General features: G+C 62.6%; 52 protein-coding genes and 3 pseudogenes (1 of these 55 only partly in view). 35 read left to right on the top strand and 20 right to left on the bottom strand.

Translation table 11 applies throughout. From position 1 onward, the window contains the following. A protein-coding gene (locus tag NKH19_RS22820; RefSeq protein ID WP_352871386.1) for a pyridoxal phosphate-dependent aminotransferase crosses the window boundary here: on the top strand, nucleotides 1-199 show its end. 968 nt of this gene lie to the left of the window's left edge; the window shows 199 of its 1167 coding nt (coding positions 969-1167); its start codon lies beyond the left edge, outside the window; its stop codon occupies nucleotides 197-199. A gap of 146 nt (nucleotides 200-345) precedes the next feature. Here the strand turns inward: NKH19_RS22820 and hemA are convergent, their stop codons facing one another. Further along, on the bottom strand, nucleotides 346-1623 hold the full coding sequence (gene hemA, locus NKH19_RS22815) for a 5-aminolevulinate synthase (protein ID WP_352871385.1): 1278 nt from the start codon (nucleotides 1621-1623) through the stop codon (nucleotides 346-348). Nucleotides 1624-1890: 267 nt separating this feature from the next. Between hemA and galE the strand changes: the two genes are divergently transcribed. The 3 genes from galE (at nucleotide 1891) to NKH19_RS22800 (ending at nucleotide 6070) form a co-directional block, all read left to right on the top strand. Continuing rightward, a complete protein-coding gene (gene galE / locus NKH19_RS22810; protein ID WP_352871383.1) occupies nucleotides 1891-2886 on the top strand; it encodes a UDP-glucose 4-epimerase GalE in 996 nt (331 codons plus the stop codon). Nucleotides 2887-2991: 105 nt separating this feature from the next. Beyond that, the gene (locus NKH19_RS22805) at nucleotides 2992-4242 is read left to right on the top strand and encodes a D-amino acid dehydrogenase (RefSeq protein WP_352871381.1); all 1251 of its coding nucleotides are present in this window, start codon (nucleotides 2992-2994) and stop codon (nucleotides 4240-4242) included. Nucleotide 4243: 1 nt separating this feature from the next. Then, a complete protein-coding gene (locus NKH19_RS22800; RefSeq protein WP_352871380.1) occupies nucleotides 4244-6070 on the top strand; it encodes an alanine racemase in 1827 nt (608 codons plus the stop codon). A 70-nt stretch (nucleotides 6071-6140) separates the two neighbouring features. Here the strand turns inward: NKH19_RS22800 and NKH19_RS22795 are convergent, their stop codons facing one another. The 7 genes from NKH19_RS22795 to NKH19_RS22765 form a co-directional block, all read right to left on the bottom strand. Next, the gene (locus NKH19_RS22795) at nucleotides 6141-7532 is read right to left on the bottom strand and encodes an FGGY-family carbohydrate kinase (protein ID WP_352871379.1); all 1392 of its coding nucleotides are present in this window, start codon (nucleotides 7530-7532) and stop codon (nucleotides 6141-6143) included. Next, nucleotides 7529-7846: an L-rhamnose mutarotase gene (rhaM, locus tag NKH19_RS22790; RefSeq protein ID WP_352871376.1), complete on the bottom strand. Its 318-nt coding sequence runs from the start codon at nucleotides 7844-7846 to the stop codon at nucleotides 7529-7531. Before rhaM ends, NKH19_RS22795 begins: the two co-directional genes overlap by 4 nt. Further along, on the bottom strand, nucleotides 7846-8841 hold the full coding sequence (locus tag NKH19_RS22785) for an ABC transporter permease (protein ID WP_352871375.1): 996 nt from the start codon (nucleotides 8839-8841) through the stop codon (nucleotides 7846-7848). The genes rhaM and NKH19_RS22785 overlap by 1 nt, the downstream gene beginning before the upstream one ends. Beyond that, nucleotides 8838-9815, bottom strand: a complete 978-nt coding sequence (locus NKH19_RS22780; RefSeq protein ID WP_352871374.1) for an ABC transporter permease — start codon at nucleotides 9813-9815, stop codon at nucleotides 8838-8840. Before NKH19_RS22780 ends, NKH19_RS22785 begins: the two co-directional genes overlap by 4 nt. Beyond that, nucleotides 9812-11368 (bottom strand): sugar ABC transporter ATP-binding protein, encoded by a 1557-nt coding sequence (locus NKH19_RS22775; protein WP_352871373.1) that lies wholly within the window; start codon nucleotides 11366-11368, stop codon nucleotides 9812-9814. Before NKH19_RS22775 ends, NKH19_RS22780 begins: the two co-directional genes overlap by 4 nt. A 115-nt stretch (nucleotides 11369-11483) precedes the next feature. Then, on the bottom strand, nucleotides 11484-12479 hold the full coding sequence (gene rhaS / locus NKH19_RS22770; protein ID WP_352871372.1) for a rhamnose ABC transporter substrate-binding protein: 996 nt from the start codon (nucleotides 12477-12479) through the stop codon (nucleotides 11484-11486). A gap of 55 nt (nucleotides 12480-12534) precedes the next feature. Then, entirely contained in the window at nucleotides 12535-13338 is an 804-nt protein-coding gene (locus tag NKH19_RS22765; protein WP_057145053.1) for a DeoR/GlpR family DNA-binding transcription regulator, read from the bottom strand. A gap of 185 nt (nucleotides 13339-13523) precedes the next feature. Here NKH19_RS22765 and NKH19_RS22760 point away from each other — a divergent pair, with 185 nt between their 5' ends. The 3 genes from NKH19_RS22760 to ggt all read left to right on the top strand — a co-directional run bounded on the left by NKH19_RS22760 (nucleotide 13524) and on the right by ggt (nucleotide 18876). Further along, nucleotides 13524-15626: a bifunctional rhamnulose-1-phosphate aldolase/short-chain dehydrogenase gene (locus NKH19_RS22760; RefSeq protein ID WP_352871371.1), complete on the top strand. Its 2103-nt coding sequence runs from the start codon at nucleotides 13524-13526 to the stop codon at nucleotides 15624-15626. Between the two features lie 101 nt (nucleotides 15627-15727). Continuing rightward, entirely contained in the window at nucleotides 15728-17020 is a 1293-nt protein-coding gene (gene rhaI, locus NKH19_RS22755; protein ID WP_352871370.1) for an L-rhamnose catabolism isomerase, read from the top strand. A 116-nt stretch (nucleotides 17021-17136) separates the two neighbouring features. Next, the gene (ggt, locus tag NKH19_RS22750; protein ID WP_352871369.1) at nucleotides 17137-18876 is read left to right on the top strand and encodes a gamma-glutamyltransferase; all 1740 of its coding nucleotides are present in this window, start codon (nucleotides 17137-17139) and stop codon (nucleotides 18874-18876) included. A gap of 93 nt (nucleotides 18877-18969) precedes the next feature. Here ggt and NKH19_RS22745 read toward each other — a convergent pair whose 3' ends face one another. Continuing rightward, entirely contained in the window at nucleotides 18970-19317 is a 348-nt protein-coding gene (locus NKH19_RS22745) for a hypothetical protein (protein ID WP_292188085.1), read from the bottom strand. A gap of 476 nt (nucleotides 19318-19793) precedes the next feature. Here NKH19_RS22745 and NKH19_RS22740 point away from each other — a divergent pair, with 476 nt between their 5' ends. Continuing rightward, nucleotides 19794-20672: an ABC transporter substrate-binding protein gene (locus NKH19_RS22740; protein ID WP_352871402.1), complete on the top strand. Its 879-nt coding sequence runs from the start codon at nucleotides 19794-19796 to the stop codon at nucleotides 20670-20672. Continuing rightward, nucleotides 20665-22713 (top strand): Fe(3+)-hydroxamate ABC transporter permease FhuB, encoded by a 2049-nt coding sequence (gene fhuB / locus NKH19_RS22735; protein WP_352871368.1) that lies wholly within the window; start codon nucleotides 20665-20667, stop codon nucleotides 22711-22713. The genes NKH19_RS22740 and fhuB overlap by 8 nt, the downstream gene beginning before the upstream one ends. Before the next feature lie 79 nt (nucleotides 22714-22792). On the opposite strand, the gene NKH19_RS22730 is transcribed toward fhuB, so the two are convergent. The 5 genes from NKH19_RS22730 to NKH19_RS22710 form a co-directional block, all read right to left on the bottom strand. After that, on the bottom strand, nucleotides 22793-23932 hold the full coding sequence (locus tag NKH19_RS22730) for a DUF4432 family protein (protein WP_352871367.1): 1140 nt from the start codon (nucleotides 23930-23932) through the stop codon (nucleotides 22793-22795). A 346-nt stretch (nucleotides 23933-24278) separates the two neighbouring features. Next, nucleotides 24279-24779, bottom strand: coding sequence for a DUF6496 domain-containing protein (locus NKH19_RS22725; protein ID WP_352871366.1), 501 nt, complete (start codon nucleotides 24777-24779; stop codon nucleotides 24279-24281). Between the two features lie 53 nt (nucleotides 24780-24832). Further along, nucleotides 24833-25150, bottom strand: coding sequence for a hypothetical protein (locus NKH19_RS22720; protein WP_352982821.1), 318 nt, complete (start codon nucleotides 25148-25150; stop codon nucleotides 24833-24835). A gap of 222 nt (nucleotides 25151-25372) precedes the next feature. After that, nucleotides 25373-25984, bottom strand: coding sequence for a hypothetical protein (locus NKH19_RS22715; RefSeq protein ID WP_352871363.1), 612 nt, complete (start codon nucleotides 25982-25984; stop codon nucleotides 25373-25375). A 104-nt stretch (nucleotides 25985-26088) separates the two neighbouring features. Beyond that, the gene (locus NKH19_RS22710) at nucleotides 26089-26529 is read right to left on the bottom strand and encodes a hypothetical protein (RefSeq protein WP_352871362.1); all 441 of its coding nucleotides are present in this window, start codon (nucleotides 26527-26529) and stop codon (nucleotides 26089-26091) included. Nucleotides 26530-26799: 270 nt separating this feature from the next. On the opposite strand from NKH19_RS22710, the gene NKH19_RS22705 reads away from it, so the two are divergent. From NKH19_RS22705 to NKH19_RS22695, 3 genes are all read left to right on the top strand, one after another. Continuing rightward, nucleotides 26800-27057: a PilZ domain-containing protein gene (locus NKH19_RS22705; protein ID WP_352871360.1), complete on the top strand. Its 258-nt coding sequence runs from the start codon at nucleotides 26800-26802 to the stop codon at nucleotides 27055-27057. A 134-nt stretch (nucleotides 27058-27191) separates the two neighbouring features. Further along, entirely contained in the window at nucleotides 27192-27494 is a 303-nt protein-coding gene (locus NKH19_RS22700; RefSeq protein ID WP_352871359.1) for a DUF1330 domain-containing protein, read from the top strand. A gap of 270 nt (nucleotides 27495-27764) precedes the next feature. Then, on the top strand, nucleotides 27765-28016 hold the full coding sequence (locus tag NKH19_RS22695) for a hypothetical protein (protein ID WP_352871358.1): 252 nt from the start codon (nucleotides 27765-27767) through the stop codon (nucleotides 28014-28016). Nucleotides 28017-28106: 90 nt separating this feature from the next. Here the strand turns inward: NKH19_RS22695 and NKH19_RS22690 are convergent, their stop codons facing one another. Beyond that, entirely contained in the window at nucleotides 28107-28790 is a 684-nt protein-coding gene (locus NKH19_RS22690; RefSeq protein WP_352871356.1) for a TetR/AcrR family transcriptional regulator, read from the bottom strand. Between the two features lie 188 nt (nucleotides 28791-28978). On the opposite strand from NKH19_RS22690, the gene NKH19_RS22685 reads away from it, so the two are divergent. The 8 genes and pseudogenes from NKH19_RS22685 to NKH19_RS22650 all read left to right on the top strand — a co-directional run. Beyond that, nucleotides 28979-29863 (top strand): shikimate dehydrogenase, encoded by an 885-nt coding sequence (locus NKH19_RS22685; RefSeq protein ID WP_352871400.1) that lies wholly within the window; start codon nucleotides 28979-28981, stop codon nucleotides 29861-29863. A gap of 59 nt (nucleotides 29864-29922) precedes the next feature. Then, nucleotides 29923-30906, top strand: a complete 984-nt coding sequence (gene dctP, locus NKH19_RS22680) for a TRAP transporter substrate-binding protein DctP (RefSeq protein WP_352871355.1) — start codon at nucleotides 29923-29925, stop codon at nucleotides 30904-30906. Between the two features lie 156 nt (nucleotides 30907-31062). Further along, entirely contained in the window at nucleotides 31063-31515 is a 453-nt protein-coding gene (locus NKH19_RS22675; protein WP_502911006.1) for a TRAP transporter small permease, read from the top strand. Continuing rightward, the gene (locus NKH19_RS22670) at nucleotides 31512-32813 is read left to right on the top strand and encodes a TRAP transporter large permease (protein WP_352871353.1); all 1302 of its coding nucleotides are present in this window, start codon (nucleotides 31512-31514) and stop codon (nucleotides 32811-32813) included. The genes NKH19_RS22675 and NKH19_RS22670 overlap by 4 nt, the downstream gene beginning before the upstream one ends. A 5-nt stretch (nucleotides 32814-32818) precedes the next feature. Further along, entirely contained in the window at nucleotides 32819-33250 is a 432-nt protein-coding gene (locus NKH19_RS22665; RefSeq protein WP_352871352.1) for a type II 3-dehydroquinate dehydratase, read from the top strand. A gap of 82 nt (nucleotides 33251-33332) precedes the next feature. After that, nucleotides 33333-34166 carry a cyclase family protein gene (locus NKH19_RS22660; protein WP_352871351.1) on the top strand — a complete coding sequence of 278 codons (834 nt, stop codon included), beginning with the start codon at nucleotides 33333-33335 and terminating at the stop codon, nucleotides 34164-34166. 85 nt (nucleotides 34167-34251) lie between these two features. Further along, nucleotides 34252-36153, top strand: a complete 1902-nt coding sequence (locus NKH19_RS22655) for a bifunctional sugar phosphate isomerase/epimerase/4-hydroxyphenylpyruvate dioxygenase family protein (RefSeq protein WP_352871349.1) — start codon at nucleotides 34252-34254, stop codon at nucleotides 36151-36153. Between the two features lie 183 nt (nucleotides 36154-36336). Then, nucleotides 36337-36462, top strand: a pseudogene (locus NKH19_RS22650) (hypothetical protein); the annotation flags it as partial. Between the two features lie 102 nt (nucleotides 36463-36564). On the opposite strand, the gene NKH19_RS22645 reads toward NKH19_RS22650, so the two are convergent. Beyond that, nucleotides 36565-37494 carry a LysR family transcriptional regulator gene (locus NKH19_RS22645; RefSeq protein WP_352871347.1) on the bottom strand — a complete coding sequence of 310 codons (930 nt, stop codon included), beginning with the start codon at nucleotides 37492-37494 and terminating at the stop codon, nucleotides 36565-36567. Between the two features lie 105 nt (nucleotides 37495-37599). On the opposite strand from NKH19_RS22645, the gene NKH19_RS22640 reads away from it, so the two are divergent. From NKH19_RS22640 to NKH19_RS22620, 5 genes are read left to right on the top strand one after another with little or no spacing between them, the layout of a single operon-like run. Further along, nucleotides 37600-38787, top strand: a complete 1188-nt coding sequence (locus NKH19_RS22640) for a CaiB/BaiF CoA transferase family protein (protein WP_352871346.1) — start codon at nucleotides 37600-37602, stop codon at nucleotides 38785-38787. Beyond that, a complete protein-coding gene (locus NKH19_RS22635; protein WP_352871345.1) occupies nucleotides 38784-39728 on the top strand; it encodes a hydroxymethylglutaryl-CoA lyase-like TIM-barrel protein in 945 nt (314 codons plus the stop codon). Before NKH19_RS22640 ends, NKH19_RS22635 begins: the two co-directional genes overlap by 4 nt. A 57-nt stretch (nucleotides 39729-39785) precedes the next feature. Continuing rightward, a complete protein-coding gene (locus NKH19_RS22630) occupies nucleotides 39786-40826 on the top strand; it encodes an ABC transporter substrate-binding protein (protein ID WP_352971187.1) in 1041 nt (346 codons plus the stop codon). 1 nt (nucleotide 40827) lies between these two features. Continuing rightward, the gene (locus NKH19_RS22625; RefSeq protein ID WP_352871343.1) at nucleotides 40828-41664 is read left to right on the top strand and encodes an ABC transporter ATP-binding protein; all 837 of its coding nucleotides are present in this window, start codon (nucleotides 40828-40830) and stop codon (nucleotides 41662-41664) included. A gap of 1 nt (nucleotide 41665) precedes the next feature. Beyond that, nucleotides 41666-42538: an ABC transporter permease gene (locus NKH19_RS22620; protein ID WP_352871341.1), complete on the top strand. Its 873-nt coding sequence runs from the start codon at nucleotides 41666-41668 to the stop codon at nucleotides 42536-42538. A 105-nt stretch (nucleotides 42539-42643) separates the two neighbouring features. Here NKH19_RS22620 and NKH19_RS22615 read toward each other — a convergent pair whose 3' ends face one another. Further along, entirely contained in the window at nucleotides 42644-43744 is a 1101-nt protein-coding gene (locus tag NKH19_RS22615) for an IS4 family transposase (protein ID WP_352871340.1), read from the bottom strand. A 388-nt stretch (nucleotides 43745-44132) separates the two neighbouring features. Here NKH19_RS22615 and NKH19_RS22610 point away from each other — a divergent pair. Continuing rightward, a pseudogene (locus tag NKH19_RS22610) lies at nucleotides 44133-44405 on the top strand (IS481 family transposase); the annotation flags it as partial. A gap of 69 nt (nucleotides 44406-44474) precedes the next feature. On the opposite strand, the gene NKH19_RS22605 reads toward NKH19_RS22610, so the two are convergent. Both NKH19_RS22605 and NKH19_RS22600 read right to left on the bottom strand, forming a co-directional pair. Then, entirely contained in the window at nucleotides 44475-44807 is a 333-nt protein-coding gene (locus NKH19_RS22605) for a hypothetical protein (protein WP_352871339.1), read from the bottom strand. Nucleotides 44808-45018: 211 nt separating this feature from the next. After that, on the bottom strand, nucleotides 45019-45819 hold the full coding sequence (locus NKH19_RS22600; protein ID WP_352871338.1) for an IclR family transcriptional regulator: 801 nt from the start codon (nucleotides 45817-45819) through the stop codon (nucleotides 45019-45021). Nucleotides 45820-46059: 240 nt separating this feature from the next. Here NKH19_RS22600 and NKH19_RS22595 point away from each other — a divergent pair, with 240 nt between their 5' ends. Genes NKH19_RS22595 through NKH19_RS22580 form a run of 4 tightly spaced genes read left to right on the top strand, consistent with a single transcriptional unit; the run spans nucleotide 46060 to nucleotide 50570 of the window. Next, complete coding sequence (locus NKH19_RS22595; RefSeq protein ID WP_352871336.1) at nucleotides 46060-47112, top strand: substrate-binding domain-containing protein; 1053 nt, start codon at nucleotides 46060-46062, stop codon at nucleotides 47110-47112. A 19-nt stretch (nucleotides 47113-47131) separates the two neighbouring features. Beyond that, nucleotides 47132-48640, top strand: a complete 1509-nt coding sequence (locus tag NKH19_RS22590) for a sugar ABC transporter ATP-binding protein (RefSeq protein WP_352871334.1) — start codon at nucleotides 47132-47134, stop codon at nucleotides 48638-48640. Further along, on the top strand, nucleotides 48637-49602 hold the full coding sequence (locus NKH19_RS22585) for an ABC transporter permease (RefSeq protein WP_352871333.1): 966 nt from the start codon (nucleotides 48637-48639) through the stop codon (nucleotides 49600-49602). Before NKH19_RS22590 ends, NKH19_RS22585 begins: the two co-directional genes overlap by 4 nt. Continuing rightward, nucleotides 49599-50570 carry an ABC transporter permease gene (locus tag NKH19_RS22580; RefSeq protein WP_352871332.1) on the top strand — a complete coding sequence of 324 codons (972 nt, stop codon included), beginning with the start codon at nucleotides 49599-49601 and terminating at the stop codon, nucleotides 50568-50570. The genes NKH19_RS22585 and NKH19_RS22580 overlap by 4 nt, the downstream gene beginning before the upstream one ends. On the opposite strand, the gene NKH19_RS22575 is transcribed toward NKH19_RS22580, so the two are convergent. After that, a complete protein-coding gene (locus NKH19_RS22575) occupies nucleotides 50544-51485 on the bottom strand; it encodes an amidohydrolase family protein (RefSeq protein WP_352871330.1) in 942 nt (313 codons plus the stop codon). The genes NKH19_RS22580 and NKH19_RS22575 overlap by 27 nt on opposite strands. Before the next feature lie 77 nt (nucleotides 51486-51562). Between NKH19_RS22575 and NKH19_RS22570 the strand changes: the two genes are divergently transcribed. The 5 genes and pseudogenes from NKH19_RS22570 to NKH19_RS22550 all read left to right on the top strand — a co-directional run. Beyond that, entirely contained in the window at nucleotides 51563-52885 is a 1323-nt protein-coding gene (locus tag NKH19_RS22570; RefSeq protein ID WP_352871329.1) for an alanine racemase, read from the top strand. Nucleotides 52886-52923: 38 nt separating this feature from the next. Then, the gene (locus tag NKH19_RS22565; protein ID WP_352871328.1) at nucleotides 52924-53268 is read left to right on the top strand and encodes a RidA family protein; all 345 of its coding nucleotides are present in this window, start codon (nucleotides 52924-52926) and stop codon (nucleotides 53266-53268) included. Between the two features lie 3 nt (nucleotides 53269-53271). Continuing rightward, on the top strand, nucleotides 53272-54489 hold the full coding sequence (locus tag NKH19_RS22560) for a Rid family hydrolase (RefSeq protein ID WP_352871327.1): 1218 nt from the start codon (nucleotides 53272-53274) through the stop codon (nucleotides 54487-54489). Nucleotides 54490-54492: 3 nt separating this feature from the next. Next, nucleotides 54493-55503, top strand: a complete 1011-nt coding sequence (locus NKH19_RS22555; protein ID WP_352871326.1) for a succinylglutamate desuccinylase/aspartoacylase family protein — start codon at nucleotides 54493-54495, stop codon at nucleotides 55501-55503. A gap of 56 nt (nucleotides 55504-55559) precedes the next feature. Next, nucleotides 55560-56319: pseudogene (locus NKH19_RS22550) on the top strand (hypothetical protein); the annotation flags it as partial.

Genomic DNA, 56319 nt, shown 5'->3' with positions numbered 1-56319 from the left:
TCTGTTCTTCACGGTCGACGGCATCACAGATTCACGCACTGCTGCCTTCGACATTGTCGACAAGGCCAATGTCGGCCTGGCTCCCGGCACCGCCTTCGGCCCCGGCGGCGAAGCCTTCCTCAGGCTGTGTTTCCACCGCCGCCTCGACCAGATCGAGGAAGCGGCGCATCGTCTGGCGAATTGGATGAAGACTGTTTGATGCCCTGAAGCCGGATTGAAAGTCGCTCCGGTGAGTCAACTGGCGCGGTTTTCGAGAACCGGAGCGTAGCGGACATTTGGGTCCGTGAGCGGCGGAAGCGCAGAAAACTGTGTCAGATGGCCGCCGGAGTAGAGTTTCAAACGGCTTCAGCCGCCCGACTTGGGCACCAGCAGGGGAATGATCCGGTCGCTCTTGGCCACGGACGGCCGACCGGCGGAGCCATAGGGAATGCCGAGCGCATCCCAGGTCTCGACCAGAGCGTCCTGCAACTCGGCGATCAGTGCATCGGAGTGGAACGGCGTCGGCGTGATGCGCAGCCGCTCGGTGCCGCGCGGCACGGTCGGGTAGTTGATCGGCTGAATGTAAAGGCCGTGAACGCCGAGCAGGCGGTCGCTGGCCATCTTGCAGAGTTCCGGATCGCCAACCAGGACCGGCACGATATGGGTGGCCGATTCCATCACTGGCAGGCCGGCGGCAGAGAGGATCTGCTTGGTCCTCGCGGCCTGCTGTTGCTGGGCGTCGCGCTCGGCCTGCGAGCGCTTGAGATGGCGGATCGACGTGGTCGCGGCAGCCGCGATCGCCGGCGGCAGCGCCGTTGTGAAGATGAAGCCCGGCGCATAGGAGCGCACCGCGTCGATCACGGCACTGGTGCCGGTGATGTAGCCGCCGAGCGTGCCGAATGCCTTGGCGAGCGTGCCTTCGATGATGTCGATGCGGTCGGTCAGGCCTTCGCGCTCGGTGATGCCGCCGCCGCGTGGTCCGTACATGCCGACGGCATGCACTTCGTCGATATAGGTCATGGCGTTGTAGCGTTCGGCGAGTTCGACGATCTGCTTGATCGGCGCGATGTCGCCATCCATCGAATAGACGCTTTCGAAGACGATCAGCTTGGCGCGTTCGCGGCCCGCCGCCTGCAGCAGGCTTTCCAGGTGCGCGACGTCATTGTGGCGGAAGATCTTCTTCTCGGCGCCCGAGCGCCGCACGCCTTCGATCATCGAGGCGTGATTAAGTTCGTCCGAGATGATCAGGCAATTGGGCAAAAGCCGCGCGATGGTCGAGATCGACGCTTCGTTGGAAACGAAGCCGGAGGTGAAGACGAGTGCCGCTTCCTTGTCGTGCAGGTCGGCGAGCTCCAGTTCGAGCTCGACCAGCGGGTTGCTGGTGCCGGAAATGTTGCGGGTGCCGCCGGCGCCCGAACCCATCTTGCCGGCCGCATTCTGGAACGCGGCGATGACGTCGGGATGCTGGCCCATGCCGAGATAGTCATTGGAGCACCAGACGGTGATTTCCTCGGCGCGGCCGTTGGAACGCCAGATGGCGCGCGGAAACTTGCCCGCGATACGCTCGAGGTCGGCGAAGACGCGATAGCGACGCTCTGCGTGGAGCTGGTCGATCGCTTCCTCGAAGAACCGCTGATAGTTCATGTCGGCTTCCCAATTTTTGCGCGGGATCATAATCATTGCCCTATTGGTCGTCCACCGGGCCTTCTTGGTCAAAATGCCACGCCCCGGACCTGTTCCTAACGACCACGGATCGTGGCCTATTCCCTTGATGTGGATCAACTTTGTTTCAGGACGATGCCACATACCGGCGATGCCGGTTACCATGAGTTGTAATGGCCAGGCGGCAGGCTTTCCAGTAAGGCGGGGGTTGAGACAGTTTCCGATAAATCTTGAGATGCGAGGTCGCGGATGACAGTTTTGGTAACAGGCGGCGCCGGTTATATCGGCAGTCACATGGTCTGGGAGCTGCTGGATGCCGGCGAGAGCGTGGTCGTTCTCGACCGTCTTTCGACCGGCTTCGAATGGGCGGTGGCGCCGGAGGCGAAGCTGGTGGTTGGCGATGTCGCCGACAAGGAATTGGTCGGCTCGATCATCCGGGAAAACAAGGTCGACGCGATCATCCATTTCGCCGGCTCGATCGTGGTCCCGGAATCGGTCGCCGACCCGCTCAGTTATTATGAGAACAACACCAGCAAGACGCGCACGCTGATCGAAACCGCGGTGCGCGAGGGCGTGCCCAATTTCATCTTTTCCTCGACCGCGGCCGTCTATGGCGGCGCCGGACTGGAGCCAGTGCGCGAGGACGCCCGTCTGGCCCCGGAATCGCCCTATGGCCTGTCCAAGCTGATGAGCGAATGGATGCTGCGCGATGCGGCGATCGCGCACGGCCTGCGCTATACCGCGCTGCGCTACTTCAACGTCGCCGGCGCCGACCCGAAGGGCCGCACCGGGCAGTCGACGCCGGGCGCCACCCATCTGATCAAGGTCGCCTGCGAGACGGCGCTCGGCAAGCGGCCGTTCATGCAGGTGTTCGGCACCGATTATCCGACGCCGGACGGCACCTGCATGCGCGACTATATCCATGTCAGCGACCTGGCGGCGGCGCATCGTCTGGCCCTGCAGCGGCTGCGCGCCGGGGGACAAAGCCTCGTCGCCAATTGCGGCTACAGCCATGGCTACTCGGTGCTGGAGGTCATCGACAGCGTGCGGCGCGCCTTTGGCCATGATTTCGAGGTGAAGATGGGCGATCGTCGTCCCGGCGACGCCGCGGCGGTGGTTGCCAATTCGGATCTCGCCCGCGCGGAACTCGGCTGGACCCCGCAACGCGACGATCTCGACCAGATCGTTGCCGACGCGCTCGCCTGGGAGCGCATCCTGACCGGCAAGAACTCCGCTCGGGGCTGAGCCGGGTTCTCCCAAGGGCTCGCAAGGCGGGCGGTGAAGCGCTATTGAAGGCATTCGCGGCACGGCATGGAGGCGCTGCGCCGCGAGGAGCTTTTGGGGGATGGCATGAAAATAACGGTGCTCGGGGCCGGTGTCGTCGGTACGGCGGCCGCCTTCTATCTGGCCAGCGACGGGCACGAGGTCACCGTGATCGAGCGCCATCCGGCGCCGGCTCGCGGCACCAGCCAGTCGAACGCCGGTCTGGTGTCGCCGGGGGACGCCACCGCCTGGGCCTCGCCGGCGGCCCTGAAGACATTCCTGCGCGCGCTCTACAACCATGATCTCGGCATCAAGGTCAGGCTGCGCTTCGATCCCTATTTCCTCGCCTGGAGCCTGCGCTTCCTGCGCCAGTGCACGAAAGAGCGCCTGCGCGCCAACAGCCGGGTCAAGTTGCGCCTGGCGCTCTATTCGCGCGACTGCATCAACGCCATCTCCGCCGATACCGGCATTCACTATGACGAGCGCAAGAAGGGCATCCTCTATTTCTTCCGCTCGCAGCACAGTCTCGACACCGGCACCGACAATTATCGCTATCTGGCCGAGCATGGCCTGCCGATCGAGATCGTCGGCCGCGAGCGGCTGGTCGAGCTTGAACCGGGTCTTGCCGGCGTGAAGGAAAAGATCGCCGGCGGCGTCTATTCGCCGATAGACCAGACCGGCGATTCCCGGCAGTTCGTGGAAAAACTCGCCGCCTATTCAGCCGAAAAGCTCGGCGTGAAATTTCTCTGCGGCACCACGGTCGAGGGTCTAGACATCGAGGGCGACCGGGTGCGCGCGGTGATGACTTCGGCCGGACCGGTCGCCGGCGATGCCGTGGTCATCTCGATGGGACCGGAAAGCGGCCTGCTCGGCCGCCGCTACGGCATCGACCTGCCTGTCTATCCGGTGAAGGGCTATACCGCGACCATTTCGCTGGAGGACGAGAGCAAGGGTCCGACCATGGGCGGCGCCGACGAGGATCAGTTGATCGCCTATTCCAGGCTGGGCAACCGGCTGCGACTGGCTTCGACCGCCGAATTTACCGGTTTCGACCGCTCGCACAAGCCAAGCGATTTCGCCGCCATGTTCAGGACCGGCAAGGATCTGTTCCCCGGCGCCTTCGACGAGAAGAAGGCGGAGCTCTGGGCAGGCCTGCGGCCGATGATGCCGAACTCGGTGCCGGTCATCGGCAAGGCACGCTATGAGAATCTCTATCTCGACACCGGCCACGGCCACGTCGGCTGGACCATGGCCTGCGGCTCGGGAAAGTTCCTTGCGGATCTCGTCGCCGGCCGCAAGCCGGAGATCGACCCGCAAGGGCTGGTCTACGGAGGCTAGGATGTCGGGACCGCAAGTCGCCATCGACCTTGGCCGCATCGAGCGCAATGCGCGCACGATCGTCGAGCGCTGCGCGCTCTCGGGCATCAAGGTCTTCGGCGTCACCAAGGGCACTTGCGGCATGCCGCAAGTGGCGCGCGCCATGCTGCGCGGCGGTGTCGCCGGCATCGCAGAATCCCGCTTCGAAAACATCCGCCGGCTGCGCGACAGCGGCATCAACGCGCCGATCATGCTGTTGCGCAGCCCGCCCATGGCGCGTGTCGAGGAGGTGGTGCGCACCGTCGACATCAGCCTGCAGTCGGAATTGAGCACCATTCGCGAGATTTCGCGCATCGCCGAGCGCATGGGCCGGATCCACGACATCATGCTGATGATCGACCTCGGCGATCTCCGCGAAGGCATCTGGCCGAACGACCTGATCCCGACGGTCGAGCAGATCCTGCGGTTCAAAGGGGTGCGCATCGCCGGCATCGGTACGAATCTCGGCTGCTTCGGCGCCATCATGCCGACGCCGGATAATCTCGGCCAGCTCGTCGCCCATGCCTACAAGACCGAGCGCCTGTCCGGCAAGAGCCTCGACGTGATCTCCGGCGGCGCCTCGTCGTCGCTGCCGCTGCTGCTCGAAGGCAGACTGCCGGCCGGCATCAACAATCTGCGGGTCGGCGAGGCGATCCTGCAAGGCGGCGTCGAAACCTTCCGCGACACGCCTTGGGCCGAGCTGGAACCCGATGCCTGCCGGCTGACCAGCGACATCATCGAGGTCAAGCTCAAGCCGTCACGGCCGATCGGCCAATCCGGCTACGACGCCTTCGGCAACCAGCCGGTCTTCCCCGACCAGGGCGACAGGCTGCGCGCCATTGCCAATATCGGCCGCGAGGACGTGCTGGTGGAAGGCCTGACACCGATCGCCAAGGGGATACGGGTGCTCGGTGCCTCCAGCGACCATCTGCTGCTGGATGTCGCCGATGCCGATCCGCCGCCGGCCGTCGGCGACCGTGTCGCCTTCCGCATGAGCTATGGCGCCATGCTGCTGGCGATGACCTCGGAATATGTCGAGAAGGCCCCGATGCACGACGTCGAGGACTTTTCCGGTCGCAAGATGGTGCAGATCACGGCCGAGCAAGGGGCTGCCGGCATCCTCGCCCGGGAAGGCACCGGCGCGCGGCTGGAAGCGATGAATTTCGACGTCATCGAGTTGGCCGATGTCGAGCGGCCGCCATCGGGGCTGATTCGGCTTGCCGCCGGCGCCGACCGTCGCATCGCGCACAAGGCGCTGACCGCAACGGCGCGCGCGACGCATTCCTTCGGCCTGATCTGGATCGATTCCATCGCCGCCCTGATGCCCGAGGACGAGGATGGCATCGACCTGCCGGAAGGCTCGGTGCTGGCGCGTACCCTCGGCCTCGACCACAAGGCGGGCGCGCTGCAGCCGCAGCTGTCGCCGGAGAATGTCGTCATCGTCGGCTTGCGCCACGCCGATCCGGCCGAGGCACGGGTGCTGAAGGATTCGCGCGTCTCCGCCTTCACCATGACCGACATCGACGCCATGGGCATGCGCGACCTGATGCATGAGGCGATCCGCGTCGCCACCTCCGGCACGCAAGGCTTCCATGTCAGTTACTCGCCTACCGCTACCGAATTCGCAGGCTGGGCGGCGGGCTCCGGCGGGCTCACCGTGCGCGAGACGCATCAGGCGATGGAGGCGATCGCGCTCTCCGGCGGACTGCTGTCGATGGATGTTTCCGGCCTGACCGCGGCTCTGAAGCCCCGGATCGGCACCGATGTCGTCAACTTCGTCATGTCGGCCTTCGGCAAGCGGATTTTGTAGCTGAGCATGATCCCGAAAAGTGGGTTTCGGTTTCCTCGGACAAACGGAAACCGTTTGTCCGAGATCATGCTCAATCAGATAGACCCTGGCCCTGCGCTTCGACCGCCGCGCGCCAGGCGTTGGCGTAGTCGGCCCAGGCCGGGTCGGCCGGCGGCTCCATTCTTTCGCCTTTGCCCTGCGCCGTCAGTTGATCCGTTGCCAGCAAGGCAGCGCCGATGCTGGTGCCGGTGGCGGCCTCGGACGCAACGACGGCGCGTCCCGTGCTGGCTGCTAGCATGCCGACAAAGAGCCGGTTGCGGGCAAAGGGGCCTTCGACAGTAGTCGGGCCGTCGGCACCGATCAGGTCGAGGCAGGTCGCCGTCATCAGCGCCAGATAGAATGAGATGGCGGCAAAGCGCTGGCCACTTTTCATCCCGTCGGCGTTGAGCCATGTCGCGGTCTGATGCGGGAACGGCCCCGACCCTTGCTGGGTCGATGGCAGCAGCAGCACCTTCTGCATCAGCACGGCGCCGACATCATCTTCGCTCCACTGCTCCGGCTGGTCCTTCGTCAGCATGGAAAACTCGCGGCCACCCATGAAGCGTGCCGAGGGGACGGGACTGCCGAGTGCGTTGACATTGACCAGCGTGTCGCGTGCCGCATCCAGCGCAATCTGTTTGCCGCCAACCGCCATCGACACCACCCAGGTGCCGGTCGAGACGACGGAGAAAGGCGGTTTGTCGGAGAGAAGATGCGGCAGCAACGAGGCGTTGGAATCGTGCAGGCCGCAGAAGACCGGCGTTTGCGGGTCAAGGCCGGTTCGCACGGCAAGCGCGGGCAGGATCGGGCCGAGGCGATCACTGGCTGGCCGCACCGGCACCATCAGCCAGCGCCAGTCCAGCCTGTCGACCAATGATGAAAAATCCGCCGTCCATGGGTTCCACAGATCAGTGTGGCAGCCGAGCGAGGTCACCTCATTGGCGGCGACGCCGGTCAGGCGCAAGGCCCAGTATTGCGGGTACATCAGCATCGCGGCGGCCTTGGCGAATTCCGCCGGGAAGCTTTTCTGTTGCCAGAAGAATTGCGCGCCGAGATTGAGGCCGAGCGGCAAGCGCGGCGTGCCGGTCTCGGCGAAGGGCGGCCTAATCGCATCATAATCCACGGCCAGCCTGTCGGGGCCATCGAATTCATAGTCGAGCACCGCCAGCACCAGATCGCCCGCGGCGTCGACCAGTGCGCCCGTCGCGCCATGGGTCGTGATCGAAATGGCGTCGATGCGCTGTTCGCGGTTGAGGCCGGCAAGGCTGTCGAGGATGAACGTCCACAGCGCTTCGACATCATGATGCGGATAGGGCGCCTGCCGCACCGGCGCATTGGCCATGCGGCGCAACGCCACCTCGCTCAACGTCACGAGGTCGACGAACGCGACCTTGGCGTTGGTCTTGCCGATGTCGATGACGGCAATATGGCGCATCGCACTCATGCCATATGGAACACGGTTTCCAACGGCACGGCCACCGGTTCGTTGTCCGGCCTGGTTTCCATGATGTCGGCCATGTGGGTCCACCAACGCTGCATCACCGGATGCTTCGGCAGGTCGTCCATGCCGTGGTCGTCTCGCCGCCACAGCACGCCGAACAGAATGCTCGTCTCCTCGTCGAGATGGATGGAATAATCGGAGACGCCGGCCTGCTTCAGCAGTGATACCAGCGACGGCCAGATCTCGTCGTGGCGCTTCTTGTACTCGGCCTTCAGGCCGGGCTTCAGCTTCATCTTGAACGCGTATTTCTGCGGCATCAGCGTCCTCCGAGCAGCCGCCGCCAGACGATCGGCAGAGCGATGACGATGATCAGCAGCAGGCCGATGAAGATCGACATGACGATGCCGGGCACGTTGAGCAGGCCAAGGCCGAAGGTCACCAGCCCCATGATGAAGGCTGCGAGCACGACGCCCAGAATGCTGCCGGCGCCGCCGAGGATGCTGACGCCGCCGAGCACCACCATGGTGATGACTTCGAGTTCATAGCCCTGTGCGATCGAGGGCCGCGTCGAACCGAGCCGCGAGGTGATCAGCACCGAGGCGATGCCCGACATCAGCCCGGTCAGGCAGAACAGGATGAACTTGGTGCGGCCGACGCGCACGCCAGAGAACTGCGACGCCACCGGGCTGTAGCCGATGGCAAAGACACGGCGGCCGAAACTCGTGCGGTGCAGCAAGAACCAGTAAACGACGGCCGCGATCAGGAAGAGCACTAGCTCGAACGACACCACCCACCAGATATAGCCCTGGCCGAAAAACGCGAAGCTTTCGGGATAACCCTTGTAGGCCTGGTCGCCGAGGATGATGAAGGCGATGCCGCGAAACAGGCTCATCGTGCCGATAGTGACGACGATCGAGGGCAGCCCGAGCCTCGTCACCAGCAGCCCGTTGAAGGCGCCGCAGCCGAGCCCGACGACGATGCCGATCAGCACCAGCACCGGCGTGCCGGCGCCGGCCTGCACCGCCATGCCCATCATGGTCGAGGCCAGCGCAATGATGGCGGCCACCGACAGGTCGATCTCACCCGAAATGATCAGCAGCGCCATGGCGAAGGCGATCAGACCCTTCTCGGTGAAGTTGAAGGTGAGATCGGACAGCGAATACGGGTCGAGGAAATACGGCGAGGCTAAGCTGTTGATGGCGAAGATGGCGACCGCCACCACGACCAGCAGCGCTTCCCAGGAAAAGATCGCCGAACGAAACGGCTTGTCGAGTCGGTCGGGAATGTGGCGCGGGGCCGGGATTTCGGTCATGCCGCCTCTACTTTCCGCAGGATGATGCGGCCCTGCCGGCGTTCGCCGCGCGCGTTAAGCACGACAGCCAGAATGATGGCGCTGCCCGAGATCGCCATCTGCCAGAAGGGCGAGATGTTGATGACCGGCAGTGCGTTGGAGATGATGCCGAGGAACAGCGCACCGAGCACCGCGCCGCCCACCGAACCGATGCCGCCGGCGATCGAGATGCCGCCGATGACGCAGGCGGCGATGATGTTGAGCTCATAGCCGTTGGCGACCTCGACCGAGGCGATCACATAGCGGGAGATCCAGAGATAGCCGGAAAGTCCGCCGATCATGCCGGAGATGCAGAAGACGATGAATTTCGTCCTGCCGACATCGATGCCGGCATAGACCGAAGCCGTCGGGTTGACGCCGATGGCATAGATCGAGCGGCCGAGCGCGGTGCGCGTCATCAGGACGAAGAACAGCACGATGACCAGGATGGCGATGCAGGACAGCACCGGAATGCCGAGGAACGCCGCCCGCTGGAAGCCGATGAAGTCCGGACTCATCTTGTCGGCATTGACCCAGGCGCCGCCTGACAGGACGAAGGTGGCGCCGCGATAGATGGTCAGCGTGCCCAATGTCACCACGATCGAAGGGATGTTCAGCCGCCAGACCAACAGGCCGTTGATGGCGCCGAGCACCAAGCCGACGACCAGGGCGATGCCAATCAGCAGCGGGATCGGGATTGCCGGATGCGCGGCGTTCAGCATCGCCACCACCATGCCGGTGAAGCAGAGGTTGGACGCCATCGACAGATCGATCGACCGGGTCAGGATGACAACCATCTGGCCCAGCGCCAGGATCATCAGGATCGAGGTATCGTTGAACACCTGGCGCAAATTGACGGGGTCGGCAAAGGCCGGGAAGCGCGTCGAGATCAGCCCGATCAGCACGACGATGGCCGCGAACAGCCAGATTTCACGGTATTTAAGAAAGGCTTTCATGCCGCGATCCCTGCTGCCGTCCTGACCAGCGTCTCGGCGTCCAGCCCCTTGTTGTCGTAGACCGCCGCGACGAGACCCTCGCGCATGACGATGACACGGTCGGACATGCCGAGGATTTCCGGCAGTTCCGACGACACCATGATCACCGACAGGCCCTGCGCCACCAGCTCGGCCATGAAGCCGTGCACGGCGGCCTTGGAGCCGATGTCGATGCCCTTGGTCGGCTCGTCCAGGATGATCACCTTGGGCGCCGTCGCCAGCCATTTGGCGATGACGATCTTCTGCTGATTGCCGCCCGACAGCGTGCCGACATCCTGGCTGAGCGAGGAGGCGCGCAGGTCGAGCCGCTCGGTATAGGAGCGGGCGAGCGCGAATTCTTCCGACAGCCGCAGCAGGCCGGATCTGGAGGTACGCTTGAGCGAAGGCAGCGAGACGTTCTGGAAGATCGGCAGGCCGATCACCACGCCCTGCTTGCCGCGCTCTTCCGGCACATAGACGATGCCCGCATCGATCGAATCCGCCGCCGATTTCGGCGCGATCACCTTGCCTTCCAGCATGATCGTGCCGGCTGATGTGCGGGTTATGCCCGATATCGCCTGCATCACCTCGCTGCGCCCGGCGCCGACAAGGCCGTAGAAACCGAGGATTTCGCCCTTGTGCAGTTCGAAACCGATGTCGTTGAACTCGGTCGGATGCGACAGGCCGGAAACGGAAAGCACCGGCGCGCCGATCTCAGCCTTGCGCTGCGGAAAGATATGGTCGACGGCGCGGCCGACCATCAGGCGCACGATCTGGCTTTGGCCGGCATCCTTGATCAGGCCTTCGCCGACCATCTCGCCATCGCGGAACACCGTGTAGCGGTCGGCGATGCGATAGATTTCGTCGAACTTGTGGCTGATGAACAGAATCGCCTTGCCTTCGCTTTTGAGGAATTCGATCAGCAGGAAAAGCTCCTCGATCTCCTTCATCGAAAGGGCGGCGGTCGGCTCATCCATGATGACGATCTGAGCGTCAATCGACATGGCCCGCGCCACGGCGACCAAATGCTTGTTGGCGATGCCGAGGTCCTTCAGCCGGGCGTCGGCGTGGATATGACTCGCGTGCATGGTGTCGAGCACTTCGCGCGCGTTTTTGCGCATCGTGCGCCAGTCGATGGTGCCGAAACGCGTGCGCGGGGCGTGGCCAAGAAAGATGTTCTCGGCAACCGTCAAATCGTCGAACAGCACGGTTTCCTGGTGGATGGCGGTGACGCCGTGTCCGAAAGCTGCGTGCGCGCTGGGCAGGGTGACGGCTTGGCCGTCGATGCTGATCGTGCCGGTGTCGGGCTGGTAGATGCCGGTCATGATCTTGACCAGGGTCGACTTGCCGGCGCCGTTCTCACCGATCAGCGCGGTCACCTGGCCCGGATAGAGCGACACGCTGACATTGTGCAGCGCGCGCACGCCGGGAAAGCTCTTGGAGATGCCGGACAGCGTCAGGAGTGGAGCCGCCTTACCCTCCCCCTTGTGGGGAGGGTCGCGAACAACGTGAGCGGGGTGGGAGTCTACTAGCATATCAAGGTCCTGGCACATGGAGATGTCGCCACCCCACCCCGTCTCGCTTGCATCGCTTCGCGAAGCCGGCTCGCCGACCCTCCCCACAAGGGGGAGGGTGGTGCGAGCGTCCAGATCAATAGATCTTGGAGAACTTCTCGATGTTCGACTTGTCGAACTGGAAGGGCGGAGCCATCGCGGCCGAGTTGGAGTCGTCGAGCGTGACCTTGCCGACGCGGCCGATCGACAGCGTGGCACCGGGCTTGGCCTCTTCCTTCTTCACCGCCAGATCGTGGGCGAGATAGACGGCCGAATAGCCGAGGTCGATCGGGTTCCACAGCGCAACCGCCTGGCTGGCGCCGTTGTCGATGAACTTCTTGAACTCGGACGGCAGCGCCAGACCGGTGACATTGACCTTGCCGATCAGGTTCTCATCGGTGACGACTTGGGCGGCGGCGACGACGCCGACGGTGGTCGGCGCGATGATCGCCTTGAGGTTCGGATAGGACTTTAACAGGCCCTTGGCCTCGTCCGTGCTCTTGGCCGAATCGTCATCGCCATAGACGGTGGCGACGAGTTTGATCTTGGGGAACTTCTCCGGCAGGATTTTCTTGGCCGCATCGATCCAGGCGTTCTGGTTGGTGGCGGTCGAGGAGGCCGACAGGATGGCGACTTCGCCGCCTTCCGGCAGGTAATCGGCGGCAAGCTTGATGATGGTCTCGCCGATCAGTCCGGTGTCGGACGGGTTGAGGTGAAGCTGGCGGCCTTCCTTGGCCACGCCCGAATCCCAGGAGATGACGGTGATGCCGCGTTCCATCGCCTTCTTCAGCACCGGCACCAGCGCGTCGGCGTCATTGGCCGAAATGGCGATGGCGTTGACCTTCTGGGCGATCAGCGAATTGACCACCTCGATCTGCGCTTCGGCGGTCGCCTTGGTCGGGCCGGTGTAGATGATGTCGACATCGCCGAGTTCCTTGGCCGCCTCCTCGGCGCCCTTGTTGGCGGCATCGAAGAAGCCGTTGCCGAGCGACTTCACCACCAGTGCGATCTTGACGTTCTCGGCATAGGCCGCATTCACGAACATGGCGGCTGAGAATGCAGCCGTCACCATCAATTTCTTCAAGAAGCTCATCGAATATCCTCCCTTGAGCGTTGCATTCCATCGCCGCTGCTGGCGTGAGAGTGTCTCAGGCCTGCAGCGAAGATTCTTCCTTTGCCGACTTGCGGGCGACGATCAGCGTCACGCCGGCGGTCTCTAACATCTTGGCTTCGCGATCCTCGATGCCGTCATCGGTAATGACGGTTGCGATGCGCGACAGGCCGCACAGGATCAGGCTGGAGCGTTTGCGGAATTTCGAGGAATCGACCAGCACCACCAGTTCGTCGGCCTGGTCGATCAGTTTTTGCTCCGCCTGGATCAGCAGCGGGTCGCCCTCCATCAGGCCGAGCGGGCCGAGCCCCTGCGCGCCCATGAACATGCGGCGCGCATAGAAGTTGCGCGTCACGTCATTGTCGAAGGGCGACAGGATGATGTTCTGCTCGCGGTAAATGGTGCCGCCCGACAGCATCACCGTGTTCTTGGAGTGCTTGAGCAGGTGTTCGGCGATCGGGAACGAATTGGTGAAGATCGGCATGCGGCGACCGGTCAGGAAATGCACCATCTGGAAGGTGGTGGTGCCGCCATTGATGATGATCGGCTCGCCATCCTTGCACAGCTCGACCGCTTCACGGGCGATTGCCCGCTTCTGCGAGGCGTTGATCGTTTCGTTGACGGAAAAGGGCCGGCCGGCCAGCCCAATGAACTGCGGCGGCGAGATTGCTTCAGCGCCGCCGCGCACACGGCGCAGGCGCTTCTGGACATGGAGGGCCGCGATGTCACGCCGGATCGTCGCCTCGGAGGACTCCGTCAGGTCGACCATCTCCTGCACCGTCACCACAGGCTTTTCCTGGACGGCGGACAGAATGATCCTGTGGCGCTCTTTTTCGTGCATGGTTCCTCCCTGCCTGAGCATCTAGGCACCCAAAACGCGCAGTGTCAATCATTTCCGATCATATAATTTCATTGTGCAGTGCAATATGATCGATCTTGATCGTTTGTGATTGACAAACCCGCCGCTTCCGTGGAAATTCGGGCCAAATGGGCCGCACCGTTCGCGTGCCTTCGGGAGGATTACATATGCTCGACAAGCGCACCGGCGCGCGCCTCGCCAATCTGTGGGACGAGGCCAAGGCTCAAGCGATGAGCGAGCCGGAACTTCTGGTCTATCGCTCGAACACGCTTGGCTCCGACAAGCGCGTCACCAACTATGGCGGCGGCAACACCTCCTCTAAGATCTGGCAGAAAGACCCGCTCACCGGCGAGGATGTCGAAGTGCTTTGGGTCAAGGGCTCGGGCGGCGACAGCGCGTCGATCAAGCTCGACGGCTTTGCCACCCTTTACATGGACAAGCTGCGCGCGCTCAAAGGCCTTTATCGCGGCGTTGAGCACGAGGACGAAATGGTCGGCTTCCTGCCGCACTGTACGTTCAATTTGAACCCACGCGCGGCCTCGATCGACACGCCGCTGCATGCCTTTGTGCCGAAGCCATTTGTCGATCACATGCATCCCGATGCCATCATCGCCATTGCCGCCGCCAAGGATTCCAAGGCGCTGACCAAGGAGATATTCGGCGACGCCATCGGCTGGCTGCCGTGGAAGCGGCCGGGCTTCGAACTCGGCCTGTGGTTGGAGAAATTCTGCCTCGAACATCCCGCCGCAAAGGGCGTCATCCTGGAAAGCCATGGGTTGTTCACCTGGGGCGACACCCCTCGGGAATGCTACGAGACGACGATCTCGGTGATCAATCAGGCGATCGAATGGTTCGAGCGCCGCTCCGAGGGCCTCGCCATCTTCGGCGGCGAAGTGGTCAAGTCGCTTGACGCGGCCGAACGCCGTGCCATCGCGGCAAAACTGATGCCGAAAATCCGCGGCCTGATCTCGGAAAAGAGCCACAAGCTCGGTCATTTCGACGATTCGCCCGCCGTGCTCGAATTCGTCAACTCCAGGGATCTACGCCCGCTGGCGGCGCTCGGCACGTCGTGCCCTGACCATTTCCTGCGCACCAAGATCCGTCCGCTGGTGATCGAATTCGATCCGGCCAAACCCGATGTCGATGCCGTCATTGCGCGCCTCGCCGACGACCTGGCGGCCTATCGTGTCGGCTACCAGGCCTATTACGACAGCTGCAAGCATGCCGACTCGCCCGCCATCCGCGATCCCAATGCCGTCGTCTATCTGATGCCCGGCGTCGGCATGTTCACCTTCGCCGGCGACAAGGCGACGGCGCGCATCTCGGGCGAATTCTATGTAAACGCCATCAATGTCATGCGCGGCGCCTCGACCGTCTCGTCCTATGTCGGCCTGCCCGCAAAGGAAGCCTTCGACATCGAATACTGGCTGCTCGAGGACCTGAAGCTGCAGCGCATGCCGAAGCCGAAGGCGCTTGCCGGCCAGATCGCGCTGGTCACCGGTGGCGCCGGCGGCATTGGCCGCGCAACCGCCAACCGGCTGCTGCGCGAAGGCGCCTGCGTCGTGCTGGCCGACATCGACGAAACAGCCCTTGCCAGCGCCAATGACGAACTGGCCAAAGCCTATGGCAAGGATTTTGTCAGGCCGGTGCTGATCAACGTCACCTCGGAGGACCAGGTCATTTCGGGCTTCGCCGAGACTGCGGTCGAGTTCGGCGGCATCGACATTCTGGTGTCGAATGCGGGGCTGGCTTCCTCGGCGCCGATCGAGGAGACGACGCTGGCGCTGTGGAACAAGAACATGGACATCCTGTCGACCGGTTATTTCCTGGTCTCGCGGGAAGCGTTCCGGCTGTTCCGCGTGCAGAATATCGGCGGCAACGTCGTCTTCGTCGCCTCCAAGAACGGACTTGCCGCCTCGCCTAACGCCGCCGCCTACTGCACCGCCAAGGCCGCCGAGATCCATCTCGCCCGATGCCTGGCACTGGAGGGCGCGGAAGCGCAGATCAGGGTCAATGTCGTCAACCCGGACGCGGTGCTGCGCGGCTCGAAGATCTGGACCGGCGAGTGGAAAGAACAGCGCGCCGCCGCCTACAAGATGTCGACCGACGATCTGGAGGAGCACTATCGCTCGCGCTCGATGCTGAAGCGTTCGGTGTTTCCCGAAGACATCGCGGAGGCGATCTATTTCTTCGCCTCCGACATGTCGGCCAAGTCGACCGGCAACATCGTCAATGTCGACGCGGGCAACGCGCAGAGCTTTACGCGCTAGCGGACGCCAGAGCGCTTCCCTTCTCCCCGTTCTACGGGGAGAAGGTGCCGGCAGGCCGATGAGGGGCAGCGCTGACTGAACGCATTTTGGGAGGAATAGCAGTGTCCGAATCCATCATCTCCGCCGACCTCGTCGACAAGGACAACGCCTCGCGCAAAGCCAGTCTCGAGCGCGACTACACCTCGCTCGGCGAACGCCTCGACCGCCGTGGCATCGCCATCGATGCCATCCGCGACAAGGTCGAGAAATTCGCCGTTGCGATCCCGTCCTGGGGCGTTGGCACCGGCGGCACCCGCTTTGCACGCTTTCCCGGTGCCGGCGAGCCGCGCGATATCTTCGACAAGATCGAGGACTGCGCCGTCATCAGGCAATTGACGCAGGCGACGCCGACCGTGTCCCTGCACATTCCGTGGGACAAGGCCGACCCGAACCGGCTGAAGCAGGCGGCTTCGCGCTTTGGCCTCGGCTTCGACGCCATGAACTCCAACACTTTCTCGGATGCGAAGGACCAGAAACTCTCCTACAAATTCGGCTCGCTGTCGCATGCCGATGCCGGCACGCGCCGGCAAGCGGTCGAGCACAATCTCGAATGCATCGAGATCGGCAAGACGCTCGGCTCCAAGGCGCTGACGGTGTGGATCGGCGACGGTTCGAACTTTCCCGGCCAGGTGAATTTCGCCAAGGCGTTCGAGCGCTATCTCGACGCCATGAAGGAGATCTATGCCGGGCTGCCCGCCGACTGGAAGCTGTTCAGCGAACACAAGATGTACGAACCGGCCTTCTATTCCACCGTCGTGCAGGACTGGGGCACCAATTACATCATCGCACGGGAGTTGGGTGACAAGGCGTTCTGCCTGGTCGACCTCGGCCACCATGCGCCCAACGTCAACATCGAGATGATCGTGTCGCGGCTGATCCAGTTCAAAAAACTCGGCGGCTTCCATTTCAACGATTCGAAGTATGGCGACGACGATCTCGATGCCGGTTCGATCGACCCCTACCGGCTGTTCCTTGTCTTCAACGAACTGGTCGATGCGGAGCTTTCGGGTGCCGAGGGTTTTGACCCGGCCCACATGCTCGACCAGAGCCACAACGTCACCGATCCGATCGAAAGCCTGATGCTGTCGGCGGTCGAAGTGCAGCGCGCCTATGCGCAGGCGCTGCTTGTCGACCGCAAGGCGCTCGAAGGGTTTCAGGACAGCAACGACGCGCTGATGGCGACGCAGACGCTGAAAGCCGCCTACCGCACCGATGTCGAGCCGATCCTGGCCATGGCCCGCCTGAAGACCGGCGGCGCCATCGATCCGGTCGCCGCCTATCGGGCGGCGGGCTACCGCGCCAAGGTCGCGGCCGAACGCCCTGCGGTCGCCGGTGGGAGCGGCGGCATCGTCTGAGGCGAACTTCCAGCCGATATTGCCCCTCACCGGTTTGCTTCGTGAGGGACCATTTGTGAATGGACTCGATTGATCCGACAGGCTCTTCTAGGCGCATCCCCGCCCGGAGAACCGCCATGCCTCTCAACCGTCGGACATTGATCGCCGCCAGTCTTTCCATCACCTTCGTCCTGACGCCGTTGACGAGCGTCTTCGCCGCATCGCCGGCGCCGGCCAAGGGCGAGCACGGCATGGTGGTGACGGCACAGCATCTGGCGTCCGAAGTCGGCATCGAGGTCTTGAAGAAGGGCGGCAATGCCGTCGATGCGGCGGTTGCCGTCGGCTATGCGCTCGCCGTCGTCTATCCCAATGCCGGCAATATCGGCGGCGGCGGCTTCATGACCATCCGCTTCAAGGACGGCAAATCGACCTTCCTCGATTTCCGCGAACGGGCGCCGCTGGCGGCGACCAAGACCATGTATCTCGACAAGGATGGCAACCCGGTGAAGGGCGCCAGCCTTGACGGTTACCTCGCCGTTGGCGTGCCGGGATCCGTCGCCGGTTTGGAGATGGCGCGCGAAAAATACGGCAAATTGTCCCGACAGGATCTGATGGCGCCGGCAATCGGCTATGCCAAGGACGGGTTCATCCTCAATCAGGGCGACGCCGCCTCTTTTGCCGGCAGTGCCGACAGGCTGGCGAAGGACCCCGCTGCCGCCGCCATCTTCCTGAAACCCGGTGGCAAGCCCTATGGCATCGGCGAGCGGCTGATCCAGCCCGACCTCGCGGCCTCGCTGGCCGCCATTTCCGAAAAAGGCCCCGATGCATTCTATAAAGGCGCTATCGCCGACGCCATCATCAAGGCGAGTGGCGCCAAGGGCGGCATCCTGGCCAAGCCGGATTTCGAGCAATACGCGGTCCGCGAACTGAAGCCGATAACCTGCGCCTATCGCGGCTACGAGATCACCTCCTCGCCGCCGCCCAGTTCCGGTGGCGTCATCATCTGCGAAATCCTCAACGTGCTGGAAGGCTACCCGCTGTCCTATCTCGGCGCCGGTTCAGCCGAGACGGTGCATGTCATGGTCGAGGCGATGCGCTACGCCTATGTCGACCGCAATTCGGCCCTCGGCGATCCCGATTTCGTCGACAATCCGGTCGGGAGATTGCTGGACAAGGGGTATGCCAAGGATACCCGCGAGAAGATCGACCCCTTCCGGGCTGGCGTGTCGCAGGACCTGATGCCGAAGGGCTTTGGCGAGAGCAAGGAAACGACGCATTATTCGATCATCGACAATGACGGCAACGCGGTCGCGGTCACCTATACGTTGAACGGCTCCTTCGGCGCCGGCGTCGTCGCCGATGGTACCGGCATCCTGCTCAACAACGAGATGGACGATTTCACCCAGAAGCCCGGCGTGCCCAACCTCTATGGCCTGGTCCAGGGCGAGGCCAATGCCATCCAGCCGAAGAAGACGCCGCTATCGTCGATGAGCCCGACCGTGGTGGCCAAGGACGGCAAGCCGTTCATGGTCATCGGCAGCCCCGGCGGCTCGCGCATCATCACCATCACGCTGGAAGCCATCGTCAACGTCATCGACCACGGCATGAACATCCAGGAGGCGATCGACGCGCCGCGCATCCATCACCAGTGGCTGCCCGATAAGGTCTATATCGAGCCGTTCGGGCTGTCGCCGGATACCGAAAAGCTGCTGGCCGGCATGGGTTATCAACTCGATCTCGGTGACCAGACCTGGGGCCAGGCGGCGGGCATCCTGGCCGGCGGCAAAAGCCTGGCGGAGATCGAGAAGGGTGGCGGTGCGCGCTATAACGGCGCCATCGACAGCCGCGCGGCCTCTGGCGAGGCGCTCGGATACTGAGGTTGGCAAGACTGGAGATGGACTTGCAGCAGCGTAGCGATTCGGGTTGATCGCTCGCTGCTCAAGCGGGTTGGCGCATAGCCGCGATGGTTGTCACAGGACCAGCGTGATGGTGGAGGCAATCAGCATCAAGGCGGCGATGCCGACGAACAGCGCGTAGATGCGCGGCCGGTCGAGCAGCAGCGCGTTTCCGGATATCCAGGCGGACGTGGCGCCGCCAAGCGCGAAGAGGAAGCCGTTGCGGTGCCCGAAGACCATCGATGCGGCCATCAGCCCGCCAATGATCAGCGCGCCGAACACGATGATCACGGCAACGGCGTATTTCTCGAAATCGTTGCCACTTCCCATGCTCGGACCGATCGCGTTCAACGTCGGCAGGTCGTCCGGATCGAAGGGGTTCGTCGACCCATATTCGTCTTGACCGGCAGGCTCTCGCATCATTCGTTCTCCGTGTAGCGGCAACAAACCATCAAGCCTTGCCGAGTGCAACCCGATCGCGCCGCCTTGATGCGTTCGACCGGTCTTTGACGCCTTCTGGCGGCGGCTGCCGCCGGCTTTTTGATACGCGCCCCTAGCCGTCTTTGGGTCTCTGGCTATCCCGGACACGGCGATGGCCGTCCCTCTATCATGGAATGTATTCGTGGAGGAAAAATGATTCGGCACGTGGATTGGGTTTCGCGGGCTGCGATTTTCGGTGGGCGTGGTGTCGCACGGGCAGGCTGAATCGCCTGCGGCCAGCGGACGGTTGCGCCTGACATTCGGTCGAACAAAAAGCAGACCTGTCGGAGTCCCTTCAATGTTGACTACTAAGCTCATGTTTCATAGTCAACTTGGAGACTAGATCGAAAAGCAGGCGCGCAGCATTGCAGAGAGACCGAGAGCTCCAGCCGAGAGCCATGCCCGATCATACGTGCCGAATGACCCGGCGCCAGGCAGTGGGGCTTTTCACGTTGCCGTTCGCCGGCATGGCGTCCGCGGCGACGGCTGAACCCCGCCGGCCGCGCATAGTCTGCCTGGATGACGGGCTGGCCGAGACCTTGCTCATGCTGGGTGTAACGCCGGTTGCCATTGCCGACCGTCAAGTCTGGGAGACCTGGGTGGTCGAGCCGCCGCTGCCGCCTGAGATCGCCGACCTCGGCACGCTGCTCGAGCCCAACCTCGAATTGTTGCAGCAGCTCAAGCCCGACATCATCCTCTCCACGCCGTATCTCGACGGCATCAAGCCGCTGCTCGAACGCGTGGCGCCGGTGATGACGATCGGGCTCTATACCGAAGCCGGTCAGCCCTATCGGCGCGCCCTCGAGGCAACCCGCCAGCTTGCCAGGCTTGTCGGCAAGGAAAGCGAAGGTGAAGCGCTGATCGCGGCGACGGATGCGTATTTTTCGAACATCCGCCGGCAGCTGGCGCCGCTGTCGGCGCGGCCGATCTATGTCGTCAGCTTCATGGATCCGCGCAATGTGCGCGTCTACGGCAAGAAAAGTCTGTTTCAGGAGGTGTTCGACCGCATCGGGCTCAGCAACGCCTGGACGGCCGAGACCAATTATTGGGGGTTTTCAACCGTCGGCGTCGACGGGTTGGCGACATCCAGCGACGCACGCCTTGCCTATCTCGAACCCTTGCCCGAGGGCGCCGGCGGCACGCTGACCGAAAGCCCGGTCTGGAACGCCATGCCTTTCGTGCGCAACCGTTCGATCATGCGCCTTCCCGCTGTCCTGATGTTCGGTGCGCTTCCGTCAGCCGCCCGATTCGCCCGGGTCCTGGCGTCGGCAATGATCGCGGAGGCCGCCCGTGGCTGAGGATGCCGCGGCCATCGCTCAGGAGGGAAAGCCCGCGTCGGCCGGCCGGGCCTCCCCGTGGAGCTTTCTTGGCAATCAGCCCGTAGGCGCGATCCTGCTTTGCGCCATGCTGCTCGCGGCAGCGTTGGCGGCAACCGTCTCAAACCTCACGGTGCAGCTGCCGGCGGCGCTCTGGCTCCAATCGCTCGCCGCCCCCGACGTCGCCGACATGCGGCAGGTGCTCGTCCACTACGCCTTCCTGCCCCGGCTTGCCGTCAGCCTCCTGTGTGGCGCGGCGCTCGGGCTTGCCGGAACGGTCCTGCAACAGGTTCTGCGCAACCCGTTGGCCTCGCCCGAAACGGTCGGTGTCTCGGCCGGCGCCTATCTGGCGCTGGCACTGGCGACGCTTCTGTCGCCGTCCCTGCTTGCCTTCGGCCGCGAATGGATAGCGCTTGCCGGCGCCTTCACGGCCTTTGCCGCCGTCTTTGCTCTGTCCTGGCACAAGGGCCTGTCGCCGCTTTCGGTGGTGCTGGCGGGGCTTGTGGTCAGCCTCTATGCCGGCGCCATCGGTGCCGCTCTTATTGTGCTGCGGCATGAATGGTTGGCCAGCCTGTTCATCTGGGGCGCCGGTTCGCTCGGCCAGCAGGACTGGTCGACGACACTGTGGCTGTTGCCACGCATCGGCACTGCTGCGCTGGCGATCTTCCTCATGGTGCGGCCGCTGACCTTGCTTGGCCTCGACGATGAAGGCGCGCGCAGCCTTGGCGTGCCTCTCGGCGCTTACCGCTTCGCCGGACTGGCGGCCGCCGTCGCGCTGATCGCCTTTGTCGTTGCCGCTGTCGGCGTTATCGGTTTCGTCGGCCTGGCCGCCGCCACCTTGGCGCGCATCGGTGGTGCCCGACGGCTGGGTCAGCAGCTGGTGATGGCGCCGCTGATCGGCGGCGCATTGCTGTGGGCGGCCGACCAGGCCGTGCAGATCGCGACCGGACCGCAAGGTGACCTGCTGCCGACCGGAGCGATCACCGCGCTTCTCGGCGCACCGCTGCTGCTCTGGCTGCTGCCGCGCCTTGCGCTTGGGTTGGAAACCCCGGCTTTGACGGCCGAACCGCTGCCACGCGCAAGCCGGCCCGGCCTCGTGCTGGCGGCGATCGGCCTGGGTCTGCTTTTGCTGCTGGGGCTGGCTTTGCTCTATGGGCCGGGGCCGCATGGCTGGACCTTCGCTTTCGGCGATGAACTCCGGCCCCTACTGTCGTGGCGGTGGCCTCGCGTGCTTGCCGCGCTGAGTGCCGGCGCCATGCTGGCGCTGGCCGGGCTGATGATGCAGCGGCTGACCGGCAATCCGATGGCCAGTCCCGAAGTGCTGGGCATCAGCGCCGGTGCCGCGCTTGGCATGATAGTGGCGCTGTTCGCGCTCTCCGACGCCGGACGCCCGGTTCAGACGGCGGCGGCAACCATCGGCGCCTTCGCCGCTTTGCTGATGACGCTGGCGATCGGCCGCCGTGCCGCTTATGCGCCGGAGCGGTTGCTGCTCGCCGGCGTCGCCCTGACGGCCTTGTTCGACGCGCTGATCCTGGTGCTCACCGCCACCGGCGATCCTCGCGCCATGCTGCTGCTCAACTGGCTCACCGGTTCGACCTATGGCGTCGATGTCAGCGCCGCCCTGCTGACCGGCGGCATCGCCGTCTGCCTCTTCGCGCTCGCGCCTCTCTTCATGCGCTGGCTCGACATCCTGCCGCTCGGCTCCGCCGCCGTGCAAGGCCTTGGCATCAACTTGAAGGGAACGCGGCTTCTCGTGCTGCTGATGGTCGCGGCACTCACCGCCGCCTCGACACTGATCGTCGGTCCGCTGACCTTTATCGGCCTGATGGCGCCGCATCTTGCCCGACGCCTTGGCCTGTCCCGTGCCCTGCCGCAAGCCATTGGCGCGGTGCTCGCCGGCGCGCTGATCATGGTCGCGGCCGACTGGATCGGTCGCACAGCCATCTTCCCGCGCCAGATTCCGGCCGGTCTCGTCGCCACGCTGATCGGCGGCCCGGTGTTGATGTGGCTGCTGCGAAGGTGATACGCACCGACGAATTCGGGCGGGCAATGGCGAAGCGACAATCGCGGGTGCAGGCGGCGTTTGCGGTGAGGGGTTCTGGCTAACGGCCTTCACTCCTCAACGCTGCAATGACCTGTTCTCGTTGTGTGGCTTCCTCCGCGTTCATAGCGCCAAAGCGCAGGGCGCAGCGGAATATTTCCCCCGGCGCGACGCAAACCAGGCGACCTCTTTCCTTCGCCGCAAGATAGCCGTCCGGTTCGGCGGTCGCCGGCAGCACGAGGCCAAGCGCGTCCTGATCAGAACCGCGCGTGATCCAGCGCACGGCATAATTGAGCTCGTCGGGGCGAAAGCTGACGAAATCCGCCGTTCGGTCCGGATGGACCTGCAAAGCGTGCGCCCAGCCCTCGGCGTCTGCCTTCGCCTTCATCGTCAGCACGAGTTCGGGATCGATCGGCTCGCCCTTGGTCAATATGCGATGCCGCGAAGGGTCGGCTACGACGGCGTCGCGATAGGCAAGGTAGCTTTCGCTCGGTGTAAAAAAGGGCGGAAGCACTTGGCGCACGACAATGTCGGCGTGATCATCGGCGACGGTGTCGATCAGGCGCCCGCCATCGGCCGGCCTGAAGTTGATGTGCGACAGGTACATCAGCTCCATGGGCGAGCGTTTCAGGTTCTCGATGGCAATGTCGACGGCCACGCCGGTGCCGTCGCGCTGCAGCCGCACGGTAGGCTTCATCAAATAGTCGTGGCTGAAGGCAACGGTCTGTCGGCAGTGCCCCGTCAACGCCATGAAAGGCCCCTCGGCATTGCTGCCGGCGATCAGTTGCGCATGCCCATAGGGCGCATTTGGCAGGTCGCCGTGAAGCGGGTGGCGGTCATCCGGGCCAGGATTGCCCATCGCGGTGGCGCCGCAGTGAATGAAGAACGCGCCGTAGTTGGAGAGGTAGTCGCGGGTCGCGACGGGCTCGTCGAACATCGAGCGCATGGTCAGGGAGCGGTTGAGGAACGTTGCGTCCCAGATCTGCTGACCCTGAAACGGCAGCATGACAATTTCGCCCACTGCGTTGCTGATCCGAAGACCGGCAACGCCGGATCGATAGCGAAAGGCGGTGGCGAGAAGCCCGCGATAGCGCGCCACGATTGTTTCCGACTGGCTGAACAGTTCGGGTGCGAGGTCGACGAAGACGTGATCGGAATACTCGGGATACATTGTTTCGACCTCGATCTGTCGCAGGCGCATGCCGATAGTCGCACGAAACGTCTGGAAATCAACGGCAGCGCGTCAGACTCAGCCAGGACGGCTGATGGCGGAGCGTCTCGGTACCCGGGGAGAGGGCATCTTCGCCTGTATCGCTCGCGGCGCTTTGCAACAAGCCCCGATTCTATTTGGCTGAGGCCGGAGGCAGCTCGTACAGGGTGGCGCCGTTCTCCTGGCCACGCTCGACATAGCCGATGATATGAAACCATTTGGCGACGTCAGGTCCCTGGAGCCAGCTTTGCGCGAGTGGATAGGGAGGTTGCCGGCAGGCGCCTGGATGTGCCTGATATGCCGCTTGCGCGTCCGCGGCTCGATCTGCCGTCTTGAACTAAGCGTGGCGTGCTCGCGTTCTGGCGGCCTTCTGCGCTGCCTGCTTCCTTCCGCGAGCGCCTTTCGTTTCGGCGGCTTTCTTCGCGGCGGCCGAGCGCTCCTCAGCCGTCCGGCGCGAAGCCGCACGCTTGGCCTGCTGCGAGAGCGCCTCGTGCGACGCCGTGCTCTTCGGCTCGTGCTCAAGCACATTGGAGACGGCTTTCGAGACCCGCGGGCGGCGTTTCGGCCTGCGTTCGCCCTGGCCGGCCTCGTAGGCGTATTCGGCGCTTTTGCGCGTACTCTCCTTCACCTTGCCTTTTTTGGGCGGGGGCAGGTCTACGCCTGCGCGTCTTGCCTCGGAAAGTCCTATGGCGATGGCCTGCTGGGTCGATCGCGCGCCGTGTTCGCCGTGGCGGATTTTGTCAATCTCCTCGTGCACGAACTCGCCGGCCTGGGTGCTCGGCGACTTGCCCTCGCGCTTGTCCTTTCGGGCCTTCTCGATGGTCTTCTTATCCGGCATTGTCTTTCTCCCACATAAGGGTTGCGACAGCCATTCGGGTTGCAGGTGCTGTCCTACGGAGGTCCTAACGCGTTGGGGACGCAAATGATCCCGCACCGGGTGATCCAAGGCGCGGCCATCAGGATGTCGACGCCGATCTCTCCGAACTCATGGCGCGAGAACCATCGGCTGGCGAGGTCCGCGACTTCGTGCAGGGCGCCAGGCTCTTCGAACAGATGCGTCGCGCCAGGGACGATGGCGAGCTCCTTCTCGCGCCCGAAGTCCAGACCGGTGGGGCAGGGGAATTCCTTGCCTTCATCGAGGACGAGCTGAAGCCGTGGGTCGCCAGTCGGGTCACGGTCGATGCAAGCCGCCAGGCGCTTTACGGCCATCCTTCGGGGCCTTCAAGCGGCCCTCTGCCTTCCAGAGGATCGCGGCGAGCCCCGCCATCTATTGGGCGTGCGCGCGAGCTTCGAACCGCATGCCGGCGAAAACCACATGTCGATCCTGCCAGTGACGGTCAATCGCGCGGTGCAGGCGGCGTTTTGCGGTGAGGGTGAAGGATACCGCCCTTTGCGGAACGCTGCAGCAAGGTGGTCGGGCGCCTCGCGCCGTCATTCCTGTGAAGGGGAGGCGCTCAATCGACGGTAGGAGACGCCGCCGAAGCTTGCCGTCACAAAATCCGTGACGGACATCTTGCGCTTGCCTCCGTCGCTGCAGGCGTAAACCGGCCAACCGGCATCGCTGCATTCGCTGGCAGCGCAAATGCGCGCCAGGCAGTTTCCGGTAGTCAGCCGGAAGCCGCCCTTGCCGGCGAAGCCTTGCAACAGGCTGCCGTCCGCCGAGCGCCATGTCCGCGCACGGAATTCCGCTCGCAAAAGCAGTGGTTCGAGAGGGACCGCAAGGTTGGTTTCGCCGGCACGCCCCGCGAACTGCAGACGGAAGCGCGCCATTGCGGTCGTGTATGCGGTCACAAGATCCGCTTGGCGAACATAGGCGGTCGCCAGGCTGGAGCGGTCAAGCAGATGAGACATCCACTCGCCTGCCTGTATCGGCCTCATCAACGCAACAAAGGCAAGAAAGGCGAAGCAAGTTCGTGACATTTTCCAGCAGCCATATCGATCTCGGCGTGCCGGTTTGACCCCCGGTTGCCCTGCCATAACATCCCGCCAATTGGCGCCCGGCGCAAGCCGCTTGCTGAGGCATTCCAGAACGCCGCCGAGCAAAGGCGCCCGGAGCCGAAGACCGTGACCCGCATCGACGAACCTGTGCGGGCGAGGTGGAGGCGGCGTTTGCGGCCGGGTGAAGGACCTTCACCAGCCAGGGTTGCTTAGCCGATGCGAGCGGGCGGCAGCTCGTACAGAGTGGCGCCATTGTCCTGGCCGCGCTCGACGTAGCCGATGACGCCAAACCATCTTGCGACATCCGGTCCCTGGAGCCAGCTGCGCGAGTGGATGGGGAGGTTGCCGGCGAGTGCCTGGATATGCCTGATATGCCGCTTGCAAAAGCGAACGGTCGAGGCACGGAAGAAATCCTCCCGCGCTGCAAACAGCGTATCGGCGGCGTCGCTGTTCTCATGCCAGGCGATGATCGCCACGGCCTTGTCGCCTTCGACAAGCGCGTGCGCACGGCCTTCCTTCAAGTTCATCATCAGATTGTCGTAGGCGATCTTGCTGTCCTTGCCAGCCGCCACGTATTCATCCGACATTCGCTTGGACAGACCGCGAAAGACATCCTCCAGATCCCCAAGCGTTGCTGCGCGTGCTCTCATTTCTCCTCCTGCGGCCCCGGCAGGCAGTTTGCCCTAAGGTTTGGGGATCACCAAGCAAATCAAATCCGCCGGCAGCCCAAATCTGCGCAAAGTCGTTTCACTCGGCAATGTGCGGTAAACGTTCCGGAACCATTTTAGCGCAAGCTAATTGGATGGCGGTTTTTGTGAGCCGATTCATGTGTTTGAAGTTCGTCCACCCCTTCGATGCGGACTCTTCGACCAGGAATCTGCGCCACGCCTCGCTGCAGGACTTCCGGGAGGAATGATAAAATGGGTCCCACCGATCAGCACATCGAGCGACGCTCTCATTCACGTGGGATTGTTCTGAAGGACGCAACCATCATCACCGACGATGCCAACATCGGATGCTCCGTCAGGAATCAGCATGTTCATGGTGCGGAATTGCGGGTGGACCCCGGCGCCACAATTCCCGACCGTTTCGTCCTTCACGTCCCCGCGGACGACGCCAGCTATCGTGCCGTGGTGCGGTGGCGAAGGAACGAGCGGCTTGGCCTGCAGATCTATTAGCGGCGGGAATGCGGAGTGTCAGAATGCCTGCTCGACGAAGGGTATGGCCGACGTTGACAAATCCGAGCTAATCTCGCGTTCGTGAGTTCGGAGTGCGCAAGGCTCCGGCCGCTGTTGAGAGGGAGAGAGCACAAATGGCCGCCTATCTGATCGCGGATGTAGACGTAAAAGATGCTGCCGTGTTCGAGGAATACCGGCGGGATGTTCCGGCCACCGAGGAGCGCTACGGCGGGCGATACCTGGGTCGTGGCGGTGCGACCAAGGTTCTGGAAGGTGACTGGGAGCCACACCGTTTGGTTATTATCGAATTCCCCGACATGGCGTCATTGATGGGCTGGTACAATTCGCCCGAATATTCCCGCCTTATCGAGATCCGCAAGCGTTGCGCCAGCACCAGGATCATTGCGCTTGAGGGGATCGCAACACCCGCTGTGTGAGGATCTCGTTCTCGGGGCGCCGTCATCAGACACAAAGCCGGTCGTTGACCGACGAAGAAAACCGTCGCCTCATTGGGGAAGAAGGCGACGACGGGCGGGAACTTGATACGACCGACCACGATTTCCCCGGCTTTATCGAGGGGCAAGGACTCCAATTCTTTTTTCCGGTCGGGAATAACGGCCCGCTGCCATCGGTGGCGGGCTTTCCGCATGGTAAGTCTCGCAACAGCCACGGCAGATACCATGGTGCCCTCACCAAAGGGGGAATCGATGGTTTCGGCAATTGCAAGTCAGCATCGGCAGGTACCGGAAACTCAATTGAAAGCGGCAAAACCGGAAACGGGCGAAGGATTCGCGCCAGGCAAGAGCGCCGACAGCGTAGGACATCGCGCCAAGGCAATGGTTGTCGAAACGGGCGACACAGATCCTAACTCGCAGGGTAATGCCGCATCGAAGATCGCCAGAATGGACATCACGGTTTTGACGCCTCCGCCCGAAGAAACACCTGCGGAGCAAACCTAGGCCGAGGCTGCCACTTGGCGGTTTTTGCCCGCTGCTTCACTGTGGCGGGCGGATGCGTCTCGATAGCGCGACGTTGTGTCCAAAATGTCCTTAACGGCAGGGCCAGGCTTCACCGCGCTGTGACGCCGGTTGGGTAACGGCAAGGCCGACAACCATTTCAACTAGGTGCTTTTTAAGCAATTGCTGCCTGTCGGCGCTGAAGAGCCTGTCGCCGAAGATGTGGGAGAAGGTTGCCCGGTTGGACACGTTGAAGAAACTCAGGGCACTGATATGCCAGTGCAACTCCAGCGGTTCGACATCGTCCCGAAACAGGCCTGCTTCCCGCCCGCGGCGGCAGATTGCCTCCAGCTTCTGGATCGCGCCGGCATTAAGCGAGCGGATCAGGTCGGATTTCTCCAGATACGCCCCGTGGTGGATGTTCTCGATCATGACGATGCGAATGAAATCGGGGTTGCGGCTATGATGGTCGAACGTGAACTCGGCTAGGTGTCCCAGGGCCTCGACGGGCGGAAGGTGATCGAGTTCAAGTTCCTGCTCGCCAGCCCGCACCTCTCGGTAGGCTTCCTCGAGGACGCGACCGTACAGCCCTTCCTTGTCGCCAAAATAATAATATATCATGCGCTTTGACGTATTCGTCTTCGCCGCGATCTCATCGATGCGCGCTCCCGATAGCCCGTTGGCGGCGAATTCCGCCATTGCCACCGCGAGGATATTCTTCCGGACTCCCGCCGGATCCTGCTTCCAGCCGTTTCTGCCGCTTGTCTTGTCGTCCATGGATGACCTTGCCCTCACTGCGCAAACATTACACCGGGCGTTGAGATAATGAAATTAACCGGCTTGTACAAAGTCATTGACGAAATTAACCAGACAGTACAAAGTGCGCCCCGATGGCACGAGGAGCATGCGAAAGCGTGGTTGCCGTCCCGGAGGTCTGATTGGTATCAGCAGCCGCCAGCGCGGTCATGACGGAGAGGAAGGCGGTCGCCGATTCCCGACCGATTCTGGTCGGGCTGCTTGGCCGCGGCATTCAGCAGTCCCGCACGCCGGCCATGCATGAGGCTGAGGGCCGCGCGAACGGAATCGCCTATATCTATCGCCTTCTCGATGCCGATCGCATGGGCGTCGTGCCCCCGCGGCTTTCAGAGGTCGTCGACTTTGCCGAGTACTTCGGCTTTGACGGATTCAACGTCACGTTCCCCTACAAGCAGGAGATCATTCCGCTTCTCGACGAGCTGTCCGACGCAGCGCAGGCTATCGGCTCGGTGAACACGGTCGTCCTGCGGGGCGGACGGCGCGTCGGTCACAACACAGACATGTGGGGTTTCAAGGAAAGCTTCCGCCTCGGCATGGCGCTCGCTCCACGCGACCGCGTGGTGATGCTCGGCGCTGGTGGCGCGGGCGCGGCGGTCGGCCACGCTCTGCTCGAGAGCGGCGTCGGCAGGCTGATGATCGGCGATATCGATACGGCTCGCGCGACCGCGCTCGCCGACCGGCTGTCGTCGCGGTTCGGCGCAGACAAGGTCGAAGCCGTAACCGACATCGTCGAGGCATCGCAAGCAGCCGACGGGATCGTCAACGCGAGCCCTGTAGGCATGGACAAGCTTCCCGGCATGCCCATCGATTCCGCTCTGCTGAGGCGCGGCTGCTGGGTGGCCGACATCATTTACTTTCCACTCGAAACCCAGCTGCTTGCCGAGGCGCGCCGCCGTGGCTGCCGCACGCTTAGCGGTGAGGGCATGGCAATATTCCAGGCAGTGCGAGCATTCGAGCTGTTCACCGGCACCGCGCCGGACACGGATCGTATGAAGGCGGTTTTCTCGGCGTTTGGTGGCGCGCCACCCGAATAGAGATCAACCGGATTTCACTCAGAAGTCACTTCGTATCGCAAAAGGGAGGAAGGACTAAAATGAACCTCACAACGACACGTCGCCGGTTCCTGGTTGGAGCTGGAATTCTCGCCGCCGGCTCTTTTCCGGCCTTCGCTCAGGACAAGCCGAAACTGCGCTTTTCGGCCGTTTTCTCAGAGCAGGACATCCGCGCCGATATGATGAAGATGTTCGCCGATGCCATCAAGGACGACTTCGCCTTTGAAGGCTACTATGGCGGTAACCTCTTCAAGCAGGGCACTGAACTCGTCGCGATCCAGCGCGGCAACCTCGAAATGGGCAACATCGCCCCGCAGGACATCTCAAAGCAGATTCCGGCGTGGTCGATTGTGACGGCCGGCTACCTGTTCCGGGATGCCGCTCACCTCAAAGCGTTCTTCGCAAGTGAGTCGGGTGCGGAACTCAAGAAAATGACCGAGGACCAGCTTGGCGTGAAGGTGCTCGGCCCGACCTATTTCGGCGTCCGGCAGGTTGGGTTGAAGCCTGACAAGAAGATCAAGACGCCGGCCGATCTCGCCGGCGTCAAGCTGCGCATGCCTGGCGGTGATGCCTGGCAGTTCCTGGGAAAGGCGCTCGGCGCGAACCCAACGCCGATGGCCTATGCCGAGGTCTATACAGGCCTGCAGACCGGCGCGATCGACGGTCAGGACAACCCGCTGCCGAACGTCGAAAACATGAAGTTCTACGAGGTCATGTCGCAGATCGTGCTCACCTCGCATCTCGTCGGCTTCGACCTTCTCAGCATCTCGAAGAAGGTTTGGGATGAGATGGGCGCCGACAGGCAGGCGAAGGTCCAGGCTGCCGCCGACGCGGCGATCGACTTCTCGACCGAGAAACACCTGACCCACGAGAAGGAACTCGTCGAGACTTTCAAGGGCAAGGGCTTGAAGATCTACGAGCCGGATGTCGCCGCCTTCCGCAGGCACGTCCAGGAACAGTATCTCGCTTCGGATCTTGCCAAGGACTGGCCGGCGGGCATGGTCGACAAGATCAACGCGCTCTAGGCGCGGACAGCGAACAGGTCCGGCCGCTGGCGCGTCAGCCGGACCTCGCGATGACAACGGCGCGAGGCCGGCAAGAACGGGATAAGTCCATTGAAAAGGCAGCTTAGACAATCCGGCCGCTGGCTCTATCGCCGCGCAGAGAACGTTCTGGCCGCGATGCTGGGGCTGATGTTTGCCGCCTTCATTCTGCAAATCGTCTTCCGTTATCTGCTCAACCTGCCCATCGGCTGGACCAATGAACTGAGCGTTATCCTCTGGATATGGCTGGTTCTGTTCGGCGCCGCCTTTGTCGTGCGCGAGGAAGAGGAAATCCGCTTCGACCTGATCTATTCCGCCGTCGGTCCCGGCGCGCGGCGCGTCATGTTCCTGATCTCCGCCACGGCGCTGATCGTTCTCTATGGCATCTCGTTCCCGGCGGTCTGGGACTACGTCACCTTCATGAAGGTCGAGAGCACCGCCTATATGAAGATCCGCTTCGACTGGCTTTATTCGATCTATGTCATTTTCGTCATCGCAGTGATCGTCCGCTACCTATGGCTCTCCTGGCAGGCGATGTTCGGCAAGGCGCCGAAGGAGTTCGACCCGACCAAGGCGGGGTCGGGCGTATGAGCCTTACCAGTCCCTTTTCCCTCACGATCATCGCCATCATCGCGCTGTCGTTCCTCGGCCTGCCGATCGGCCACGCCATGATCGCCAGTTCCATCTTCTATCTGCTGCTTGCCGGCCTCGACATGGGCACCGCCGCCGAGCAGATCCTGAACGGCATGTACACCAACTACATCCTGCTCGCCGTGCCGCTTTTCATTCTTGCGGCGGAGCTGATGAACATAGGCTCGATGACGGATCGTCTCATGGTCTTCTGCAACGCCATCGTCGGGCGATTCCGTGGCGGGCTCGCCTACGTCAACATCGTGCAGTCGATAATCTTCGCTGGCATGTCCGGCTCGGCCATCGCGGACGCCGCCGGCTCCGGCAAGATGATGCAGCAGCTGATGACCAAGGACGGCAAGTATCCGGCGAGCTATGCCGCGGCGCTGACCGCCGTCACTGCCGTGATCGGCCCGATCATTCCGCCGTCGATCCCCATGGTCATCTATGCGCTCGTTTCCGACGCCTCGATCGGCTACCTGTTCCTCGGCGGCGTCATTCCCGGCCTGCTCATGGCCCTGGCGCAGATGGGCATCGTCTTTTTCGATGCGCGCCGGCTGAATTTCCCCGTCGAGAAGCCGACGCCCGTACGCGACCTGCCGCGCATCACCTGGGAGGCGTTGCCGTCGTTGATGATGCCTGTCGTGCTGCTCGGCGGCATCTACAGCGGCGTCACCACGCCGACCGAAGCGGCCGCCGTTGCCGCCGCCTACGCACTGCTGATCTCGGTCGTGCTCTACCGCAGCGTCTCGTTCGGGGATTTCTACCGCTCGGTGCTCGCCAGCGCGCGCACGACCGCCTCGATCGGCATGTTGATCGCCGGTGCCCTCATCTTCAACTATGTCGTGACCGTCGAGAATATTCCGCAGACCGTGGCTGCCGTCCTGAAAGCATGGGACTTGTCGCCGACCGGCTTCCTGATCCTCGTCAACGTCATACTGTTGATCCTCGGCTGCCTGCTCGAAGGCACCACCATCCTGCTGGTCGTCGTGCCGGTACTGATCCCGACCGCTAAGGTCCTCGGCCTCGACATGGTGCATTTCGGTATCATGGTTGTCGTCAACATCATGATCGGCCTGATAACGCCGCCGTACGGGCTGTTGCTCTTCATCATGACACGCATCGCCGAAGTGCCGTTGCGCGACCTGGTGCGCGACGTGCTGCCGTTCCTGTGGGCGATGATCGGCGCGCTGGTGCTGATCACATTCTTCCCGGGGCTGGTGCTGTGGCTGCCGCGGCTGTTCGGATATCAGGGGTGAACGCCATGAAACCTATCTTCATCCTCAATGGCCCCAATTTGAACCGTTTGGGAAAGCGCGAGCCGGAAATCTACGGCACGACCACGCTTGCCGAGATCGAGACGATGTGCCGGGAGGCGGCTGGACAGCGACCGATCCGCTTCCACCAGTCGAATGCGGAGCACCAGCTTGTCGACTGGATCCATGAAGCGATCGACGAGGGCGTCGGCATCGTCATCAACCCGGCCGGGCTGAGTTTCAGATCGATCCCGATCCTCGATGCGCTGAAGATGTTTTCCGGGCCGATCATCGAGCTTCACATCTCAAACATTCACAGGCGCGAGGAGATCTACCACCATTCGCTGGTGTCGAAGGTCGCGACCGCCGTCTTGGCCGGGCTTGGACCCAAGGGATATCGCGTCGCCGTGCAGTCACTGGTGGAGATGACGGCGGCGTGAGCGGCGCGCCGGCAGACCCAGTGTTTGCCGGAACGCCGTCGGTACTCGCGATCTCAAACGAAACAGGGGAAGGAAAAGCCACATGTGTCCTCCAGGGTGCCTTCATTCGATCTGCGAAAACGCGACGCGACGCGGCCTGCTCAAGGCTGGATTCACCCTCGGCCTCGGAGCCGCCGCCGCGGCAACGCTCCCGACGGTTCAGCCGGCACGCGCCGCGCAAGCAGGTTTCACGGACACGGTCGATCTTTCACATGCCCTCTACGAAGGATTTCCGACCTTCAGCGGTGACAAATGGTTCACCGTCGAGCAACTCGTCACCTTCGCCAAGGACAAGGTGAACCTCAATCGCTGGACGATCGTCGAGCACAGCGGCACGCATATGGACGCGCCGATCCATTTCTCCGCCGACGGCCTGACGGCCGATCTGATCCCGATCTCGGATCTCATCGTTCCGGTCGCCGTCATCAACATAGCCGCCCCCGCCGCCGACAATGTCGACACGTCGCTGACGCCAGATGACGTCAAGGCGTGGGAATCGAAAAACGGTCCGCTGCCGGAGGGATGCTGCGTCGTCATGAATTCCGGCTGGCACAAACTGGTCGGTGATCCGAAATTCACCGGCAATGACGACCAGAAGAAGAATCACACACCAGGCTTCCACATCGAAACGGCGCAGATGCTGATCAACGAGCGCAAGGTGAAGGGCATCGGAGTCGACACGCTGTCGCTCGACACCGGGCTGAATTCGGGTGGAGCGTTTCCAGTTCACTACGAATGGCTGGGAAGCGGTCGCTGGGGCGTGGAATGCCTGGCGAATCTCGACGCGATTCCGGAATCCGGGACGCGTCTCTTCCTCGGCATCCCCAAGGTGAAGGGCGCCACCGGCGGTCCTACCCGGATGATCGCGCTCCTATGATGCCGCAACAAGACCGCGTCGAGTCTGTCGTTTTTTCCCTCGATCCTTTTGGGTCGAGGGCGTTGCGGCGCGGGTCCGCAAAGAGATGAAGACCTCGATCGCCACGGTCTCGATAGGCGGCGACTTCCCCGAGAAGCTCGCCGCGATCGCCGCCGCCGGCTTCGATGGCGTCGAGATCTTCGAAAACGATTTCCTGGGTTTCGACGGCTCGCCCGCCGACGTCGGCAACATGGCGCGCGATGCCGGGCTCGCCATCACGCTGTTCCAGCCCTTCCGCGATTTCGAAGGGCTGCCGGAGCCGCAGCGCAGTCGAGCATTCGACCGCGCCGAGCGCAAATTCGACGTCATGCAAGAGCTTGGTACCGATCTGATGCTGATCTGTTCCAGCGTCTCGCCGGTGGCGCTCGGCGGCATCGACCGCGCGGCGGCGGATTTCCGCGAACTCGGCGAGCGCGCCGCAAGGCGTGGCTTGCGCGTCGGCTACGAGGCGCTTGCCTGGGGAAAGCACATCAATGACCATCGCGACGCCTGGGAGATCGTTCGCTGCGCCGACCATCCCAATGTCGGGCTTATTCTCGACTCGTTTCACACTCTGGCACGGAAGATTGACGTCGGCTCGATCCGCTCGATCCCGAAGGACAAGATCTTCATCGTGCAACTGGCCGATGCGCCGCTGATCGAGATGGACCTGCTCTACTGGAGCCGGCACTTCCGCAACATGCCGGGCGAAGGCGACCTGCCGGTCAAGGCTTTCGTCGGCGCGGTCGCCGCCACGGGCTATGACGGATACCTGTCGCTGGAGATTTTCAACGATCAGTTCCGTGGCGGGTCGCCGAAATCGATCGCCGTGGACGGCCGCCGGTCGCTGCTTGCGCTGATGGATCAGGTGCGGCGCGACGAACCCGGGCTCCAGCTCGATATGCCAGAGATGCCGGACCGGGTCGGCGTCACGGGCGTGGCGTTCGTCGAATTCGCGGCCGACGATTCCGGAAGTGCCGCGCTGTCAACGCTGCTGCACGCGCTGGGCTTCAAATTGGCGGGACGGCATGTATCGAAGGAGGTCAGCCTCTATCGGCAGGGTGAGATCAACATTGTCGTCAACACCGAGCGCGAGGGTCTGGCCCACTCCTCATTCCTGGTCCACGGGACATCTGTCTACGCCATCGGCCTCAAGGTCGAGGATGCGAAGGCGACAGTCAAACGCGCGCAGGCGCTCGGCGCCGAGCCGTTCGAGCAGGCCGTCGGACCGGGCGAACTGCAGATTCCGGCGATACGCGGGGTCGGCGGCGGCGTTGTCTACTTCATTGACGGCACGTCGGAACTCTCCAACGTCTGGGACGTGGAATTCCTGCCCGTCGACGACGCCAGCCCCTGCGAGCCCGCTGGTCTGACGCGGATCGACCATGTCGGACAGACGATGGAGTATGGCGAAATGCTCACCTGGCTGCTCTTCTACACATCGATATTCCGTACCAGGAAGACGCCGATGGTGGATGTCATCGATCCGTCCGGCATTGTGAGAAGCCAAGCGATCGAGAGCGATGATGGCCAGCTAAGGCTGACATTGAACGGGGCCGAGAACCGGCAGACGCTTGCCGGGCGTTTCATTGCCGAGAATTTCGGCTCGGCCGTGCAGCATTTGGCGTTTCTGACCGGCGATATCTTCGCCACCGCGGCGGCGCTGAGACGAAACGGCTTCGCGCCCCTCGCCATTTCACCGAACTACTACGACGATGTCGAAGCACGGTTCGGGCTCGAACCGGATCTCGCCGACCGGCTGCGCGCCGAAAACATCCTCTACGACCGCGACGACAACGGCGAATTCTTCCAGCTCTATGCACCGACCTTCGGCGAAGGCTTCATCGTCGAGGTGGTGGAACGCCGTGGCGGCTACAAGGGCTACGGCGCACCCAACGCGCCGTTCCGCATTGCGGCTCAGAAACGACATCTGCGGCCGAAGGGCATGCCCCGCGAATTGCGCCGGTGAGAGTCCCGGCATGAATTTCGCGCGCATCAAGGGGGTCACGCTGCACTATCGCATCGACGGGCCGCCCGCCGCTTCGCCGCTCGTGCTCGTCGACGGCGGCGCTGATCCGGGCATCGCGGTTTGAGATCATACGCGGCACGGGTCATATCCCGGCGAGACGCAGGCTTCGTCGGTTCGCCGGCGATGAATTTTCTGCAAGGTCGGCTGGACGCTGCTGGCCGGTTCCAGGTTGGCGGTATTGCGATCGACACGTCAGCCAACGGTTTCGAATATCCATCGCTGGAGAGCGAAGTCGTGCTCGGTATCCGCTGCGAAGATATAGGCGTGGTAGAGCGAGGGGCGCCCCAAAGCATTCCTCACGTGCGCGCATCTGCCGGCGCGAGGTACGAAATTGATGCCGCTCGTTCGTTCTTAGGGAATGCTGAGAGTGGCGTCCCATTTTCCCTTAATCACCGCATCCGCGACCAGATCCAGAATCACGGCTCGCACCGCTTCGGCCGCGAATGTGCCGGTTCTGTCAGCAATCTCGCAAATGAAAAGCGTGCGTGACAGTTCCGGCTCGATGATTGGACGAAAGTGAAGAGCACCGCTTTCGATATGTTCCTTCATAAACAGCTTTGTTCCGATCACACAGCCAAGTCCCGCAACAAGGGAATCGGCAATGGCATGAACCGAATTCATCTGCAGTCGAGCCTTGCTTTCGAGTCTCTTCAGCAGGCCGACATCATCGACCAGGGCTCGGGCAGAGAGCCCTTGCCGCAAGAGAATGATCGGAAGCTCGAGCAAGCTGGCGAATGGTATCGGCTCGTCGGTGTCGCCAATAATTTCACGTTTCCCGATACAAATCATGGTTTCTTCGAGGATCGGCTGGGTTTTCAGACGCGATTCCGTCGGTGGATTATAGACGAGCGCGAGATCAACTTCCGACGTCATGAGATGCATCAACGTGGAACCCGAAAGGCTTTCGGAAAGCGAGAGCCGCAGTTTCGGATAATCCGCCAGGACTCTTTGCGCCAGCGACACACCGATGGCTTTCACCGCCGAATAGGCCATGCCGACGGAGACATCTCCAGATATTTGCCCGCCAGATTCCCGGATATCTTTCTCAGCAGCTGCCATCGCCTTCAGGATCGATTTGGCGTGGGTATAGAGGCGCTCTCCTGCCGCGGTCGGCTGCATTCCACGCGGCTTGCGGAAAAATAGAGCTGTAGATAGCTCCGCTTCAAGATTGGAGAGGTGGTGGCTCAGAGCCGATACGGCGATGCGCATGTGTTCGCCGGCAGAAGACAGGCTGCCGTGCTCGTAGACCGCCGAAAAATAACGAAGTTGCCGTGAATCCATACGTTTCTCGTTTCGAGAAAGCAGATTTAGAAACACTATAATTTCGCGATGCCGAAGACAAGGATATCGTCCTCGGGCTGACGACAAATGTGGATCGGACCGCCCATGGAATTGACCTTCAAACCGCTTGACGGTCTTCGTGTCGTCGAGATGAGCCATATGATCATGGGACCCTCCTGCGGGATGTTTCTCGGATTTCTTGGTGCCGAGGTCATCAAGGTCGAACCGCCGGAAGGTGACAAAACTCGAAGGCTCGGCGGTATGGGCCGGCCAATGTTTCCCGTCTTTAACCGCGGCAAGAAGTCTGTTCAGCTGGACTTGAAGACCGAAAGCGGGCGGGCTGCGTTGGACAAGCTTCTCGCGACAGCCGATGTTTTCGTCGAGAACTTCCGCGACGCTTCGCTCAGCAAGATGGGCGCTGATCTGGATCGCCTCCGAACACAATATCCAACAATGATCATAGCCTCGCACAAGGGCTTCTTGCGTGGACCTTATCAGGATCGCACGGCGCTAGATGAGGTCGTGCAAATGATGACCGGACTTGCGTATATGACCGGACCGACGGGCCGGCCGCTACGGGTCGGGTCGTCGGTCAACGACATCATGGGTGGGCTTTTCGGAGCATTTGCCGTCCTGGCAGCACTCCTTGAGCGTCACCAGACAGGGGACGGGCGCAATCTTCGCATTGGTCTGTTCGAGAACTGCTTGTTGCTCGTTGCCCAACACATGGTCCAGTTCGAGTTGGAAGGCAAGAATCCACCGCCCATGCCGGAGCGTGAGTTCTCCTGGCCCGTCTACGACATCTTCGACACGGCGGATGGGCGGCAGATTTTCGTCGGTGCCGTCACTGAAGGACAATGGGCGTCGTTGTGTGGTTTGCTCGGTCTCAATGAACTGCTTGCAGATGACCGTCTGCGAACACGCATGGACCAGATCAATGCCCGCGCCTGGACGGTCCCCATAGTGGCCGCCGCGATTGCTGGCAGCGATGCAGATGGCTTGCTCAAATCGTTCGAGGAACTCGGCATTCCCTATTCGCCGATTGCTAAACCCAGTGACATGTACGCTGATCCACACGTCATGCGCCCTGGCGGCCTTGCAACATCGAAAACATCGGAAGGCGAAACGTTTCGAGCGCCCTCACTGCCATTTGAAGTCGATGGGATCATGCTGACGGGCGGCGGTGACCTTCCTGCTGTCGGCCAAGACACGGAATCGGTACTGAAACAGCTCGGTCTGACCGATGCGGATATCGAATCCGCCCGTGGCGATGCCAAGGCGCAAGCCGCATGAGATCGCTAGCTGAAATCTATCCCGCCGACCGTGTGACGCTTCGAGAGGTCGGACTTCGCGATGGGCTTCAGTTGGTGAGAACATTTCCATCCACCAGCGCCAAGCGCGATTGGATCGCCGGCGAATATGCGGCGGGCGTTCGTCACTTCGAGATCGGCTCCTTTCTGCCTGCATCACGCATGCCACAATTCGCTGACATTCGCGAGATGATCAAAACAGTTGCTCGCCTTGAGGGTGCGTTTTCCATGGGGCTGGCTCTCAATGAGCGAGGCGCAATAGATGCACTCGAAACCGAAGTTGACGAAATCGTCTGCGTCGTCTCGGCAACTGAGGAACACAGCCAGGCGAACATGCGCCGATCACGCGACGCTGCAGTCAAGCTTGTCGGCAAAGTGGTCGAGCTGCGCAATCAATCGCAGGGCAAGCCGCTTGTTAATGCCGGGATTGCCATGGCGTTCGGTTGCTCGATCGCAGGCACCGTCAATCCAGCAGAAGTGCTGCATCTCGCCGAGGCGTGTCTCGAGGCAGGGGCCGATATAATCGGAATCGCTGATACTGTGGGTTTTGCCGGACCGAGGCAGGTCGGCGGACTATGCGTTGAAATGAAGAGGCTCTGCGGCGATCGACCGTTTCTCGTTCATCTCCACGACACACGCGGGATGGCTATTGCCAACGCCTCGGCGGCACTCGATGCAGGCGCTCGAATTCTTGACGGTTCGCTCGGTGGTCTTGGGGGCTGCCCGTTCGCTCCGGGCGCAACTGGCAACATTGTCTTCGAGGATCTCGTCTATCTCTGCGAGACAATGGGTTTCCGAACTGGAATCGACCTGGATGCGCTGACGGCGGTGCGCGCTATTCCGGAATCGGAAATGCCCGGTGAACAGCTTTACGGCGCCATCGCGCGGGCGAAGCCGCCCAACACAATGGATTGGCGGGCCTGATCTGGAGGAGATCGGCCACCCTTATTGGCATTCGCATAGACACCAAGGGAGGAAGTTATGATCACACGCAGGCATTTGCTAGCAGCGACAGGCAGCATCGGCTTTGTACTCGCTACCAGGCAATCAGTATTCGCCGCATCCAGCGCTTCGATAACATACGGATCCACGACTCCGATCTATGCGATTAGCGCTGTTGCCCTGGAGAAAGGCTTTTTCAAAGCTGAGGGGCTGGATATGACCCTGACACCGCTCGATGCCGGCTCGCTCGCCCGGCAAATGGTCGCCGCCGGGCAAGCCACTTTCGGACAAGGCGATGCGAGCCATCCGCTGCAGCTGACCAACCGCGGCAAGCCCGCCAAGATGATCATGGCGACCCAAGTGGTCGCGTCGACTGCAAACATGGTGGTCAGGGCGGATCTTTACGAGCAAGGTGTGACGACCCCTGACCTGTTGGCCAATATGAGTAAGCCGGATGGCTCAAAACCGGTGATTGCAGCCACTGCTATCGGTTCTGGAACGTGGATGTTCGGTTCCTACTATTTTGAAAAGCGAGGCCTCGACAAGAAGGTGAATTGGATCGCTGGCGGTGGCAGCAAGACTTCGCTCGCCGGTCTCCAATCAAAGCAATATGATGCGCTCATGACGCCCCTGACCTGGCAGTTGCAGGCGGAACGTGGCGGGTTTGGCAAGACCATTTATGATGTTCGTGCCGACGGCGTCTGGCAGCGCGACTTTGGCGGAAACATTCCCTCGATCGTCATCTATGCATTGCAGGATACCATCGATCGCGAGTCGGAAATGGTTCAGGCATATGTAAATGCCATTTACCAGGCCATGCGTTGGGTGAAGACGGCACCCGCAGACGAGGTCTACGGCCTGGTCGCCAAGAAATATTATGGTGGGATCGATCCGGAATTCGCCAAGACTGAACTGTTGTTCGACCGTGACACGTGGGCCTACGATGGCACGATAGCACCCGAAGACTATGAGCGCGGTGCGAAGGTCTGGTTTCGCAAGGCCACGGAGATTCCCCCAACCCCATTCGAACAAGCGGTCGATACGCGCTTTGTCGCTGCCGCAAAGGCAAGGTTCGGCTGAGATGACGATCATGCGGCCGGTTATGAGCCCGTCGCTGCCCCAGCGGCAGCGGACCACTCGTATTGAGGTGCGCGCCCTCGAAAAGAGTTTTCGTGCGGCTGGTGCGGGCTTTACCGCTGTCGATCGGGTTTCTTTCGACGTGGCTGAGGGAGAGTTCGTCGCTCTTCTTGGACCGTCCGGCTGCGGCAAGAGCACGATCCTTAACATGGTCGCGGGTCTTGTTGAGAAGACTAGCGGAGAGATCCTGATCGACGGCCAGCAGATGAACTTCGGCCAAGTCAATCCGAAGGTTGGCTACATCTTCCAGCGCGACACAGTATTTCCCTGGCGGACCGTGGAGGCGAATGTCGAATATGGTTTGGAAATCCACGGCGTCCCGAAGCTGGAACGGCAGGAACGGGTTCGCAAAGCGCTGCAGATGGTCGGCCTTGCCGATTTTGCCAAGAGCTTTCCGAGGATGCTCTCGGGAGGCATGCGCCAGCGCGTGGCGCTGATGCGCACCCTCATCACCAGGCCAGAGATTCTGCTGATGGACGAACCCTTCGGAGCGCTGGACACCCATACAAAACTGGAGATGCATCGCATCCTCCTGGAGATATGGGAAGCGCGGCGCCAGACTGTGATCTTCGTCACACATGATCTTGGCGAGGCCCTGACGCTCGCCGATCGCATCATTCTTCTGTCTGCACGCCCTGGCCGGCTGAAGGAAGATTTTGAAGTCCCCCTCGCGCGGCCGCGCGACGCGGTCGCGCTGCGCGAGTCACGCGAATTTGCTGAGATGTTTTCTCACATCTGGCACTCGCTCGGTGAGGAATTCAGGAAGACCAAGGCGGAATGAAATGAAACCGAACGTCATCGCAGTGTTCTCGTGGCGAATTACGATTCTCATTGCCATTCTAGCGATCTGGCAATGGGGTTATGACCTGAGGAGCATCGGGATATTGCGATATATAGTGCCAAGCATTCTCGATCCCTATTTCGTCTCCAGGCCTTCCGAGATATGGCAAAGCTTTCTCCGCCTTGGCTGCTTTGCGGATCAAGCGGGTACGATGCTGGACCGTTCAGGCATTGGGCAATGCTTCAATGACAACGCCAACAATCTCTGGTCGGCGACACTTGCTACTTTGAAAAACACTTTTTTCGGCTTTCTGGGCGGGACCATATCGGGTGTTGTAGTCGGGATGGTCCTAGGGCGCTCCGACTACCTGTCAAAGGTATTCGAACCGTACGTCGTTGCACTCAATTCGATTCCGCGTATTGCCTTGGTGCCGTTGATCATACTCATGTTCGGCATCGGCGACATGTCGAAGATTGTTACGGCATGGATCGTGGTGTTTTTTGTCGTCTTTTTCAATACTTACGAGGGAACAAGAGCGGTCGACCAGGACCAGATCGCCGCCGCCCGGCTGCTTGGGGCAAGTGAAGGAAAGATTCTTCGCACTGTCGTCGTACCGTCTGCCTTGGCATGGGTTTTCGCATCGTTGACGCCGGCTGTTTCCTTTGCGCTCGTCGGTGTCATTGTCGGCGAGTTTATTGGGTCAGAACGCGGTGTCGGCAAATTGATCGTCGAGTCTGAAGCGCGCGCGGATGCCGCCGGAATGATGGTCGCAATTTTTGTGCTCATGATCGTGGGGATTCTCCTGGCGGTCATCGTCCGCCGAATTCAGGCCTATTGTCTGCGCTGGCAACCGCAATTTAACAGCCACGGTTGAGCCTGCCGTTTGGACAATGCCAAAGCCAGCTGGCGCGAGGGGAATTTTCTGCCGACGATCAATGCCTTTATATTCGCGGGCTGGGCCTGATGCACGGTACACGACTCAGGTCTGTTTTGAGATCGTCATCGATCTTCGGGGTGCTTTTGCGAGCCATGCGTTGGCTGCTGCTTTGGGGCTGTTGACGATCCAGTCCCTGAGCGCGTCGAGACCGATGCGGAACCAGGATTTTTGGCGACGGCCATGGCTTTTGCGGGGGATGGCCTTCATGCCCATGGTGCTGGTGGCGCATCGGTAGGCCCATGTGATGGCGAGCATGGCGATGATGATGAGGTTTTCTAGCTTCTCGGGATTGGTAATGTGGGTGTCTTCGAGATTGAGGCCCCGTGTCTTGGTATCACCGAACAGGCATTCGATCCCCCATCTCTTTCGATAGTCGTTGAGGGCTTGCTTGGGATCGGGGCGAATGGTGGCGACGATCAGCCATTCATTGTTGCCAAGGCGCTTCGCGACAAGGCGGACAGGTTCGCGCGTGGCACCTGCCGTGCCGTTGATGCGCCCCTTGCAGATGATTGCCGCGCATCGGGCCCGCCTGCGCCGCAAGAGCGTGGCCAGCGACCATGTGTGGCCGTCATCGAAGGTGACGGTCATGTCGACCTTCACGCGGATGGCAAAGGGGATATTGTTTTCGTTGAGGAAATCCATCCATTCAGCGCCGATGAACTCACGATCGGCGAGCAGGCAGCGGATGGAGGCAGCAGGAAACAGGCTGAGATAGCGGCGCATCAGCGCGATGCGATGGCCCGTGTCGGAGTTGCCTTGATGCGGCAGCAAGGTAAACAGCAGCGGCACCCGGAAGCGCCTTGTGACGATCGCCAGCATCAGGATGTTGATGTCGCGCGATCCGAGCTTCCAATTGGTGCGGTCGAGCGCCAGATATTTTGGTCGCTCCAGGTTGAGCATGTGCACCACCATCCGCGCAGCCACGGCCTGGTCGAGCCGGACGAACTGGAAGAAGCGCTGCAGCCGCCGATACTTCGAGGCATAGAGGGCCGGACCGGACAGATGCACGGCCAGATGCGATAGATTGACAGTGCGCGACTGGGCAAGCCCGGCGATCAGCACCACAAGCGTCATAAGCCGGCTCTTGCTCAGCGCGAAGTGCCAACCTAACGTCGCGCTGAGAGCGGAATGAATCAGTGTCATGGGCGAAGATCCTTTTGCTGAGGAATCTTCAATCCAAACACATCATCCCGTTCTCACCCTGACTGTCGTGTACCGTGGGCCTGATGTCTTCTCCATGAACGGGTTGTAGCGCGTCTTCAGCACGCAAAATGACTCACCGGCGCTCGCCGCTGCCGATGTCGGAGTCGCGATCTGTGGTACGGACATCGCCATCGAAAGAGCCGACGTCGTCCCGAGCGCGTGCGGCAACGAAGGCGGTGGAGTTGCACCGAGAATCGCGCGTTGGTCGACCTAGCCAGAGCGCAGTGGGGTCGTCGGTGAAGGAGGTCGTCGCGGAAGCGTTCGGCGTGGCTCCGTCACAGTTGGGCGTGGCGCAAGCAGATGGCCGGCCATGAAGCTCGATCCCGAGTCCTCAAGAGCCTATCAGGGCTTGCCGGAACTGGAATACCCCTTCCACGACCGCGACATCCTGGTCACCGCCTGCGGCCGCATCTGCATGCACAGGAAGAAGATCAACGTCTCCACCGTGCTCGCCGGCCAGAGGCTCGGAATCACCGAAGTCGACGACGGCATTTGGCTCGTCAGCTTCATGCATTACGATCTCGGATATATCGACTTGGAACAGAGGACCTTGCAGACCATCGACAACCCGTTCGGCACGAGGTTGTCACCCATGTCTTAGGTACAAACTGTTACCTATGTCTCCGGGCTGGACAGGGAAGCGGCCATTTGTATGCGTTGGTGCCGGCCCTCAGCCACCATTGGCATACTGGCTTATTGCGATAAAGCGCTCGCGCACGATCTCGACCCGGCCCTGCGGCCCTCTGATATTGCCCTGCAGAAAGTCATCGAAATCTGGTGCTTCAAGTGGAGCTTTGAACTGGCCGCCGATGTAGGTGCGGACCTCGTCGTTAGCGGCTCCGAGTTCAGCGACCAACTCTTCCCGGCCGTCGATGATCAAAAGTAGGTCCTCGGCATCCCGGCCGGAGAGCAGATCGTTCCCACCTCTGCCGAGATATGCCTCCAGCTTCGTCGCGACGAAGAATGCCGGTGTTAGGCGGCGGATGATGAGGTTATCATCCAACGGACAGTCGACCGCAGTCTCGATGCCCCTTTCATACCAACGATTGCTGTTGAGACTTCTATTGAAGACTCTATCGCGACTGCCGCAGCGAAAGCGAGAGCGAAGCTTCTGAAGCCGGTGTTCGATAGGCTTGTGACGGAAACTCACGCTGAGATGTGAGGCCCCTGGCAGCCGCGAGCACATGAAAGACCAGACGCGCGACGGCTGATCGTCAGCCTCCCGCCAGCGACAATCCGCGGGCGCGCTCGCGCAACAGCGCAAGCAGGTCGCTGCGCCGCGCTTCAGGCGTGTCGACAGGCAACACGAAACACAAGGTCCTGTTGATGGCGCCATGGCCGTCCTGGATCGGCGCGGCCATGCACCAGGTGAAACGGTCGGCCAGCGCGGCGGTCTCGCTGTAACCTTGGCGGCGCGCCGTGGCGACATCGGCGAAGAACTCGGCTGGCGCAATGATGCGGCCGTCGGGAAGCCTGTAGTCGGCGGCGGGGATGAAGTCTCTCAGCTCATCCTCGTTCATGTGGCCGAGCAGCAGTCGTCCCGATGCCGTCCACGGGATCGGCACCTCGACCCCGACATCGCTTGAAATCCGGAACGGGCCGGGCGAGTCCCGGCAATCCAGAACGATATATTTGTTGCCGCGTAAACCGCACAGCTGCACCGTCTCGCCTGTCTCCGCGGCCAGCCTGTCCAGGGTCTCGATGATGCGCCGGTAGTGGGCGTTGTGATGCGAATAGGCCCAGCCGAACAGATGCATCGCGCGCCCGAAATAGACGTAGCCTTCACTGCCGACGTTTTCGAGCATTTCGGCGTCAAGCAGGCTGTTGACGATTTCGTAGGTGGTCGAACGCGGTGCGCCGATCATCTTGGCCATGTCGCCGACGCGCATCGGCGCGCGGTGCCGCAGCAAAGCCTCGAGCAGCATGATCACGCGGTCGATGCCGCGTCGTCGTTCGCCACTGCGCGGCTCCGCGCCGGCTGCCTTTTCGATCAGATCAGTAGCCCCGTCGCTCATCTCAGCCGCGTCCATTCAAGAATCATTTCGGTGCTCGTCCCAAGACGCTTGAAAGATGTCAAGGCTCGGTCTAGCATCCCATTTGTCTGATATACAGACAGGATGTCTGAAATACCAGACAAACTAACGAGCCTGACGCAGAAAGTCCCGACGAGAACAGGCGGTTTCCGAGCTCGGCAACCGACGGGTTTCGTCGTCCCGATTCCGCACGTCGAGCCACAACCTCTGAAGGGAACAGTCATGATGAAATCATCGTTTTTCGCATCCGCCAGCGCCCTTTGCCTCGGTCTCGTGCTGAGCCTCGGCGCCGGTTCGCAGGCCAACGCCGCCGCCAACTGCATCAAGGGCGACCGCAAGGCGCCGTACACGATCGGCTGGGCCAACATCTATTCCGTGCCGACCTGGATGAAACAGACGCAAGGTACGATCGAAGCCGAAGTCGAGACCCTGAAGAAGCAGGGTCTTGTCGACAAGCTCGTCGTGACCGACGCCCAGGGCGATGCCAACGTCCAGATCCAGCAGATCCAGTCGATGATCGATTCCAACGTCGATGCCATCATCCTGATTGCCGGCTCGTCGACGGCGCCGGCCCGTGTGCTGGCCGACGCCTGCGCCAAGGGCATCGCCATCATCAACTTCGACAGCCTCGTCGATACCGATCAGGTGACGGCCAAGGTCAATACCGATTCTTCCCAATGGGGCGACCAGGCGGCCAAGTTCCTGATCGACGCCATCGGCGGCAAGGGCAAGATTCTGATCCTCAACGGCCCGGCCGGCGTCTCGGTCAGCGACGACAGGCGCAAAGGCGCCGACGCCGAGCTCAAGGCTCATCCCGACGTGACGGTCCTTGCCGAGACCAACACGCCTTACAATGTCGCCCCTGCCCAGGAAGCCGTAACCAGTCTGCTCTTCGCCAACCCCGAGATCGACGGCATCTTGTCGCTCGGCGGCGCGCTGTCGGCCGGTGCCGTGCTCGCCCTAGACAAGCAGGGCCGCGAACAGGTGCCGATCACCGGCGAGAACGCCCGTCAGTTCCTCGAACTCTGGAAGGAAAAAAGCCTGAAGAGCTGGGCGACGATGCAGCCGAACTGGCTCGGCGCCTTCGCCACCTACACCGCCGTCCAGGCGCTGGAAGGCACGGATGTGCCGGCTTTCGTCAAGATCCCGCTGCCGGTGATCGACAATTCCAACATCGACGAATATCTCGCCCGGGCGAAGGATTTCCCGGCTGACGGTTATATCTATTCGCCTTACGATGAGGAACTGTTCAAGAAGCTGCTGGCTCAAAAGTAAGCCGGAAAGGCCGCATAAATTGCAGATCACGGCTCCGCTTCTTGCCGCGCGGGGGGTGTCGAAGTCTTTCTTCGGCAACCCCGTCCTGCGCGACGTTTCCATCGCTCTCCTGCCGGGCCGCGTGCATGCGCTGCTCGGCGAGAACGGTGCCGGAAAGTCGACCTTGATCAACCTTTTGTCCGGCGCCTTGCGTCCGGACAGCGGGACGATCGAGGTCGATGGACGCGCGGTCTCACGCATGACTCCCGCCATTGCGCGACAGGCCCGGATCGCCGTCGTCCAGCAGGAACTCAGCCTGACGGCCAGCCTTTCCATCGCCGAAAACATTGGCCTTGGCGCCTATCCACGCCGGTTCGGCCTTGTCGACTACCCCGAACTCGCCGCCCGGGCCAAGGCCGCGTGCGACCTCGTCGGCCTTCACGAACCACTGTCGACGCCGGTCGGACATCTGTCGCTCGGCCGCCGGCAGATGGTGGAGATCGCCAAGGCACTTTACCGCCGGCCGCGCGTGCTCATTCTTGATGAACCCACCTCGTCACTCTCGGCAACCGAAACGAAAATCCTGACCGATCTGCTGGAGCGGCTGCGCGGCGAGGGCATCGCCATCCTCTACATCTCGCATCGGCTGAACGAAATCATGTCGCTATGCCAGCATGTCACCGTTCTGAAGGACGGCACCTGCACGGCGGATCGCACCCTGGAAGGAACCGATGCCGCCGGGCTGGTGCGGCTGATGGTCGGCCGCGACCCGGGTGACCTCTTTCCGCAATGGCAGCCTTCAGCTTCGCCTGCCAACGCCATCTCGGTTCGCAATTTTTCAGCCGGTCTGATGCGTGACGTTGATCTCGATATCAGGACAGGCGAGGTGCTCGGCATCGGCGGCCTGGTCGGGCAAGGCCAGGAAGATCTGCTGCTCGGCCTCTACGGCGCCATTCCGGCGCGGACGGCATCAGCGACCGTCAACGGTGCCTCAGGTTTGCCAGGCGGCGTGCCGAAGGCCAACGCGCTCGGGCTGGCCTATGTGCCGGCCGACCGCAAGCGTGAAGGCCTGCATCTGATCCATCCCATCATCACCAACATGATGCTGCCTGCCTTTGCGCGGGTGCCGGCGCTGAAGCTGCGCAGCCGCCGCGCCGAGCGCGAGACGGCCAGAGGTCTTGCCGCCCAGCTCGGCATCAAGGGCGACCTCGACCGGTCGGCGCAGGCCCTGTCAGGCGGCAATCAGCAGAAGGTGGCGCTGGCGAAATGGATGCCGCACGACCCGCTCGTGCTTCTCCTCAACGATCCGACGCGCGGCGTCGACGTCGAAACCAAGCGTGAAATCTATTATATGCTTCGCAACTTCGCTGCTGCCGGCAAGGCGGTCGTGCTGCTCAGCTCCGACACGCCCGAACTGGTGCATCTTTGCGACCGTGTCGCCGTGGTCCGCGAAGGCCGCATCGTCGCCATGCTGGCGCGCGGGGCGCTCAGCGAGGAAGCCATCGTCTCCGCCGCCATGGGCGCCGGACAGCGGAAGGTTGCGGCATGAACACACCTTCCTCCGCAAACCAGACCGGCGCGCTCTACTGGCCGGTTCAGTTGCGCCGCAATGTCGGCGTGCGCAGCCTGTTCGCCGTCGTCCTGGTGTTTCTCGTCGCCTATGGCATCCTCTTTCCCGGCCTCTTCACGGCCGCGGGCTTCGCCAAATTCACCCAGAGCTGGTTTCCGCTGGCGCTGGTCGCCATGGCGCAGGCGATCCTGATGCTCACCGGCGGCATCAGCCTGGCCATCGGCGCCACGGTCAGCCTGGGCGCGGTCATCGCAGCGACGACGATGGCGGGGCCGCTGGGCGTCGCCGGCGGCACCGCCGCGGTGGCGCTGACCGGCCTCGGCATTGGGGCGACGACCGGCTTCATCGTGGTGCGGCTTCGCCTGCCGGCGATCGTGGTGACGCTCGCCGGTTCCTTCATCATCGGCGGTGCGGCGCTGCTCATCCTGCCGCGGCCCGGCGGCGCCATTCCAGCGTGGTTGTCCGATCTGCTTGCCGGCAACACGCCGGCGGCATTCGCGCTCCTGCTGCTCATCGCTGCGCTATGGAAACTCTATCTCGCCACGCCACTCGGCTTGAGCCTCTATGCCGCCGGCGAGAATCCGGTCGGCGCCTATCGCTCCGGCGTGCCGGTCGATGGTGCGCGCATCGCGGCCTATGCGATCAGCGGTCTGCTCTCCACGGGCGCCGGCCTATTCGTCGCCGCGCAAACGGGTTCGGGCGATCCGGTCATCGGTGCCGCCTTTACGCTGAATTCGATTGCCGCCGCCGTGCTCGGCGGCATCGGCTTCCTTGGCGGACAGGGCACTATGCGCGGCGCGCTTGCCGGCAGCCTGCTGCTCAGCCTGATGATCAGCGTCATGTTCTTCCTCGGCTTCACGCCAGTCACCCAGTATGTCGCCCAGGGCCTCATCATCATCGGCGCGGTCGCCATCCCGCAATTCCGCAAGGTGCAGCAATGACGGCATGGACTGAAAGCGCGGGCGGCAGACGCGTCTTGACGGTCCTGCGCAGCCGGCCATTCCTGACCGTTGCCATCGTTGCTGCGGTCTGGATCGTGGCGAGCTTCGTTTCGCGCGGCTTCGGCGCCTACGGCCATTTGCGCTATCTGATCGAGCTCGGCGCCGTCATCGGCCTGGTTGCGGCGGGGCAGACCTTCGTGGTGATCGCCGGCGGCATCGATCTTTCGGTTGCGGCCATCGTCACGGTCAGCGCAGTCAGCCTGCCACTGCTGTCGTGGCAGGCGGATCCGACCGGCATCACCGCCATCCTTGCCGTTCTTGCACTGACGACGGCAATCGGCCTGGTCAACGGGCTGGGCGTCGCGCTGCTGCGCGTCCACCCGATGATCATGACATTGGCCATGGCGACATTCCTGCAAGGTCTGCTGATCATCGTCGCCGGCGGCAGTGCGGTGACTGCTGAAAACCCGCTGGTGCACTGGCTCGGCAATGCGCGGCCGGCCGGCATTCCGGCCGGCGTGCTGTTGTGGGTGGTCGTCTCCGTCATCGTGCTGACGGCGATGCATGCGACATCCCTCGGCGCCCGGATCTTCGCCATGGGCGCCAATCCACTCGCCGCGGCACTATCGGGGGTTCCGGTCACATCCACGACACTCACGGTCTACGGCATCAGCGGCTTCTGTTCGGGACTTGCCGGCGTGCTGGTCCTCGGCATGAACGGACAAGGCTATGTCGGGATCGGCGATCCCTACCTGCTCGCCTCGATTGCCGCTGTGGTGCTCGGCGGCACCTCGATCCTCGGCGGACGCGGCACCTATGCCGGCACCATCCCGGGCGCCATCCTGCTGGTCACCATCACCGCGCTGATCACCGTCGTCAACGCATCGCCCGGTTGGCGCAGCATCCTGTTCGGCTCGCTCATCCTAGGCCTGCTGCTTCTCTCAGGCCGGGAGCAGGCGCGCCGATGACACATCATCCAGCCGGTAGATGCGCCTTGCGTTGCCGTAGAACAGCGCCGTCTGTTCGTCTGCGGAAAAGTCCACCGCTATGGTTTTGAAGCCATCGTATATGTCGTCGAACGATGCATGCAGGCCGGCGACCGGAAAGTCGCTGCCGAACATGGCGCGCCCGGTGCCGAAACAGTCGATGCAATGCAGGACGACCGGTTTCAAACTGTCGAGCGTCCAGTCATGATCGTAGGCGACCAGATCCGATATCTTGATGGCGACGTTGTCGTGCTCCGACAACAGCTGCAGACCGTCGCGCCATCTGCGCATTCCCTCGGCGTCACGATCGATCGGACTGCCGCAGTGATTGAGAACGAACTGCTGGTCGGGGAAGGCGGCTGCAAGCCGCACCGCGTCGGCGAGTTGGCGCGGAAACACCATCAGGTCGAAGGCGAGCCTGTATTGGCCAAGCAGGGCAAGGCCGGCGCGCCAAGCCGGATCGTCCATGGTGCCGTCGCGGGTCGCGAAGCGGCGGGCCGGGTCCGGATCCCAACTGAGTATGTCGCGCACACCGACGACACGTTCGAAGGCCGCCTGCGCCTCGATCAAAGCCCGCGCCTGGCGGTCGGCGAGCGGCACGTGGACGACATAGCGCGCGGCGACGCCCCGCGATTTGTCGAGTGTCTCCAGCCACCGCGTCTCGCCGATGCAGTCGTCGCTCGCCCAGCCGGCTTCGACATGCACGGTAGCGACGACATTGTGCCTGCCGGCGTCGCGCACATAATCCTGCGTAAGGTAGTCTTGGCGCAACGGGCCAAGCGCGCCCAGCCCGCCGCGCTCGCCGGACGTGTCGGCGAGCCAGGGATGCCGCCCCAGGCCGAGATCCCAAAGATGATGATGGGCGTCGATGATCGGTCCGGAGTAGGGTTCTGGCACGCGTCTCTCTCATGCGGTGACCGGCATCGGCAATCGATCCCGGCAGGGTTCTGCGACGGCGAAAGGGTTAGCATTGGATGACTGAAAACTCATCAGTCTCGCTTGGCGTGCGCGAAAATTTTCTGCTCGACGACCGCATCCGCGGCGTGCCTCCCGGCACTTCCGGGCTGGACAGCAGCCTTGTCGCAGCCGAGCACTGGCATCCAGCCGAGGGACGCATGGCGCTGCCGGTACTGACCCTCGACGAGGCGGCCTTTGCCGCCAACCGCGACCTGTTCCTGCGCTATGCGCGCGAACAGGGGGTTGCGATCGCACCGCATGCCAAGACGCCGATGGCGCCCGACCTTGCCCGGTCGCTGGTCGAGACCGGAGCATGGGGCACCACCGTCGCCGATATCAGGCAAGCGACAGTGATGCTCAGGGCCGGCCTGACACGGCTGATCATCGCCAATGAAGTCGGCGGAGCGGGCGGCGCAAGCCGGCTGGCGTTGCTTGCCGGTGCCTGGCCGAAGGCCGAGCTCTTCGTCTTTGCCGACTCGGTCGACGCCGTGAACGCGCTTGCCGAGGCTTGGCGCGCCAATGCGGCACTGCCGCCCTTGCGCGTTCTGGTCGAACTCGGCGCGGGCAGGGCGGGCGCCCGCACGACCGCGCAAGCCGAGGCCATCGCCGATGCGATCATGGTTGCCGACGGGCGACTGCTGATCGCCGGCGTCGCGACCTATGAAGGGGCGGCAGCCCAGCCCGAGCCCGGCCGCACCGACGAGGCGATATCCGCTTTGCTGGCCATGACCGCCGACATGGTCCTGCGGCTGCGCGCCCGCGTCGGCGGCAACGCGCCGCTAATCGTCACCGCTGGCGGCTCGGTCTTCTTCGACAAGGTGGTCGCGGCACTGTCGCCGGTGGTTTTCAGCGACAGCAATGCGACGCTGGTTCTGCGCAGCGGCGCCATCTTCTTCCACGACCATGGCACTTACGATCGATCGCTCGGCGCCCTCGATGCCCGCAAGCGTTTTACCATCGGCGGCATCAGCGCTTCAGCGCGACATGCGTTTCGGCCCGCGCTGCGCTTGTGGGCCGAAGTGCTGTCGCGGCCGGAACCCGGCCTCGTCATCTGCGGGATGGGCATGCGCGACGTGTCGTTCGACCAGGGCTTTCCAACGCTGCTCACCGTCTTTCGTGCCGGCAAGCCGTTGCCCATGCCGGCAGCGCGCGCCGAGGTTATAAAGCTCAACGATCAGCATGCCTTCCTGTCGATTGCGCCGAGCGACGACATAGCCGTCGGCGACGTCATCGAATTCGGCATCTCGCATCCCTGCACCTGCCTCGACCGCTATCGCGTGATCTTCGGCGTCGACGCGACCGGCCACGTCCGCCACGCTTTCCCCACATGGTTCGGCTGACCAGATCCCCCAAAAAGAGAACCTCGAAAGGATCCGATATGATCAAGTATTTTCAGTCCGGCTCGCGCATGTCGCAGGCGGTGGTCTATGGCGGCCTCGTGCACATAGCCGGCCAGGTGGCCGACGACCGCAAGGCAGGCATCGAGAGCCAGACCAGTGACGTGCTGGCCAAGGTCGAGGCGCTGCTGGTCGAGGCCGGCAGCAGCAAGTCGAAGCTGGTGGCGGTCAACATCTTCTTGCCGCAGATCGGCGACTTCGACGCCATGAACGGCATTTACGACGCCTGGGTCGACCCTGCGCGCCTGCCGGCTCGCGCCTGCGTCGAGGCGCGTCTCGCCGACCCGGATTTGCGTATCGAGGTCACCGCGGTCGCGGCGGTCTGAACAATGCACACTGGCCACAGCCATACGCTCGACTTCGACCGCGACGGCAAGACGCTGAGCCATCTCAGCATTCCGTTCTCGATCGACCGTTCGCCCTATTTCCAGGTCACGTTGCCGATCTGTCTCATCCGCAACGGCGAAGGGCCGTCGCTGCTTTTGATGGCCGGCAATCACGGTGACGAATATGAGGGCGAGCTGTCGCTGGCAAAGCTGGTGCGCCGGCTCGATCCGCAGCGGATCAAGGGCCGCATCACCATCATGCCGATGGCCAATGCGCCGGCCGTAATGGCCGCCAAACGCTGCTCGCCGCTCGACGGCGGCAATCTCAACCGCGCCTTTCCAGGCGATCCCTCGGGCACGCCGACCAGCCGGCTCGCCAATTTCCTCGAGACGGAATTGTTCCCTCGCCACGACGTCATCTTCGACATCCATTCGGGCGGCACATCTATGGAGCATTTGCCGACCGCACTGGTCGAACGCAATGCCGATCCCGAGCGCCATCGGCGCGGGGTGGAACTGATGCGCACGCTCGGCATGCCCTACGGGTTCGTCGCCGACAACGGCCAAGCTTCGCCGACCTCGATGGGTGCGGCGCGCCGGGCCGGAGCCATCGGTGTCAGCGGCGAGTTCGGTGGCGGCGGCACCGCCACCGTCGATTCGATGGCGATCACCGCCCGTGCCCTCGACAGTCTGATGGTAGCACTGGGTTTGGTCGACGCACCGATTCTTGGCGCGGGCGAAACGCCGTCGGCGCCGACACGGCTGCTGTCGCTGTCCCGGCACAGCCAGGGCGTCTACGCCACCCGCCGCGGCTGGTTTGAGCCCGCCGTCAGGCTAGGCGACAGTGTCAGCGCCGGACAACTGGCCGGCTGGTATCACGATCTCGAACGGCTCGATGTTGCCGAGGAGGCGCTGCATTTCGCCGATGGCGGCCTCGTGCACATAGCCGGCCAGGTGGCCGACGACCGCAAGGCAGGCATCGAGAGCCAGACCAGTGACGTGCTGGCCAAGGTCGAGGCGCTGCTGGTCGAGGCCGGCAGCAGCAAGTCGAAGCTGGTGGCGGTCAACATCTTCTTGCCGCAGATCGGCGACTTCGACGCCATGAACGGCATTTACGACGCCTGGGTCGACCCTGCGCGCCTGCCGGCTCGCGCCTGCGTCGAGGCGCGTCTCGCCGACCCGGATTTGCGTATCGAGGTCACCGCGGTCGCGGCGGTCTGAACAATGCACACTGGCCACAGCCATACGCTCGACTTCGACCGCGACGGCAAGACGCTGAGCCATCTCAGCATTCCGTTCTCGATCGACCGTTCGCCCTATTTCCAGGTCACGTTGCCGATCTGTCTCATCCGCAACGGCGAAGGGCCGTCGCTGCTTTTGATGGCCGGCAATCACGGTGACGAATATGAGGGCGAGCTGTCGCTGGCAAAGCTGGTGCGCCGGCTCGATCCGCAGCGGATCAAGGGCCGCATCACCATCATGCCGATGGCCAATGCGCCGGCCGTAATGGCCGCCAAACGCTGCTCGCCGCTCGACGGCGGCAATCTCAACCGCGCCTTTCCAGGCGATCCCTCGGGCACGCCGACCAGCCGGCTCGCCAATTTCCTCGAGACGGAATTGTTCCCTCGCCACGACGTCATCTTCGACATCCATTCGGGCGGCACATCTATGGAGCATTTGCCGACCGCACTGGTCGAACGCAATGCCGATCCCGAGCGCCATCGGCGCGGGGTGGAACTGATGCGCACGCTCGGCATGCCCTACGGGTTCGTCGCCGACAACGGCCAAGCTTCGCCGACCTCGATGGGTGCGGCGCGCCGGGCCGGAGCCATCGGTGTCAGCGGCGAGTTCGGTGGCGGCGGCACCGCCACCGTCGATTCGATGGCGATCACCGCCCGTGCCCTCGACAGTCTGATGGTAGCACTGGGTTTGGTCGACGCACCGATTCTTGGCGCGGGCGAAACGCCGTCGGCGCCGACACGGCTGCTGTCGCTGTCCCGGCACAGCCAGGGCGTCTACGCCACCCGCCGCGGCTGGTTTGAGCCCGCCGTCAGGCTAGGCGACAGTGTCAGCGCCGGACAACTGGCCGGCTGGTATCACGATCTCGAACGGCTCGATGTTGCCGAGGAGGCGCTGCATTTCGCCGAAAGCGGCATCGTGCTGTCGCGGCGGCTCCACACGATGTGCGAGGCGGGTGACTGCCTGATGCAGGTCGCTGAGCCGGTCGAGGGCTAACCATGAAGCCGTGCCAGGCCGGGCGCCGATATCAAGATCAGGACTGAGGATATTCGATGCAGCAACTGTCCATGTGGACTTATCCCTGGGACATCCAGGATCTCGGCCTTGAGACGGTCGAACGCGATCTTATCGAGCGCGCTGGGCTCAACATGATCAGCATCGCGACCTCTTATCATGCCGGCCGCTTCCTGCAGCCGCGCAGCCAGCGCCGCAAAGCCTATTTTCCCGAGGACGGCACCATCTATTTCAAGCCGACCGCGGCGCGCTGGGGAAGCCTCGCCATGCAGCCCAAGGTGGCTGACGTGACCACCGAGGGTGGCGATGTGCTTGGCAACCTTATCCGCCGGCGCGACGCCGGAGGGCTTGGCGTTTCGTGCTGGACGGTCTGCCTGCACAACACCCGCCTCGGCATGCTTCATCCGCAGGCTGTCACCCGCAATGCTTTCGGCGATGCCAATTACTACAATCTCTGCCCGTCGCATCCCGATGCGCGCGCCTATGTCCGTGCGCTCGTCGCCGACATCTCGCACAGCTACCGGCCAGACAGGATCGAACTCGAAAGCCCATCCTTCATGGGTTTTGCCCATGAATACCATCACGAGAAGGACGGCGTCGGGCTGACGCCGGAAGACGATTTTCTGCTGTCACTGTGCTTTTGCCCGTCCTGCCTTGCGCGCGCGGCGAGCGCGGGAGTTGATGGCGAGCCGGCGCGCAAACTCGTCAGGCATTGGATTGCCGAAACCTGCGAGCACGCGGTGCCGCAACGGCGTTTTCCGGATTTTCCGGTGAGCGGCCTCGAGACGTTCCGACCCT

It is taken from the genome of Mesorhizobium sp. M1338 (assembly GCF_040318045.1).
Taxonomy (GTDB): domain Bacteria; phylum Pseudomonadota; class Alphaproteobacteria; order Rhizobiales; family Rhizobiaceae; genus Mesorhizobium.
This window is presented reverse-complemented; position numbering and strand designations above follow the sequence as displayed.

Excerpts from the sequence above, each read along its gene's own strand:
- hemA (WP_352871385.1), bottom strand. The coding sequence starts at position 1,623 with ATGAACTATCAGCGGTTCTTCGAGGAAGCGATCGACCAGCTCCACGCA.
- galE (WP_352871383.1), top strand. The coding sequence starts at position 1,891 with ATGACAGTTTTGGTAACAGGCGGCGCCGGTTATATCGGCAGTCACATG.
- NKH19_RS22805 (WP_352871381.1), top strand. The coding sequence starts at position 2,992 with ATGAAAATAACGGTGCTCGGGGCCGGTGTCGTCGGTACGGCGGCCGCC.
- NKH19_RS22800 (WP_352871380.1), top strand. The coding sequence starts at position 4,244 with ATGTCGGGACCGCAAGTCGCCATCGACCTTGGCCGCATCGAGCGCAAT.
- NKH19_RS22795 (WP_352871379.1), bottom strand. The coding sequence starts at position 7,532 with ATGAGTGCGATGCGCCATATTGCCGTCATCGACATCGGCAAGACCAAC.
- rhaM (WP_352871376.1), bottom strand. The coding sequence starts at position 7,846 with ATGCCGCAGAAATACGCGTTCAAGATGAAGCTGAAGCCCGGCCTGAAG.
- NKH19_RS22785 (WP_352871375.1), bottom strand. The coding sequence starts at position 8,841 with ATGACCGAAATCCCGGCCCCGCGCCACATTCCCGACCGACTCGACAAG.
- NKH19_RS22780 (WP_352871374.1), bottom strand. The coding sequence starts at position 9,815 with ATGAAAGCCTTTCTTAAATACCGTGAAATCTGGCTGTTCGCGGCCATC.
- NKH19_RS22775 (WP_352871373.1), bottom strand. The coding sequence starts at position 11,368 with ATGCTAGTAGACTCCCACCCCGCTCACGTTGTTCGCGACCCTCCCCAC.
- rhaS (WP_352871372.1), bottom strand. The coding sequence starts at position 12,479 with ATGAGCTTCTTGAAGAAATTGATGGTGACGGCTGCATTCTCAGCCGCC.
- NKH19_RS22765 (WP_057145053.1), bottom strand. The coding sequence starts at position 13,338 with ATGCACGAAAAAGAGCGCCACAGGATCATTCTGTCCGCCGTCCAGGAA.
- NKH19_RS22760 (WP_352871371.1), top strand. The coding sequence starts at position 13,524 with ATGCTCGACAAGCGCACCGGCGCGCGCCTCGCCAATCTGTGGGACGAG.
- ggt (WP_352871369.1), top strand. The coding sequence starts at position 17,137 with ATGCCTCTCAACCGTCGGACATTGATCGCCGCCAGTCTTTCCATCACC.
- NKH19_RS22745 (WP_292188085.1), bottom strand. The coding sequence starts at position 19,317 with ATGATGCGAGAGCCTGCCGGTCAAGACGAATATGGGTCGACGAACCCC.
- NKH19_RS22740 (WP_352871402.1), top strand. The coding sequence starts at position 19,794 with ATGACCCGGCGCCAGGCAGTGGGGCTTTTCACGTTGCCGTTCGCCGGC.
- NKH19_RS22730 (WP_352871367.1), bottom strand. The coding sequence starts at position 23,932 with ATGCGCCTGCGACAGATCGAGGTCGAAACAATGTATCCCGAGTATTCC.
- NKH19_RS22725 (WP_352871366.1), bottom strand. The coding sequence starts at position 24,779 with ATGCCGGATAAGAAGACCATCGAGAAGGCCCGAAAGGACAAGCGCGAG.
- NKH19_RS22720 (WP_352982821.1), bottom strand. The coding sequence starts at position 25,150 with ATGGCCGTAAAGCGCCTGGCGGCTTGCATCGACCGTGACCCGACTGGC.
- NKH19_RS22710 (WP_352871362.1), bottom strand. The coding sequence starts at position 26,529 with ATGAGAGCACGCGCAGCAACGCTTGGGGATCTGGAGGATGTCTTTCGC.
- NKH19_RS22705 (WP_352871360.1), top strand. The coding sequence starts at position 26,800 with ATGGGTCCCACCGATCAGCACATCGAGCGACGCTCTCATTCACGTGGG.
- NKH19_RS22700 (WP_352871359.1), top strand. The coding sequence starts at position 27,192 with ATGGCCGCCTATCTGATCGCGGATGTAGACGTAAAAGATGCTGCCGTG.
- NKH19_RS22695 (WP_352871358.1), top strand. The coding sequence starts at position 27,765 with ATGGTTTCGGCAATTGCAAGTCAGCATCGGCAGGTACCGGAAACTCAA.
- NKH19_RS22690 (WP_352871356.1), bottom strand. The coding sequence starts at position 28,790 with ATGGACGACAAGACAAGCGGCAGAAACGGCTGGAAGCAGGATCCGGCG.
- NKH19_RS22685 (WP_352871400.1), top strand. The coding sequence starts at position 28,979 with ATGACGGAGAGGAAGGCGGTCGCCGATTCCCGACCGATTCTGGTCGGG.
- dctP (WP_352871355.1), top strand. The coding sequence starts at position 29,923 with ATGAACCTCACAACGACACGTCGCCGGTTCCTGGTTGGAGCTGGAATT.
- NKH19_RS22675 (WP_502911006.1), top strand. The coding sequence starts at position 31,063 with ATGCTGGGGCTGATGTTTGCCGCCTTCATTCTGCAAATCGTCTTCCGT.
- NKH19_RS22670 (WP_352871353.1), top strand. The coding sequence starts at position 31,512 with ATGAGCCTTACCAGTCCCTTTTCCCTCACGATCATCGCCATCATCGCG.
- NKH19_RS22665 (WP_352871352.1), top strand. The coding sequence starts at position 32,819 with ATGAAACCTATCTTCATCCTCAATGGCCCCAATTTGAACCGTTTGGGA.
- NKH19_RS22660 (WP_352871351.1), top strand. The coding sequence starts at position 33,333 with ATGTGTCCTCCAGGGTGCCTTCATTCGATCTGCGAAAACGCGACGCGA.
- NKH19_RS22655 (WP_352871349.1), top strand. The coding sequence starts at position 34,252 with ATGAAGACCTCGATCGCCACGGTCTCGATAGGCGGCGACTTCCCCGAG.
- NKH19_RS22645 (WP_352871347.1), bottom strand. The coding sequence starts at position 37,494 with ATGGATTCACGGCAACTTCGTTATTTTTCGGCGGTCTACGAGCACGGC.
- NKH19_RS22640 (WP_352871346.1), top strand. The coding sequence starts at position 37,600 with ATGGAATTGACCTTCAAACCGCTTGACGGTCTTCGTGTCGTCGAGATG.
- NKH19_RS22635 (WP_352871345.1), top strand. The coding sequence starts at position 38,784 with ATGAGATCGCTAGCTGAAATCTATCCCGCCGACCGTGTGACGCTTCGA.
- NKH19_RS22630 (WP_352971187.1), top strand. The coding sequence starts at position 39,786 with ATGATCACACGCAGGCATTTGCTAGCAGCGACAGGCAGCATCGGCTTT.
- NKH19_RS22625 (WP_352871343.1), top strand. The coding sequence starts at position 40,828 with ATGACGATCATGCGGCCGGTTATGAGCCCGTCGCTGCCCCAGCGGCAG.
- NKH19_RS22620 (WP_352871341.1), top strand. The coding sequence starts at position 41,666 with ATGAAACCGAACGTCATCGCAGTGTTCTCGTGGCGAATTACGATTCTC.
- NKH19_RS22615 (WP_352871340.1), bottom strand. The coding sequence starts at position 43,744 with ATGACACTGATTCATTCCGCTCTCAGCGCGACGTTAGGTTGGCACTTC.
- NKH19_RS22600 (WP_352871338.1), bottom strand. The coding sequence starts at position 45,819 with ATGAGCGACGGGGCTACTGATCTGATCGAAAAGGCAGCCGGCGCGGAG.
- NKH19_RS22595 (WP_352871336.1), top strand. The coding sequence starts at position 46,060 with ATGATGAAATCATCGTTTTTCGCATCCGCCAGCGCCCTTTGCCTCGGT.
- NKH19_RS22585 (WP_352871333.1), top strand. The coding sequence starts at position 48,637 with ATGAACACACCTTCCTCCGCAAACCAGACCGGCGCGCTCTACTGGCCG.
- NKH19_RS22580 (WP_352871332.1), top strand. The coding sequence starts at position 49,599 with ATGACGGCATGGACTGAAAGCGCGGGCGGCAGACGCGTCTTGACGGTC.
- NKH19_RS22570 (WP_352871329.1), top strand. The coding sequence starts at position 51,563 with ATGACTGAAAACTCATCAGTCTCGCTTGGCGTGCGCGAAAATTTTCTG.
- NKH19_RS22565 (WP_352871328.1), top strand. The coding sequence starts at position 52,924 with ATGATCAAGTATTTTCAGTCCGGCTCGCGCATGTCGCAGGCGGTGGTC.
- NKH19_RS22560 (WP_352871327.1), top strand. The coding sequence starts at position 53,272 with ATGCACACTGGCCACAGCCATACGCTCGACTTCGACCGCGACGGCAAG.
- NKH19_RS22555 (WP_352871326.1), top strand. The coding sequence starts at position 54,493 with ATGCACACTGGCCACAGCCATACGCTCGACTTCGACCGCGACGGCAAG.